General features: G+C 70.9%; 47 protein-coding genes and 1 pseudogene. 26 read left to right on the forward strand and 22 right to left on the reverse strand.

Going from position 1 to position 52,819, the window contains the following annotated elements:
- Positions 1-94: 94 nt before the first annotated feature.
- Together AB0M08_RS38485 and AB0M08_RS38490 are read right to left on the reverse strand one after the other, a co-directional pair.
- Positions 95-226: pseudogene (locus tag AB0M08_RS38485) on the reverse strand (substrate-binding domain-containing protein); the annotation flags it as partial.
- A gap of 274 nt (positions 227-500) precedes the next feature.
- On the reverse strand, positions 501-2,243 hold the full coding sequence (locus AB0M08_RS38490; RefSeq protein WP_364504776.1) for an FAD-binding dehydrogenase: 1,743 nt from the start codon (positions 2,241-2,243) through the stop codon (positions 501-503).
- 103 nt (positions 2,244-2,346) lie between these two features.
- On the opposite strand from AB0M08_RS38490, the gene AB0M08_RS38495 reads away from it, so the two are divergent.
- Positions 2,347-2,784 (forward strand): helix-turn-helix transcriptional regulator, encoded by a 438-nt coding sequence (locus AB0M08_RS38495; RefSeq protein WP_364504778.1) that lies wholly within the window; start codon positions 2,347-2,349, stop codon positions 2,782-2,784.
- A 4-nt stretch (positions 2,785-2,788) separates the two neighbouring features.
- On the forward strand, positions 2,789-3,205 hold the full coding sequence (locus tag AB0M08_RS38500; protein WP_364504780.1) for a VOC family protein: 417 nt from the start codon (positions 2,789-2,791) through the stop codon (positions 3,203-3,205).
- A gap of 82 nt (positions 3,206-3,287) precedes the next feature.
- Here the strand turns inward: AB0M08_RS38500 and AB0M08_RS38505 are convergent, their stop codons facing one another.
- Positions 3,288-4,043 (reverse strand): GNAT family N-acetyltransferase, encoded by a 756-nt coding sequence (locus tag AB0M08_RS38505; protein ID WP_364504782.1) that lies wholly within the window; start codon positions 4,041-4,043, stop codon positions 3,288-3,290.
- Positions 4,044-4,219: 176 nt separating this feature from the next.
- Here AB0M08_RS38505 and AB0M08_RS38510 point away from each other — a divergent pair, with 176 nt between their 5' ends.
- Positions 4,220-5,056 carry a hypothetical protein gene (locus AB0M08_RS38510; protein ID WP_364504784.1) on the forward strand — a complete coding sequence of 279 codons (837 nt, stop codon included), beginning with the start codon at positions 4,220-4,222 and terminating at the stop codon, positions 5,054-5,056.
- Between the two features lie 40 nt (positions 5,057-5,096).
- Here the strand turns inward: AB0M08_RS38510 and AB0M08_RS38515 are convergent, their stop codons facing one another.
- Together AB0M08_RS38515 and AB0M08_RS38520 are read right to left on the reverse strand one after the other, a co-directional pair.
- Positions 5,097-5,771 (reverse strand): maleylpyruvate isomerase family mycothiol-dependent enzyme, encoded by a 675-nt coding sequence (locus tag AB0M08_RS38515; protein ID WP_364504786.1) that lies wholly within the window; start codon positions 5,769-5,771, stop codon positions 5,097-5,099.
- Positions 5,772-5,791: 20 nt separating this feature from the next.
- Positions 5,792-6,853 (reverse strand): hypothetical protein, encoded by a 1,062-nt coding sequence (locus AB0M08_RS38520; protein WP_364504787.1) that lies wholly within the window; start codon positions 6,851-6,853, stop codon positions 5,792-5,794.
- A 628-nt stretch (positions 6,854-7,481) separates the two neighbouring features.
- On the opposite strand from AB0M08_RS38520, the gene AB0M08_RS38525 reads away from it, so the two are divergent.
- The gene (locus tag AB0M08_RS38525) at positions 7,482-8,309 is read left to right on the forward strand and encodes an alpha/beta hydrolase (RefSeq protein ID WP_364504789.1); all 828 of its coding nucleotides are present in this window, start codon (positions 7,482-7,484) and stop codon (positions 8,307-8,309) included.
- A gap of 42 nt (positions 8,310-8,351) precedes the next feature.
- On the opposite strand, the gene AB0M08_RS38530 is transcribed toward AB0M08_RS38525, so the two are convergent.
- Entirely contained in the window at positions 8,352-8,930 is a 579-nt protein-coding gene (locus tag AB0M08_RS38530) for a hypothetical protein (RefSeq protein WP_364504791.1), read from the reverse strand.
- A 54-nt stretch (positions 8,931-8,984) separates the two neighbouring features.
- On the opposite strand from AB0M08_RS38530, the gene AB0M08_RS38535 reads away from it, so the two are divergent.
- From AB0M08_RS38535 to AB0M08_RS38545, 3 genes are read left to right on the forward strand one after another with little or no spacing between them, the layout of a single operon-like run.
- Positions 8,985-9,980: an ATP-binding cassette domain-containing protein gene (locus tag AB0M08_RS38535; protein ID WP_364504793.1), complete on the forward strand. Its 996-nt coding sequence runs from the start codon at positions 8,985-8,987 to the stop codon at positions 9,978-9,980.
- The gene (locus tag AB0M08_RS38540) at positions 9,977-10,765 is read left to right on the forward strand and encodes an ABC-2 family transporter protein (RefSeq protein ID WP_364504795.1); all 789 of its coding nucleotides are present in this window, start codon (positions 9,977-9,979) and stop codon (positions 10,763-10,765) included. The genes AB0M08_RS38535 and AB0M08_RS38540 overlap by 4 nt, the downstream gene beginning before the upstream one ends.
- Positions 10,758-11,570 carry an ABC-2 family transporter protein gene (locus AB0M08_RS38545; RefSeq protein WP_364504797.1) on the forward strand — a complete coding sequence of 271 codons (813 nt, stop codon included), beginning with the start codon at positions 10,758-10,760 and terminating at the stop codon, positions 11,568-11,570. Before AB0M08_RS38540 ends, AB0M08_RS38545 begins: the two co-directional genes overlap by 8 nt.
- Here the strand turns inward: AB0M08_RS38545 and AB0M08_RS38550 are convergent.
- Positions 11,509-12,156, reverse strand: coding sequence for a helix-turn-helix domain-containing protein (locus AB0M08_RS38550; RefSeq protein ID WP_364504799.1), 648 nt, complete (start codon positions 12,154-12,156; stop codon positions 11,509-11,511). The genes AB0M08_RS38545 and AB0M08_RS38550 overlap by 62 nt on opposite strands.
- An 82-nt stretch (positions 12,157-12,238) precedes the next feature.
- Between AB0M08_RS38550 and AB0M08_RS38555 the strand changes: the two genes are divergently transcribed.
- From AB0M08_RS38555 to AB0M08_RS38565, 3 genes are all read left to right on the forward strand, one after another.
- The gene (locus tag AB0M08_RS38555; protein ID WP_364504800.1) at positions 12,239-13,360 is read left to right on the forward strand and encodes an NAD(P)/FAD-dependent oxidoreductase; all 1,122 of its coding nucleotides are present in this window, start codon (positions 12,239-12,241) and stop codon (positions 13,358-13,360) included.
- 84 nt (positions 13,361-13,444) lie between these two features.
- Entirely contained in the window at positions 13,445-13,996 is a 552-nt protein-coding gene (locus tag AB0M08_RS38560; RefSeq protein ID WP_364504801.1) for an NUDIX domain-containing protein, read from the forward strand.
- 14 nt (positions 13,997-14,010) lie between these two features.
- On the forward strand, positions 14,011-15,285 hold the full coding sequence (locus AB0M08_RS38565) for a pyridoxal-phosphate dependent enzyme (RefSeq protein ID WP_364504802.1): 1,275 nt from the start codon (positions 14,011-14,013) through the stop codon (positions 15,283-15,285).
- Between the two features lie 37 nt (positions 15,286-15,322).
- Here AB0M08_RS38565 and lexA read toward each other — a convergent pair whose 3' ends face one another.
- The gene (gene lexA, locus AB0M08_RS38570; RefSeq protein WP_364504803.1) at positions 15,323-15,967 is read right to left on the reverse strand and encodes a transcriptional repressor LexA; all 645 of its coding nucleotides are present in this window, start codon (positions 15,965-15,967) and stop codon (positions 15,323-15,325) included.
- 78 nt (positions 15,968-16,045) lie between these two features.
- Between lexA and AB0M08_RS38575 the strand changes: the two genes are divergently transcribed.
- The gene (locus AB0M08_RS38575; RefSeq protein ID WP_364504804.1) at positions 16,046-16,951 is read left to right on the forward strand and encodes a S41 family peptidase; all 906 of its coding nucleotides are present in this window, start codon (positions 16,046-16,048) and stop codon (positions 16,949-16,951) included.
- Complete coding sequence (hemC, locus tag AB0M08_RS38580; protein ID WP_364504806.1) at positions 16,948-17,865, forward strand: hydroxymethylbilane synthase; 918 nt, start codon at positions 16,948-16,950, stop codon at positions 17,863-17,865. The genes AB0M08_RS38575 and hemC overlap by 4 nt, the downstream gene beginning before the upstream one ends.
- 228 nt (positions 17,866-18,093) lie before the next feature.
- Here the strand turns inward: hemC and AB0M08_RS38585 are convergent, their stop codons facing one another.
- Positions 18,094-18,915 carry a hypothetical protein gene (locus tag AB0M08_RS38585; RefSeq protein WP_364504808.1) on the reverse strand — a complete coding sequence of 274 codons (822 nt, stop codon included), beginning with the start codon at positions 18,913-18,915 and terminating at the stop codon, positions 18,094-18,096.
- Between the two features lie 360 nt (positions 18,916-19,275).
- On the opposite strand from AB0M08_RS38585, the gene AB0M08_RS38590 reads away from it, so the two are divergent.
- Positions 19,276-19,863, forward strand: coding sequence for a hypothetical protein (locus AB0M08_RS38590; protein WP_364504810.1), 588 nt, complete (start codon positions 19,276-19,278; stop codon positions 19,861-19,863).
- A gap of 135 nt (positions 19,864-19,998) precedes the next feature.
- Positions 19,999-20,868: a sulfotransferase domain-containing protein gene (locus tag AB0M08_RS38595; protein ID WP_364504812.1), complete on the forward strand. Its 870-nt coding sequence runs from the start codon at positions 19,999-20,001 to the stop codon at positions 20,866-20,868.
- A gap of 20 nt (positions 20,869-20,888) precedes the next feature.
- Here the strand turns inward: AB0M08_RS38595 and AB0M08_RS38600 are convergent, their stop codons facing one another.
- On the reverse strand, positions 20,889-21,734 hold the full coding sequence (locus AB0M08_RS38600) for a PHP domain-containing protein (protein WP_364504814.1): 846 nt from the start codon (positions 21,732-21,734) through the stop codon (positions 20,889-20,891).
- Positions 21,735-21,860: 126 nt separating this feature from the next.
- Here AB0M08_RS38600 and AB0M08_RS38605 point away from each other — a divergent pair, with 126 nt between their 5' ends.
- A complete protein-coding gene (locus AB0M08_RS38605) occupies positions 21,861-22,943 on the forward strand; it encodes a hypothetical protein (protein WP_364504816.1) in 1,083 nt (360 codons plus the stop codon).
- Here AB0M08_RS38605 and AB0M08_RS38610 read toward each other — a convergent pair.
- From AB0M08_RS38610 to AB0M08_RS38620, 3 genes are read right to left on the reverse strand one after another with little or no spacing between them, the layout of a single operon-like run.
- The gene (locus AB0M08_RS38610) at positions 22,940-24,037 is read right to left on the reverse strand and encodes an alanine racemase (RefSeq protein WP_364504817.1); all 1,098 of its coding nucleotides are present in this window, start codon (positions 24,035-24,037) and stop codon (positions 22,940-22,942) included. The two genes, AB0M08_RS38605 and AB0M08_RS38610, sit on opposite strands and share 4 nt — an antisense overlap.
- A complete protein-coding gene (locus AB0M08_RS38615) occupies positions 24,027-25,565 on the reverse strand; it encodes an IucA/IucC family protein (RefSeq protein WP_364504819.1) in 1,539 nt (512 codons plus the stop codon). Before AB0M08_RS38615 ends, AB0M08_RS38610 begins: the two co-directional genes overlap by 11 nt.
- Entirely contained in the window at positions 25,562-26,962 is a 1,401-nt protein-coding gene (locus AB0M08_RS38620; protein WP_364504821.1) for an IucA/IucC family protein, read from the reverse strand. Before AB0M08_RS38620 ends, AB0M08_RS38615 begins: the two co-directional genes overlap by 4 nt.
- A 368-nt stretch (positions 26,963-27,330) precedes the next feature.
- Between AB0M08_RS38620 and AB0M08_RS38625 the strand changes: the two genes are divergently transcribed.
- A complete protein-coding gene (locus AB0M08_RS38625; RefSeq protein WP_364504823.1) occupies positions 27,331-29,001 on the forward strand; it encodes an FAD-binding dehydrogenase in 1,671 nt (556 codons plus the stop codon).
- 44 nt (positions 29,002-29,045) lie between these two features.
- On the opposite strand, the gene AB0M08_RS38630 is transcribed toward AB0M08_RS38625, so the two are convergent.
- The 6 genes from AB0M08_RS38630 to AB0M08_RS38655 form a co-directional block, all read right to left on the reverse strand.
- The gene (locus AB0M08_RS38630) at positions 29,046-31,832 is read right to left on the reverse strand and encodes a phosphatidylinositol-specific phospholipase C domain-containing protein (RefSeq protein WP_364504825.1); all 2,787 of its coding nucleotides are present in this window, start codon (positions 31,830-31,832) and stop codon (positions 29,046-29,048) included.
- A gap of 99 nt (positions 31,833-31,931) precedes the next feature.
- A complete protein-coding gene (locus tag AB0M08_RS38635; RefSeq protein ID WP_364504827.1) occupies positions 31,932-32,738 on the reverse strand; it encodes a helix-turn-helix transcriptional regulator in 807 nt (268 codons plus the stop codon).
- A 14-nt stretch (positions 32,739-32,752) separates the two neighbouring features.
- On the reverse strand, positions 32,753-33,733 hold the full coding sequence (locus AB0M08_RS38640; protein WP_364504829.1) for an aldehyde reductase: 981 nt from the start codon (positions 33,731-33,733) through the stop codon (positions 32,753-32,755).
- Positions 33,734-33,846: 113 nt separating this feature from the next.
- Positions 33,847-35,046, reverse strand: coding sequence for a serine hydrolase domain-containing protein (locus AB0M08_RS38645; protein WP_364504831.1), 1,200 nt, complete (start codon positions 35,044-35,046; stop codon positions 33,847-33,849).
- Between the two features lie 68 nt (positions 35,047-35,114).
- On the reverse strand, positions 35,115-35,585 hold the full coding sequence (locus AB0M08_RS38650) for a heme-degrading domain-containing protein (protein WP_364504833.1): 471 nt from the start codon (positions 35,583-35,585) through the stop codon (positions 35,115-35,117).
- Entirely contained in the window at positions 35,582-36,346 is a 765-nt protein-coding gene (locus tag AB0M08_RS38655) for a TSUP family transporter (RefSeq protein WP_364504835.1), read from the reverse strand. The genes AB0M08_RS38650 and AB0M08_RS38655 overlap by 4 nt, the downstream gene beginning before the upstream one ends.
- Before the next feature lie 119 nt (positions 36,347-36,465).
- Here AB0M08_RS38655 and AB0M08_RS38660 point away from each other — a divergent pair, with 119 nt between their 5' ends.
- The 3 genes from AB0M08_RS38660 (at position 36,466) to AB0M08_RS38670 (ending at position 37,951) form a co-directional block, all read left to right on the forward strand.
- On the forward strand, positions 36,466-37,236 hold the full coding sequence (locus AB0M08_RS38660; protein ID WP_364504837.1) for an endonuclease/exonuclease/phosphatase family protein: 771 nt from the start codon (positions 36,466-36,468) through the stop codon (positions 37,234-37,236).
- A gap of 128 nt (positions 37,237-37,364) precedes the next feature.
- Complete coding sequence (locus AB0M08_RS38665; protein ID WP_364504839.1) at positions 37,365-37,541, forward strand: hypothetical protein; 177 nt, start codon at positions 37,365-37,367, stop codon at positions 37,539-37,541.
- The gene (locus tag AB0M08_RS38670) at positions 37,538-37,951 is read left to right on the forward strand and encodes a hypothetical protein (RefSeq protein WP_364504841.1); all 414 of its coding nucleotides are present in this window, start codon (positions 37,538-37,540) and stop codon (positions 37,949-37,951) included. Before AB0M08_RS38665 ends, AB0M08_RS38670 begins: the two co-directional genes overlap by 4 nt.
- Here the strand turns inward: AB0M08_RS38670 and AB0M08_RS38675 are convergent.
- Positions 37,945-38,451 carry a GNAT family N-acetyltransferase gene (locus AB0M08_RS38675; protein WP_364504843.1) on the reverse strand — a complete coding sequence of 169 codons (507 nt, stop codon included), beginning with the start codon at positions 38,449-38,451 and terminating at the stop codon, positions 37,945-37,947. The two genes, AB0M08_RS38670 and AB0M08_RS38675, sit on opposite strands and share 7 nt — an antisense overlap.
- A gap of 79 nt (positions 38,452-38,530) precedes the next feature.
- Between AB0M08_RS38675 and AB0M08_RS38680 the strand changes: the two genes are divergently transcribed.
- From AB0M08_RS38680 to AB0M08_RS38700, 5 genes are all read left to right on the forward strand, one after another.
- Entirely contained in the window at positions 38,531-38,947 is a 417-nt protein-coding gene (locus AB0M08_RS38680) for a MarR family transcriptional regulator (RefSeq protein WP_364504845.1), read from the forward strand.
- Positions 38,948-39,001: 54 nt separating this feature from the next.
- Positions 39,002-39,427: an organic hydroperoxide resistance protein gene (locus AB0M08_RS38685; RefSeq protein ID WP_364504847.1), complete on the forward strand. Its 426-nt coding sequence runs from the start codon at positions 39,002-39,004 to the stop codon at positions 39,425-39,427.
- A 641-nt stretch (positions 39,428-40,068) separates the two neighbouring features.
- Entirely contained in the window at positions 40,069-40,917 is an 849-nt protein-coding gene (locus AB0M08_RS38690; protein ID WP_364504849.1) for a class I SAM-dependent methyltransferase, read from the forward strand.
- An 81-nt stretch (positions 40,918-40,998) separates the two neighbouring features.
- Complete coding sequence (locus tag AB0M08_RS38695) at positions 40,999-44,376, forward strand: Tn3 family transposase (protein WP_364504851.1); 3,378 nt, start codon at positions 40,999-41,001, stop codon at positions 44,374-44,376.
- A 1,707-nt stretch (positions 44,377-46,083) separates the two neighbouring features.
- Positions 46,084-47,124: a tyrosine-type recombinase/integrase gene (locus tag AB0M08_RS38700; protein WP_364504853.1), complete on the forward strand. Its 1,041-nt coding sequence runs from the start codon at positions 46,084-46,086 to the stop codon at positions 47,122-47,124.
- A 180-nt stretch (positions 47,125-47,304) separates the two neighbouring features.
- Here AB0M08_RS38700 and AB0M08_RS38705 read toward each other — a convergent pair whose 3' ends face one another.
- Entirely contained in the window at positions 47,305-48,969 is a 1,665-nt protein-coding gene (locus AB0M08_RS38705) for a hypothetical protein (RefSeq protein WP_364504855.1), read from the reverse strand.
- A 621-nt stretch (positions 48,970-49,590) separates the two neighbouring features.
- Between AB0M08_RS38705 and AB0M08_RS38710 the strand changes: the two genes are divergently transcribed.
- Entirely contained in the window at positions 49,591-51,162 is a 1,572-nt protein-coding gene (locus AB0M08_RS38710) for a hypothetical protein (RefSeq protein ID WP_364504857.1), read from the forward strand.
- 13 nt (positions 51,163-51,175) lie between these two features.
- The gene (locus AB0M08_RS38715) at positions 51,176-51,619 is read left to right on the forward strand and encodes a hypothetical protein (RefSeq protein ID WP_364504859.1); all 444 of its coding nucleotides are present in this window, start codon (positions 51,176-51,178) and stop codon (positions 51,617-51,619) included.
- A 2-nt stretch (positions 51,620-51,621) separates the two neighbouring features.
- Here AB0M08_RS38715 and AB0M08_RS38720 read toward each other — a convergent pair whose 3' ends face one another.
- Positions 51,622-52,350, reverse strand: coding sequence for a hypothetical protein (locus tag AB0M08_RS38720; RefSeq protein ID WP_364504861.1), 729 nt, complete (start codon positions 52,348-52,350; stop codon positions 51,622-51,624).
- Positions 52,351-52,819: the final 469 nt, after the last annotated feature.

The following is a 52,819-nucleotide window of genomic DNA, read 5'->3' on the forward strand; positions in this document are numbered from 1 at the left end:
CCTCAACGCCTTCGACCTTGCCTTCGAAGGACGCCTCACCACAGGCCGTAACTGACCTTCAAAAAATCGAGTTACACCGTTTTCTTGACACTCCCTCGTAGCCGACCACCGCGACGTCGTCGGGGACGCGCCGGTCGGTCCGGTGCAGGGCCTCCAGGGCGCCGGCGGCCATGGTGTCGGAGGCCACGAAGATCGCGTCGAGGTCGGGGGCGTGCTGTAACAGCCGAGTGGTGGCCGTGGGAGCGCAGGTAGGTGACGGCCTGGCGGGCGCCGTCGCGGTCGTCCGAGGTCACGTAGGAGACCTGGCGTTCGTGGCCGAGCGGGACGCCGCAGGTCACCACCGGGACCCGGCGCTCGATCAGCTCGGCGAGGACGGCCGAGGAACGGGGTGCGGACCGTAACAGGCGTCGCCTTTTGAGCGGAACGGTTTTCGGGCCGTGGAGCGTACGGGAGAAGAGAAGCGGGCGGCATGCCGGAAAGCCTGCCGCCCGCGGGGTTTCTCAGGCGGCTGCGGAGCGGCCCGCCGTGCGGCCGGAGAAGAGGCAACCGCCGAGGAAGGTGCCCTCCAGCGAGCGGTAACCGTGGACGCCGCCGCCGCCGAAACCGGCGACCTCTCCGGCCGCGTAAAGGCCGGAGATCGGGTTTCCGGAAGCGTCGAGAACCCGGGACTGGAGGTCGGTCTGGAGGCCGCCGAGCGTCTTGCGGGTGAGGATGTTCAGGCGGACGGCGACCAGCGGGCCCGCATCCGGGTCGAGGATCTTGTGGACCGAGGCGGTGCGGGCGAGTGAGTCACCGAAGTAGGTCAGGGCGTTGCGGATGCCCATGACCTGGGCGTCCTTGCTGAACTGGTGCTGGGTCTCGCGGTCGCGTGCCTCGATCTGCAGGCGCAGCTTGTCGTAGTCGATCAGGTTGCTGCCGGTCAGCCGGTTCATGCCGGTGACCAGTTCGGGGAGGGTGTTCGCGATGACGAAGTCCTCGCCGTACTTCTCGAAGTTCTGAATGGGCTCGGGGGTCTGCCAGATGCGGCTGAGCAGCAGCCAGATGTCCTTGTTGGTGAGGTCGGGGTTCTGCTCGGAACCGGAGAGCGCGAACTCCTTGTCGACGATTTTCTGGGTCGTGACGAACCAGGAGTAGTCGTATCCGGTGCCGATGATGGAACCGAGCGTGTGCATGGTGTCGTAGCCGGGGAAGTCGGGGGCGGAGAAACGCTTTCCCTCGGCGGTGAACCAGAGCGACGACGGACCCGGCAGAATGCGGATGCCGTGGTTCGGCCAGATCGGCGCGAAATTCGTCAGGCCCTCGGTGTAATGCCACATCCGGTCCGGGTTGACGATCCGCGCGCCGGCCTTCTGCGTGATCGCGAGCATCCGGCCGTCGACGTGCGCGGGCACCCCGGTGATCATCTTCTTCGGCGCGGCGCCGAGACGGGCCGTCGGCCAGTTCTGCCGGATCAGGTCGTGGTTGGCGCCGATGCCGCCGGAGGTGACGATCACGACGGGGGCTTTCAGTTCGAAATCGCCGATCACGGTACGGCTGGAGGAGACGCCCCGGGCCGCGTCACTCGCCTCGAGGATGGCTCCGCGTACCCCGGTCACCGCGCCGCCGGACGTGGTGATCTCGTCGACCCGGTGCCGGTACTTGAACGTCACCTTGCTGCTCGCCTTGACCTTGTTGGCGAACGGCTCGACGATCGCCGGGCCGGTGCCCCAGGTGACGTGGAAGCGCGGCACCGAGTTGCCGTGCCCGTCCGCGAGGCCGCCGCCGCGCTCGGCCCAGCCCACCGCCGGGAACCACTGGAGTCCGAGACCGGCCAGCCAGGAACGCTTCTCGCCGGAGGCGAACTGTACGTACGCCTGCGCCCACTTGTACGCCCAGTAGTCCTGCCCGGTGGGGTCGTCGATGCCGCGGTCGAAGCCCGCCGCGCCGAGCCAGTCCTGCCAGGCCAGGTCGTAGGAGTCGTAGACGCCCATCAGGACCTGCTCGACCGAGTTGACGAAGAACAGCCCGCCGAACGACCAGAAGGCCTGCCCGCCCAGGTTGTTCGCGTTCTCCTGGTCGAGCAGCAGCACCTTCTTCCCGGCGGTGATCAGTTCGGTGGTGGCGACCAGCCCGGCCAGCCCGTGACCGACCACGATCGCGTCGGCGTCGTAGGTGGTCGCCGCCGCGAAGGCGGGTGTCGCGTAGGCGGCGGTGGCCGCGGTGCCTGCCATGATCAGCGCCGAGCGCCGGGTGATTCCGTCCATGCACCGTTTTTTATCGGTCCTGGTCGATGGCGGGTAGTCGTTGACCGCCAAAGCCCGGGGGCCGTGTTGTCGCCGGACGCCGATCCGCTGCACCCTGTTACCTGTGAACGACGACCCGCACCTGCGCGAGCTCGCCCTGCTGCGGCGGGTCCGCGACCGGATCGACCGGGACTACGCCCAGCCGCTGGACGTCGAGGCGCTCGCCCGCGGGGTGCACCTCTCGGCCGGGCACCTGAGCCGCAAGTTCCGGGCGGCGTACGGGGAATCGCCGTACAGCTACCTGATGACCCGCCGGATCGAACGGGCGATGACCCTGCTGCGCCGGGGCGATCTGAGCGTGACCGAGGTCTGCTTCGCGGTCGGCTGCCAGTCGCTCGGCACGTTCAGCACCCGCTTCTCCGAGCTGGTCGGGATGTCGCCGAGCGAGTACCGCCGCCGGGCCGCCGGGGACGCCGCGGGGCTGCCCGGATGCGTCGTCAAACAGGTCACCCGGCCGATCAGGAATCGAGAAGCGGGGCCGCGTCCGGGCCACCTACGGTGAACGCATGGAACTCACCATTCACTCGTCCTTCCTCCCCGCCGACGACCCGGAGAAGTCGCTCGCGTTCTACCGCGACGCCCTCGGTTTCGAGGTCCGCGGCGACGTCGGCCAGGGCACCATGCGCTGGATCACCGTCGGGCCCAAGGGGCAGCCGCAGACGTCGATCGTGCTGCACCCGCCGGCGATCGATCCCGGGCTCACCGACGCCGAGCGCCGCACCATCGCCGAGATGATGGCGAAGGGCAGCTACGCGACGATCGTCCTGTCGACGCCGGACCTGACCGGTGCCTTCGACCGGGTGCAGGCCACCGGCGCCGAGGTGGTCCAGGAGCCGACGGACCAGCCGTACGGCATCCGGGACTGCGCCTTCCGCGACCCGGCCGGCAACATGGTCCGGATCAACCAGGTGGCCGCCGCCTGACGACGACGTGCCGGGCCACCGCCTGACGGGGTGCCGGGCCGTCGCGGATGACACCGTCGCGGGCGCCGGCTGCCCGGGCGCGTCACCGGGGCCGGTACAGCATCGTCCACTTCTCCACCAGGGTGAACCCCAGGTCGCGGTAGACCGGCAGGCCGTCGTCGGAGGCGTGCAGGAACGCGGTGCGGGCGCCTGCCGACCGGGCGGCGGCCAGCAGCGCCGCGGTGACCGCGCGACCGTGACCACGGCGGCGGTGGGCCGCGGGCACGGCCACCCCGAACACGCCGACCATGTCGTGGACCAGCACGCCGAGCGCCGTGGCCACGATGCCGCCGCCGGGCTCCTCGACGGTGACCGCGCGGACCCCGGGGAGGTTCAGGGTGGCGGCGGAGGCGAACAGGTCGTAGGTGTCCAGCGTGCCGCCGAACCCGTCGGCCATCGCCCGCTGGAAGCGGCCACTCTCGTCCGGGCCGCGCAGCGTGTACCGCGGTGCGCCGGGTTCGCTTTCGGTCAGATCCTTGATCATGAAGGGGAGCTGCCGGCGTGCGGTGAGGCCGCGCTCCCTCGCCGTACGCTCGATCAGGTCGTCGACCTCGTCGCCGCGGACCTGGACGGCCCACGCGGCGTCCGTGCTGATCGACCGGGCGGCCGACGCGACCTCGGCCGCGTCGGCGGGATGGCGGGTACTGATCACGCCGTTGACGAACGCGAACGGCGAGTCGGTCGTCAGCACGGTGGTGCCCCGCTCGCCGCGGCGCACGGTGGCGCCGTCCCGGGTCGAGGCGAGCAGCGCGATGGCGGCGAGCCAGGCCTCGGCGGCCGCATCGACATCCTTGATCACGCCGTCACTCTAGCCCGGGGCCTCCTACCTAGAATCCTAGGATGCTGTAGGCGCTGTGAACGGGGGCGCGCACAACGTATTCGCAACCGATTGGCACCCCGGGGCACAGGGCAGGCACAGAACGTGAGCAGACAGTGGGTGATACCCCACGGTTCACGGTTCTAGGGAGCGTCACCATGCGCCAGCGTTACCTCTCCGTCCTGCTCGCCGCAGTCACCGGTGTGGCGATGAGCGGTCTCCTCGTGGCGCCGGCCTACGCCCTGCCGACCGGCCGCAAGGCGAACCCGGCGATCGCGTCGGCCGCGACCACCGTCGAGGGGACCGTGGTCAGCGTCGCGGCGGGGACGATCACGCTGCGGCAGAGCGACGGTACGACGGTGACCGTCACGGTGGGTGCCGGGGCGACGATCACGGTGGACGGTGCCGAGGTGGCGCTGGCCGAGATCCCGGCCGGGGCGCGGCTGCGGGCGGTGGGCACGGAATCCCGCCGGGGCTTCGTCGCGTCACAGGTGGAGGCCGCGACGACGTGGGTGGCGAGCTACTCGGGCGCGGTGTCGGCGGTGGACGCCCACTCGGTCACCCTCGGCGGGGGCGTCACGGTGGGTGTGTCTCCGGCGGCGTCGGTCACCGTCGACGGTGCGATGGGGACGTGGACGTCGCTCACGCCCGGTTCCCAGGTCACTCTCGCCGGTCTCGAAACCGCTTCCGGGGTACGCACGGCGGGCACCGTCACGGCCGTCTCCGCCTGGGATCTGCGCGTGACGGGGACGCTCTCGGCGGTGGACCCGGATCTCCGGACGCTGACCGCGGAGACCACGACGGGCCCGGTCACCGTGGAGGTCGCCGCCGACGCCGAGATCACGCTCGACGGCGCGCCGATCGGTCTGCCGCTGCTGCCCCTGGACACGATCCTGTGGCTGAGCGGCACCGAGGGCGCGGCCGGTGTGCGTACCGTGAACCGGGTCGAAGCCACCACGCAGCCCGGCACCGAGCAGCGGCCCAAGCGCAGCTGAGGCTCGCGCCGGGGCCGGATCGCAAGGGCCGGGCGGGAGTTCAGGACGTCAGCGGGCCGCGCAGGATCTCGCGGGCCCGGCTCTCGTCGCCGGTGAGCGTCGCCCAGGGCAGCGGGCCGCGGCTCCAGAGGGCGAGCAGCAGTTCCGCGGCGGTGCCGCCGAGTGTGGCGACCGGCTCGCCGGGGCCGAGGGCCCAGGACGTGCCGAGGTCGGTGGCGGTGAGCCGGACGGCGCCGGTGGGTGCGGTGGCGAGTCCGCGTTTGACCATGCGGGGCACGAAGATCTCGATCACCTCGGCAATGCCGTCCCCGCAGAGTTCCGGGTCGAGGGTGCTCGTCCGGCCGAGGGCGTGCTCGGCGTCCCAGCGGTGCACCAGGGTCTCCAGGCAGCGGCGGCGGCGCCAGAACGCGACGGTGTGCGGCGGCGCGAAGGTCCACGCCTCGGTCTCCGGCGCGGTGTGCAGGGCCTCGGTGAGCACCCGGACGCTCTCGGCGAACCAGTCGCGCGGGTCGCCGTCGGGGATCGGCGGCGCGTAGTCGCCCCGCTTCTCCCGGATCGCCGCGGCGGACCAGAGGTTGCCCTGGCCGAGGTGCCCGGCCAGATCCCGCAGCGTCCAGTCGCCGCAGTGCTCGACCGGCGCGCTCAGGTCGCCGTCCAGGCAGTCCCGGAAGGCGGCGTGGTCGCGGTCGAGCAGCGTCAGGTAGTCCAGGGTCACGGCCGGACCCTATCGAATGCTCAGCCGTGCAGGTGTCCCGTCAGCGGGTCGTAGCGATATGTCCGTCGTCGCGTGCCGGCGCGGCCGCGGGTCTCCAGGCGCAGGCGGCCGTGGTGGACGTCGTCGGTGGCGTGGACGGTGCGCCAGAGCCGCCCGCCGCGCAGGATCCGCAGCCGTCCGGTGAAGTCGCCGGCGGCGCCGGCTATCGCGTAGGCGGGGCCGCGCGGCGGGCGGATGTCCAGGCCGCCGTCGGGGTGGATCACGGTGGTCAGGACCGTGGTGCCGTCGGCGTCGCGGATCGGTGCGGGCTCGCCGGCGAAGTACCGGGTACGCCCGGCGCCCTGCCGGTCCTGGCCGTTGTAGTACGTGCGGCCGCGCCGGTCGAGCCAGAAGTGCGGCACGGTGGCGTGCGGGGCGCCGAGGGTGGCGCCGGGGTAGTACGAGAGGTGCCAGTGCGCCGGGTTGTCGTGGTGCAGCGGGTTGTTGGTCTCGAACCCCATCAGCGCGAAGAAGTGCCCGCGCCGGCGAGCCGCGGCGGTGAGTCCGGAAGCGATCAGGATCTCCCGGGCCGCGAGGGTCCAGGAGAGCACCGCCCGGGTCTCGCCGGTGGGCCAGCGGACGGTCTGCCAGTGCCCGGCGGCGCGGTTCGGGTCGTTGTGCTCGACGTGCCAGTAGAGCCCGCTGGCCGGGGAGCTGAGCCGGCTCCACATCTGCACGGTGGGGGAGTCGGCGGCCGGGGTGGCGCGGTGCACCGGCACGGTGACCCGGACCCGGCCGTGTGAGCGGTGCAGGGTGAGCCGGCGGTCACCGGCGATGACCGCGGCGATCCGCTGCCCGGGCCAGGCGAGGTCGACCCGGATCCCGTCCTCGTCGCGGGGCCCGTGCACGAACGCGAGGAGTTCGGCGCGGCTGGCCGTCCGGTGCCGGAGCGTGTATCCGGGTGGCAGCAGGATCTCGGGGACGGTGGGCGGTCCGGGCACGGCGCGGACGATCCGCAGGGCGGCGTACGCCCCGGGCGCGCCCCCGGCGAGGAGCAGGCCGCTCGCGGCGAACAGTTCACGACGGCTGAGTCGAACGGGCACGGCGGCCTCCGAGGGGTCGGCGGTGACGGGTCCGGTCCCCTGTTCAACGACCCGTGTCCATGACGGCGGCGGGGGGTGGTCGCCCGTTAGCGGGTCTGAGACACCCGCTCCACGCGTCGACCCTCACCGATCCGGCGTCCGATTCTGGACAGTCTCCGTTCCGGGCGCCGTTTCTGGCTGGTGCTGAGGGGTGACCCTGCTGGTCACATCTGGACCACCTGGGCGGACGCCGGATCCCGTGACAGGGTGCCGCCCGCCCGAACACTCGCCGCCCGCGGATCGTCGGCTCCGCCGGCCAGGGCTCGTTCGTGGACCGGCTGGGCGGTACCCCGCAGGCGGTGAGCCGGCGGTCCAGGGCGCCTCGGGCCGGTCGGCTGGCTTTCCGGGGTGTCTCAGGCCCTCCGAGTGACCCCCGAGCACCAGCCGCGCCGGGAAAGCTGGTGCTCACGGGTCACTCGAGCCCGCCGAGGCACCCCTGACCACCAGCCACCAAGATCATCCCCGCTGTTGATCATGAAATGTTGATCAAGTCCGGCCAGCCGGGGCCCACCCCGACCGGCGGAACTGGCATGTCGTGATCACGATCGTGGATATGCCGGGGGTGCCGCGGTGGGCTAGCGTCGGCGGCATGGGGGAGGTCGCGCTCTCGGCGGGGACCGTCGAGTATGAGGACACCGGTGGGGACGGGCCGGTGCTGGTGTTCCTGACCGGGCTGTTCGTCGGGGCCACCCTGTGGCGGCACGTGGTCGCCGATCTGTACCGGGATCACCGGTGTGTGGTGCTGGAGATGCCGCTCGGCGCGCACCGGCGGCCGATGGGGGCGGACGCCGATCTGACCTCGGCGGGGCTGGCCGGGCTGGTGCGGGAGTTCCTGCGGGAGCTCGATCTGCGCGACGTCACGCTGATCGGGTGCGACTGGGGCGGCGCGCAGCTGGTGGTCCCGGCGGAGAAGCGCGTACGGCGGCTGATCCTTCTTCCGCAGGAGTCGTTCGAGAATTTTCCGCCCGGGGTGCCGGGCAACCTCGCCTATCTGGCCTCGCGGGTGCCCGGGGCGCTGTTCCTGGCGCTGCAGCCGATGCGGGTGCGGGGGTTGCGGCGGGCGCCGGTCAATTTCGGGCTGATGGCGAAGCGGCCGATCCCGGACGCGGTGCTCGACGGGTGGCTGGCACCGGTGCTCGGGAACGCGGAGATCCGCCGGGACGTGGTGAAGTACCTGCGGAGTACGCGGCGGGGCGAGTATGTGAAGGCGGCCCGTCATCTGCGGCTGTTCGACGGGCCGGCGCTGGTGCTGTGGGCGCCGGAGAGCCGGATGATGCGGCGGGAGAACGGGATCCGGCTGGCCGAGGCGCTGCCGCAGGGGCGGCTGGTCGAGATCGACGACTCCTATGTGCTGATCCCGGAGGACCGCCCGACGGCGTGCGCCCGGGAGATCCGCGTCTTCGTGGCGGACAGCTGAGGGCCGACATCGCAGGGGCGGACAACTGACGGCGGCGGGTGGTCAGGCGAAGCGTTCGGTGGTGATCGGGATCAGGCCCTGGCGGCGCATGATCTCGGTCAGTTCGGAGAGCACCAGGCGTACGTTGCCGTCCGCGTCGGCGCCCAGCTCGACGGTGACGTCCAGGGCCCAGGCGATGCCCAGCCCCACCCGGCGTACCTCCCAGTCGAAGACGTCCCCGCCCACCCGCAGGCGGCCGGAGAGACCGGCTCCGCTCGCCGTGAGGTCCTTGGCGAAGAGCACCCGGTACGTCCGGTCGCTCAGGCCGAGGCGCAGCGGGGCCACCGCCGGGAACGGCTCGTAGTCGAAGTACCCGGAGCGCAGCGCCGCCTCGTCGGGCAGCCGGGCGCCGCTGAGCCGGTGGAACACCTCGCCGGCCCGGTCCCGGCCGACCGGCGCGACCCGGGCCAGCAGCACCGGGTCGGTCCGCAGCGCCCGGCTGAACGAGGCGGCGCCCTGCCAGTGGCGCTGCCCGGGGCGCCAGATCGTCCCGCACAGGCCGACGGCCGAGTGGTCGTCGCCGTAGACGAACTCCTCCACGAGCACGCCGTCGGTGCCGTCACCCACGAGGTAGTAATCCACAGGCGGCAGCGTAATCCGGTTGCGGGCGCTCGCATCGATGGATAGACCTGTCTGGTGCCGCTCATCACCGTTCACCAGCTGACCAAGGAGTATTCCCGGCCGAAACGGGTGGAGGGGCGGTTCGGCGCGTTGCGGACCCTGGTCACCCGGGAGCGGGAGACCACGCTCGCCGTCGACCACATCGACTTCACCGTCGACGAGGGCGAGGTGGTCGGCTATCTGGGGCCCAACGGTGCCGGTAAGTCGACCACGATCAAGTTGCTGACCGGGGTGCTCTGGCCGACCTCGGGCACGGTCGAGGTCGGCGGGATCGTGCCGTGGCGCGACCGTAAGCGCAACGCCCGGGGCATCGGGGTGGTCTTCGGCCAGCGCAGCCAGCTCTGGTGGGATCTGCCGCTGATCGAGTCGTTGCGGCTGGTCGCCGCGCTCTACGACGTGCCGGCCGCCCGGTACGCGTCGCAGCTCGCCCGCCTGACCGAGCTGCTCGACCTGGGGGAGTTCCTGCACAGCCCGGTCCGGCAGCTCAGCCTCGGCCAGCGGATGCGCGGGGACCTGGCCGCCGCGCTGCTCTACGAGCCGCCGGTGCTCTATCTGGACGAGCCGACCGTGGGGCTGGACGTGCTGGCGAAGGAGGCGGTCCGCTCGTTCGTCGAGGAGGTCAACCGCGAGGGCCGTACGACGGTGCTGCTGACCACGCACGACCTGGCCGACGTGGAGCGGCTCTGCCGGCGGATCCTGCTGATCGACCACGGCCGGGTGCTCTACGACGGCCCGGTCGACGGCCTGGTCGCGCGGTATGCGCCGTACCAGGATGTCCTCGTGCGCCTGGACGGTGACGGGCAGCCGGCCGGGGAGCGCTGGTCGCTGGGCGGGTTCGACGGTGAGCGGGAGAGCGACGGCCGCTGGCGGTTCCGGGTCGGGCGGGACGAGCCGGTGCACGCGCTGCTCGCCGCGGCCAGCAACGGGCATCAGGTCCGGGACCTGTCCGTGGTGGAGTCGAATCTGGAGAGCGTGGTCCGTGAGCTGTACCGGGAGAGGCGGGCCGGGTGAGGCCGTATCTCGCGTACGTCCGGGCGGCCGCCCTCATCGCGATGCAGTACCGGACGGCGCTCTTCTCCTCGCCGGTCGTCACGCTGATCTGGATCCTGGTGCTGACCCGGGTCTGGTCGCAGGCGTACCAGGGGCGCCCGGTCGTCGCCGGGTTCACCCTGCAGACCACCATCGTCTACCTCACCCTGGCCAGCCTGCAGGCCGTGGTGATCGACTCGCCGCTGCCGTTCGTGATCGCCGGCCGGGTCCGTACCGGAGAGGTGATCTTCGATGTGAACCGGCCGATCGGGTTCGCCGGGCAGATGCTCGCCCTGCAGGCCGGGCAGACCGGCACCCAGCTGATCGTGGTGCTGGCCGCCGCGCCGCTGGCCGCGTGGATCGGTGGCCTCGCCGCGCCGGCCGGCGTCACCGCGGGCCTGCTGTACCCGGTGGCGCTGCTGGCCGGGCTGGTGCTGAACGCACTGCTCGGCCTGCTGATCGGGCTCTCCGCGTTCTGGACGGTGGACAACTGGGGGCTCTCCACGCTCTATCGCTTCGTGGCGGCATTCCTCGCCGGGGCCGCGGTGCCGCTCACGTTCCTGCCCGGCCCGCTGCGGGCGGTCGCCGAGGCGCTGCCGTTCCGGTTCGTGGTGTACGAGCCCGCCGCGATCTATGTCGGTCAGGTCCAGGGTGCCGAGGCGGTGCGGGCGCTGGGTCTCGCGGTGCTCTGGATCGTGGTGGTCGCCGGTCTGGTCGCCCTGGTCTGGCGCCGTGCCTTCCGGAGGGTGGTGATCCACGGTGGCTGAGCTGACCCGTGAGGTCCGGCTCTACCTCGTGCTGCGGGCCGCCTCGATCCGTGGGGCGCTGCAGTACCGGGGCAACATCGCGATCATGGTGCTGGCCGGTTTCGCGTACCAGGGAAGTGGTTTCGCCTTCGTCTGGGTGTTGATGCACACCTTCGGGACGGTGGCCGGGTGGGGTCTGGGCGACATGGCCTTCCTGTACGGCATGCGGCTGCTCTCGCACGCCGTCTGGCTACTGCTGCTCGACGGCGTCACCCACTCGGACCAGTCGATCCGCGACGGCCAATTCGAGCGGATGCTGCTGCGCCCGGCGAACACGATGTCGCTGCTGGCCACCAACACCCGCTCGCTGATGTCCTTCGGCGACCTCACCGTCGGCGTCCTGGTCTTCGGCATCGCGGTCACCGTCGCCGACGTCGACTGGTCCCCGCTCGCGATGCTCTTCGCCGTCCTGGCGATTCTCGGCGGCGCGCTGATCGAGGCCTCGGTGTCGGTCGCGATCGCCGGCGTCAGCATCCGGATCATCGACACGTGGGCGTTCCGGATGGTCGGCTACGACGCGGTCGACAAGCTCAGCTCGTACCCGCTGGGCATCTTCGGCAACGGCGCGCAGAAGCTGCTCACGTACGCGTTCCCGTTCGCCTTCATCGCCTTCCTCCCGGCGAACCTGCTGCTCGGCCACGACGGCGACCTGGCCGTCCCGGCGTGGCTGGGCTATCTGGCACCGCTGGTCGGGATCGCCCTGTTCACCCTGGCCTACCGCTTCTTCCACCGCCAGCTGCGCCACTTCCAGGGCGTGGGCCACTGACCTCCGCCTCACCGTCCCCGGGCGGCCGCCAGCCGTGGGTGAGGATGGCGAAGACCTGGTCGAGGGCGGCGTGCGGGTCCGGGCGGCCGCGGATGAGCGACGGGGTCTCCAGCACGAAGCGGGCCAGGGTCGCGCACGCCAGGTCGTCGTGGGGGACCTCGTAGGCGTCGGCGATGGCGGCGGCCAGGGCCTCGGTGTGCCGGGTCCACATGCGGTCCGCGTAGGCCCGCAGCGCCGGCGTGCTCTCGATCAGCGCCTGGAACGTCACGAGGTCGGAGCTGTCCATCGCCCGGCCCCCGGAGACGTACGTGTGCAGCGCCTGGACCACGCTCGTGCCGGGCGGGCGGTCCCGGACCGCGGCGACCAGGGCGGCCTCGCGGTCCTGGTCCTCGTCGAAGACGAGCGCCTCCTTGCTGGGGAAGTGCTTGAAGAGCGTGGTGGTCGACATGTCGGCGGCCTCGGCGATCTCCCGGATGCCGACCTGGTCGTAGCCGCGTTCCAGGAACAGCCGCAGCGCCGCGTCGGCGAGCGCCTGCCGGGTGGCCGCCTTCTTCCGCTCGCGGCGGCCGGTGGTCGGGGTGGTCATGCCGCCACCCTATCCGATTCGGCGGCATCGCTAAAAAAGTGGAACCGTTGCACTTTTGAAGTCGTTCCGCTTTACTTGAGCCATGACTTCATCAGTTCCCCGTACGGCCAGGATCAGCGTCATCGGCGGCGGACCCGGCGGACTCACCTGCGCCCGGATCCTGCAGCGCCACGGGCTCACCGTCACCGTCTACGACCGGGACGCCGGCCCGGACTCCCGCAACCAGGGCGGCAGCCTCGACCTGCACGCCGACGACGGCCAGATCGCCCTGCGCGAGGCAGGCCTGCTCGACGAGTTCTTCGCGCTCTCACGCCCCGAGGGACAGGAGAGCCGGCAGATCGGCCCGGACGGCGTCATCCGGGACCGCCAGACGCCCGAACCCGGCGACCGGTTCAAGCCCGAGATCGACCGGGGCGTCCTGCGGACCATGCTGCTCGACTCCCTCGTGCCGGGCACGGTCCGCTGGGGTGCCGCCCTCACCCAGGTCACCGGCCCGGACGACGGCCCCCGGACCCTGCACTTCGCCGACGGCAGCACCACCGAGACGGACCTGGTCATCGGCGCGGACGGCGCGTTCTCCAAGGTTCGCGCGGCCGTCTCGCCGGTGGTGCCGCGCTACTGCGGGATCAGCTTCCTGGAATCCTGGTTCGACGACGTCGACACCCGGCACCCGGAGATCGCCGAGCTGGTCGGGCAGGGCCTCGCGATGGCCGCCGACGGCAGGCGCGCCCTGGTCGGGCAGCGCAACGGCGGCGGGCACCTGCGGGTCTACGTCGTGCAGCGCGTCCCGGTCGACTGGCTCGCCGCCGCGGGACTCACCGGCACCGAGGCCGTCCGGGAGCACCTGCTGCGGGAGTACGCGGGCTGGTCACCGCTGATGCGGCGCCTGATCACCGACAACGACGGGCCGTACATCGACCGCCCGATCTTCGTGTTGCCCACCCCGTACGCCTGGCCGCACGTCCCGACGGTGACCCTGCTCGGCGACGCGGCCCACGTGCTGCCCCCGGTCGGCGTCGGCGTCAACCTGGCCATGCTCGACGCCAGCGACCTGGCCCTCGCCCTGGCCCGCTCCGCCACGATCGACGAGGCCCTGCGCGCGTACCACGACATTATGATCCCCCGCGCTACCGGCATCGCCGAGTTCGCCGAGCACTCGGCCGGCTTCCTGCTCGACGACGACCCCGCCCCCATCCCGTCCTGACCACGGCGCGCACTTCTCAACTCAGGCTTGCTGTGGGGGTGGACGGTCGCAGCATCCCGGACTCATCGGTGGAAGAATGCCCGGATGCGCTCCTCGGTCGCCCACGTGCACGACATGGTCTCCCGCATCACCCCGGCGGACGCCCTCGAGGCCGAGCACCGGTCGTCCACCCTGAGCTGGCTGAGCAGCACCGATGACGTGTTCCGGCGGGTCAAGCCGGTCGAGCCGCCCCAGCATCTGGTCTCCTATGTGGTGCCGGTCGATCCGGTCGATGGGAGCGTCCTGCTCGTCGATCACATCAACGCCGGTCTCTGGCTTCCGCCGGGCGGCCACGTCGAGCCCGATGAGGATCCCGCGCTGACCGCGCGCCGCGAGGTGGGGGAGGAGCTCGGCCTCTCCGGCGCGGGTCTCGCCTCGGCGCCGGTTTTTCTGACCGTTTCGCGTACGGTCGGACAGGACGCGGGACACACGGACGTCAGTCTCTGGTTCGTGCTGGAGTCCGGGAGGGATCAGCCGCTCACCCCGGACGCCGGAGAGTTCCACCGGGTCCGCTGGTGGTCGCGCGACGAGCTGGCGGCGGCCGACCCGGCCCGCTTCGACCCGCATCTCCGCCGCTTCCTGGCCAAGCCGCAGTGAACGGCCGAGCGGTCGTGAGCCCTTGGTCGTCCCGCTGCCCGCGGTGCGCGGCGGTCACCGCGCTCGACGACGGTGTCGCCGGCTGTTCCCCGTGCGCGGCCGAGGGCGTCGGGATGCCGATGGTCCCGTTCCGCACCGCGCCGGCCGAGCTGCGGCGGCCCGGTCCCGCACCGGCCGGTCTCGGGCCGATGTGGCGCTGGCGTGACCATCTGCTGCCGGTCGCCGACCCGGTCAGCCTCGGCGAGGGCGGCACCCCGCTCCTGCGGGTGGCCGGGCTGCCCGGCCGGGTCCACCTCAAGGACGAGCGGGTCAACCCCACCGGTTCGTTCAAGGACCGTCTGGCCGGCGCCGTGGTCAGCCGGGCGCGGGAACAGGGGGCGGACACCGTGGTGGTGTCCAGCTCCGGCAACGCGGGTGTCGCGGTGGCCGCCTACGCGGCCGCCGCCGGACTGCGCTGTGTGCTCCTCGGGACCCGTGCGCTGCCCGCGGCGATGGCCTCCGTCTCGCTCGCGCTGGGTGCGCGGGTCCTGCTGCTGCCGACGCACGCGGACCGCTGGTCGGCGGCGCGCACCGGGGTGGCGAAGCTGGGCTGGTTCCCGGTCACGAACCACCTGACCCCGCCGGTCGCCAGCCACCCGGCCGGCGTGCAGGCGTACCGGACGATCGCCTTCGAGATCGCCGAGCAGCTCGACTGGCGGCCGCCGGACTGGATGGCCGTCCCGGTCTCCCGGGGTGACGCGCTGTTCGGGCTCTACACCGGGTTCGCGGAGCTGCGGTCGCTCGGCTGGACCTCGACGGTGCCGAGGATGCTCGCCGTGGAACGGTTGCCCAGCCTGACCTCGGCCCTGGCGTCCGGGACCGACCAGCCCCCGACGCAGGCCATGCCCGAGGCCGTGAAGGCGTTCTCGATCGGTGACCCGCAGGCGACCGCGATGGCCCTGCACGCCGTGCGCGCCTCCGGCGGACGTGCCCTGACCTGCACCGACGACGACCTGCTCGGCGCGCAGCAGCGACTCGCCGCCCGGGGTGTCCTCGCGGAGCTCTCGTCCGCGGCCGCCCTGCTCGGCGCCGAGGCGGTCGCCGCCGACGGCGTCACGGTCGTCGGCCTGCTCACCGCCCGCCCGTCCCCGTTCGACTTCCCGCCGTCCGGGGCCGACTGCCCATCGTCGCCGTCCGGGGCCACACCGGAGTACCTCACCGACCCCACGGACGTGGCGGCCCTCTCCGGCCTCCCGCAGGAGCAGGAGCCCCTGGCGGGCGCGCCGATCCCGGCCCGTGACCGTTCCTGAACAGAAAGGCCTTTCCTGATCAGAAGGGCCGGTCACCTCACATGCGGCGCAGGACCGAGACGACCTTGCCGAGGATGACCGCCTGGTCGCCGTCGATCGGCTGATAGGCCGGGTTGCGGGGCTCCAGCCAGACCTTGCCGGAGCGGCGCTGGAAGACCTTCACGGTGGCCTCCTCGTCGATCATGGCGGCCACCACGTCCCCGTTGTACGCCTCCGGCTGCTGGCGGACCACCACGATGTCGCCGTCGCAGATCGCCGCGTCGACCATCGAGTCGCCGCGGACCGTCAGGCCGAACAGGGTGCCCCGGCCGACCAGGTCACGGGGGAGTTCGAGCAGGTCCTCCTCGGACTGTTCGGCGAGGATGGGCGTACCGGCGGCGATCGAGCCGACCAGCGGGACGTGCACGTTGCCGCCGGTGCGCTGGCGGGGGACCGCGGTGCCGGCGAGGAACACCCGCACGTCGACCGGGCGGGACACCGACCGGCCCCGGCGCAGGAAGCCGTACTCCTCCAGCAGCCGCAGGTGCTTGCTCACCGTCGACGGGGACACCCCGACGGCGTCGGCGATCTCCCGGGTCGAGGGTGCGTAGCCGTACCGTTGCGCCCACTCCGTGATGACCACCAGGATCCTGCGCTGCCGCTCGTTCAGGTGCGTGGTGTCGAGGTCGTCGGTGAGGCGCATCCCAAGATCATGTCGTACGCCGTCGCGACACCGGAAACCGGCTCGCCGCGATGTCACTCGATCTGGTCTACTGCGCGCATGAATTCGACGGATATCGATCATGTCATTGATGAGGCCGCCAACCTGGTCACCGGCCTCTACATCTTCCCGGAGCTCGGCGAGCGGCTCGGCGCGCTGCTCCGGTCGAACGCCGCCGCCGGCCGCTACCACGGCGCCGACGGCCCGGAGTCCCTGGCCGCGCTGGTCACCGCGGATCTCCAGAGCCTGAACGGGGACCTGCACCTGCGGCTGCTCTTCCACGCCGACGAGGTCCCCGACCTGCCCGGCCCCGAGATGGTCCACACGATGATCGCCGAGGAGGCGGCCCGCACGCTCGGGGGAGTGGCCGGCATCCGCCGGCTCGACGGCAACGTCGCGCACCTGGAGCTCGGCCCGCTGCTGTTCCCGCCCTCGATCGCCGGCGACGTGATCACCGCGGCGATGCGGGTGGTCGCCGGCGCCGCGGCGCTGATCCTGGACCTGCGCGGCACCCGTGGGGGTGATCCGGCCATGGTGAAGGTGATCTGCGGGTACCTCTTCGACGAGCCGGTCCACCTGATCGACCTGTACCACCGCAAGGACGAGCGGACCGAGCAGAGCTGGTCGCAGCCGTACGTGCCCGGCCCGCGCTTCGGCGCCACCAAGCCGGTCTACGTGCTGACCAGCGCCACCACGTTCTCCGGCGGCGAGGAACTCGCCTACGACCTCCAGCAGCTCAAACGTGCCACGGTCGTCGGTGAGCGGACCCGCGGCGGCGCCCACGCCCGGGAGGGGTACCGGGTGCACCCGCACCTCGAGGTGACCATCCCCGTCGTGCGCGGTGTCAGCCCGGTCTCCGGCACCAACTGGGAGGGCGTCGGTGTGGAACCCGACATCGCGGTTTCCGCGGAAGAGGCACTCCGGGCGGCGCACCGTCTGGCGACCGGCCTACCCTGGCCGGTATGACCGGAACCCGCATCCTGCGCATCGGCTCCCGCAACTCCCCGATGGCGCTGGCTCAGGTCGACCGCGTCCGCGCGATGCTCGCCGAGCGGCATCCCGGCGTCACGACCGAGGTGGTCTCGATGACCACGTCCGGCGACCGCTGGCAGGGCAGCCTGGCCGATCTGGGCGGTAAGGGCGCGTTCACCAAGGAGGTCGACGCGGCCCTGCTCGCCGGCGAGGTCGACGTGGTCGTGCACTGCGTCAAGGACGTCCCCGGTGACCGCCCCACCCCCGCCGGCACGGTCATGGCGGCGTACCTCCAGCGCGACGACGTCCGGGACTGCCTGGTCCACCCGGCCGGCCGTGCCCTCGAGGAGCTGCCCCCGGGCTCCTTGATCGGCACGTCCGCCGTACGGCGGAAGGCGCAGTTGTCCCTGCACTGGCCGCACCTGACCGCCAAGCCGGTGCGCGGCAACGCCAACACCCGGCTGGCCAAGCTCGACGCCGGCGAGTACGACGCGCTGCTCCTGGCCGTCTCCGGCCTGCACCGCATCGGCCAGGCCGACCGGATCACCCAGATCTTCGACGTCGACACCATGGTCCCCGCCGTCGGCTCGGGCACCCTGGTCCTGCAGTGCCGCGACGACGACACCGCCACCCGCGACCTGGCCGCCACCCTCGGCGACCGGCACGCCTGGCAGGAGACCCTGGCCGAGCGCACCATGCTGCACATCCTGCAGGGCTCGTGCCACTCCCCGATCGGCGGTTTCGCCCGCACCGAGCCCGACGGCCGGATCAGCCTCCGCGCCCGGGTGGCCTCCCTGGACGGCAAGACCATCCTCGACGTCCACGAGTGGGCCAGCGACCCGACCACGCTGGGCACCTCGGTGGCGGCCGCGCTGATGCGCCAGGGCGCCCTCGACCTGCTCCGCTGACCACGCCCGTCCCCTTTCCCCGTCCCCTTTCCCCGTCCCCTTTCCCCGTCCCCTTTCCCCGTCCCCTTTCCCCGTTCGTTTTTCCCCGTTCGTTCCCGGCGCTTGACCTGGTTCGAGGCTAGGCCTTGCCCCAGGGGCAGAGTCCAGGCCGTTTCCGGTCTTCTTCCGGTCTTCGTGAACGGTGACTCTCGCGCGTCGCCGTTCACGAAGACCATCCGCCGGTGATCGTCACTGCGCCGAGAGGCGGATACGCAGGTAGGCGCGGTCGTCGAAGCTCACCTGTCCCGGCAGGACGCCCTTGGTGCCGACGAGTTCGGCTACGCACCAGGGGTCCTTCTCCCGCAGCGAGGCGAGTGTCGACTCGGACGCGGCCAGGGTCTTGTCGATGACCGGGTAGCCGTCGCTGGCGATCACGACCTCGTCGATGTCATCGGGCACGGGGTGCACCACCACCAACGACGGAGGAACCGGCCGGCCGTCGACGGCGGCATACCCGTACGGCCCGGCGCTGTTACGGAGCGCGCCCTGTCGTCCGGTCAGAGCACGCGCCGCGAGTCGTCCCGGGTCCACCTCCGCTACCCGATCCATGCTGATCGTTCCGGCGGCGGCCTCCGCGGCGAGAACCGCAGCGCGGAAGGCCCCCGCGACACGGTCGATCAGTTTGCGCGGCTGCCCGACGGAGGCGGGCAGCCCTCGATACGCAAATCCGACGTCCCCGATCTGCCAGATCTCGCGACGTGCTCGCGAATAGATGGTGACGGCGGCACTCGGCCGCTCCGCGGCGATCAGCCCCGGGTCGATGCGCGCCGCCAATTCCGCGGTCATGGCGGCGACCGCCGTGTGCGCGTCGACGTCGCGCGGAAGCCGCCGTACGACGTGGCAGCAAGCAGCCATGGCCCACCAGCCGCCCGCCGCGCTCCCGTAGCGCCGGCCGCTCACATCCGTGGCGCCATCGATGACCGCCGCGTGCTCGGCGGTCACGACGATAGCGTCTTCGCATAGCTCCGGATCTCCGTACTTGCCGAGCACGAACTGCTCCACGATCTCCACAGATCCGATGGTCGCGTACGAGCGCCCGGGCCACCGGCACTGACCTATCTTCCTAGGATGCCTCAGGGTGCGTGCGGCAAGCCGCACCATCGAAACACCAGAAGGACGGCTTCGCCGACAACCCCTGCCGTTCCTTCGCCTCGCCGTGCACCGGGTGACCGCAGCAAGACGGGTAGCGGCTCGGCCGGATGCTTCTCCGGATCGGGGCAGTAGGCGATCTCGTGGCAACCCCACGAGTCCCACGGATGCAGCGTCACCGGAACCCGTCTACCGTCCCGCTTCTGCAGGCGTCGCTGGGCGGCGAAAGCGACTGCCCTGGGCAGCACGAGTGGCTGCGCGGCGCCCTTAGCATATGTGTGCATGGATCCCCTGCGGCTGTACCGGAGCGATCTGCAGCAGCTTGCCGACGCCGATGAGGCGGTGCTGGCCGCGGCGTCCTGCGGGCGTCCGCCGGCGGGCGCGGAGCGGCTGACCGGTGAACGCCCGGATCCGCGGGAGCAGTTCGCCAACCTGCCGCCGGATAGCTGGGACGGGCCGGACCGGCGGGAGTGCTGGTGGCACCGGATTCCGGCGGCTCTGGTCGGGGCAGGCTCGCTCGTGCACGCCGACGTCGACCGGATCCTCGGGGGAGTGTCGGTGGTGGGCGGGCCCGGGTCGTACGCCGGGCGGCTGTGGGCGTACCTGGACGAGGGCCTGGTGTTCTGTGTGGTCACCGACCGGCGCCTGATGCTGGCCGTGCACGAGCTGGACCCGGACCACTTCCGCTTCCTGACCGACGTGCCGGTCGAGGCGGTGGAGCGGGCCCGGATGGCCGGCCGGTTCCTGCAACGGGGGCGGGTGTTCGTCGAGTTCAGCGACGGCTCAGCGGTAGCGATCTTCACGGGGGTCTTCTTCGCGGCCCGGGGCAGGGCTCTGGTCGCGGCCCTCATGGGTGGGCCGGTCGGGTGAGGAGCAGCAGGGCGGCGGGTGGTCGGGGCGCGCTGGTTCCTGTGAAACATCGTCCTAGGACGGCTTAGAGAGTGTGCGGCAAGCCGCACACAACACAGAAAGGACGGCTTCGCCGACCACCCCTAACGTTCCTTGGTGCGCTATATCTCGGATGAAGAGGGCAGTGACCGATGGACGCGTTTCGCCCATCGGCCCGGCGACATCGTGATCAGTACGCGCAGCAAGAGCGGGACGACGTGGCTGCAGATGATCTGTGCACTGCTGGTGCTGCGGACGCCGGAGCTGCCGCGGCCGCTGGGTGAGCTGTCGCCGTGGCTCGACTGGCTGGTCAGCCCGGAGGAGGAGGTCTTCGCGGGGCTGGCGGCGCAGTCGCATCGGCGGTTCATCAAGACGCACACGCCGTTGGACGGGTTGCCGTGGCATGCCGAGGTGACGTACATCGTGGCCGGCCGGCATCCGCTCGACCTGGCGCTGTCGCTGTATCACCAGGGCCGGAACCTGGACCGGGCGCGGATCGCCGAGCTGACCGGTGCGCCGGAGGCGGCGTCGCCGACCGTACCGGAGCGGGAGTGGTTGCGGGCCTGGATCAGCCGGGACGCGGATCCGCGTACGGCGATGGACTCGCTGCCGGGTGTGCTGGCGCATCTGCGGGACGCGTGGTCGCGGCGGCACGAGCCGAACGTGCTGCTGGTGCACTACGACGATCTGCTGGCCGATCTCGGGTCCGAGATGCGCCGTGTCGCGGCCGCGCTCGGGATCGCGGTGCCGGTGACGTCGTGGCCGTCTTTGATCGGGGCGGCGTCGTTTGCGGCGATGCGGTCGCGGGCGCCGTCGCTGGTGCCGGATCGTCAGGGTGTGCTGAGGGACCCGTCGGCCTTCTTCCGTCAGGGGCGTTCCGGTTCGGGTTCCGCGGCCGTGTCACGTGCCGATCTCGCGCTTTACCGTTCCCGGGTGGCGGCGCTGGCGCCGCCCGATCTGCTCGCGTGGTTACACCGGGGTCGCTGAGGCGGCGCCGTTGGTGCGGGTCAGGCGCGGCGCCAGAGGTCGTGGGGGATGGCGGTGGGTCGGAAGCCGAAGGCCTCGGCCATGGCGGAGGCCTCCTGGAAGCCGTGGCCGACGGCGGTGGGGAGGTGGGCGTCGCTGCCGAAGCTGACGGCGTCGCCGCCCTCCTGGTGCCACCACTTCAGGATGGTGGCGTTGAGGGGGATCCGGGTGTTGATCTCCAGGGCTTTGCCGGAGGCGGCGGTGGCTTTGAGGGCGGTGCGGTACTCCTCCTCGTAGTCGGCGAGGTCGAAGGGGCCGGCCTTCTCGGTGGGCCAGAAGCGCAGCGGGTAGTCGATGTGGGCGAGGATGGTGAAGATCTCGGTGCCGGTGACGAGGTTGACGATCTCGGTGAGGTAGGAGCGGAGGATCTCCGGGGCGTCGCCGTGGGGGAAGAGGGCCCATGGTTCGGCGTAGCCGCCGGGGTGGGGCAGGCAGTGCAGGGAGCCGAGGACGCGGTCGAACTCGCCGGCGGAGAGGATCTTGCCGACGGCGTCGGCGTGCCAGTGGGGTTCGCCGGTCTCCAGGCCGGCCATGATGCGCAGGCCGGGGAAGCGGTCGCGGCATTCGTCGATGAGGGCGAGGTAGCCCTCGACGTCGAAGGCGGGTGGGGTGAGGACGCCGTCCGGGTCGACGAGGTCGGCGAGGCGGGTGGCGGCGGTGGTGTCGCCGTTGACGACCACGTTCCAGACGGTGTGGTCGAGGTGTTCAGTGAAGGCGATGCCGGGGAGCCCGAGCTCGACGGCGCGTTCGCAGGACCGGACCATGTCGCCGGTCTTGGTGTCCCAGGAGAACTGGCTGTGCACGTGGCTGTCGGGCGGCAACATCATGTCGCCAATCCTGGTGCACGGTCTTCGGCGGGGTGCGCGAACCCCGGACGGTGCCCACCTGGTTGGATGCCGGGTGCTATACACCTTGCCGTGCATAGACGTATACCAGGATGGATCAGTTGGGCGGTGACCGCCGTGGTGGTGATGGCCCTCGGCGGGTGGATCATCGTGCATTACCAGAGCACGCCGGCGCAGATCCAGGCGGAGACGGCGCGGGATCTCGACGAGTTCGTGCCGCACTGCGGGTGGAGTTCGATGGAGTCGGGGGAGACCTGCCTGGACTTCTCCGGGGACGGGTCGGGTGGTGGCAGCTACTCGGACCTGGTGGAGCAGTACCGGGCGTCGCATACTCCGCAGGTCGTGGCCGACTGGCACGACACGATGCGGACGGTCGGTGCGGTGGTGATCGGTCTCGGTCTTCTGCTGCTGGTGGGGCTGGGTCTGCGGGTCGTGTTCGCGGGGGCGGCCCGGAGGCGGCTCGGTGAGCGGGTGGCTGCGGCGAACCTTCCGGAGGTCGGCGATGTGCGGCCGGGGTCCGTACCGGAGGCGTTGTCGCCGCCGGTGGTGGAGCCTGCGGGGCCGCCGCCGAGCGCCGATGGTCTGGGGGTGACGAGTGTGGTGGTGTGCACCGTGCTGCTGGCGTTGTGCCTGTGGTGGGTGGAGAGTGTGTGGTCGCTGAGCTGGGGCATGGTCGCCGCGGTGGTGGTGACGTTGATCGTGGGGATGTTCCTGGCGGCGGTCCGGTCGACGATGACGGAGAGCTGGCGGTCACAGCGGGCGCGGCCCCGGTGGGCGGCGGCGCACGGTTACGTGTTCCGGCGGCATGATCCGGATCTGCTGGACCGGCTCGGGATCGAGGGTCTGCGGCATTCCAAGCCGTACGCGGAACGGGTGGTCTGGGGTGAGATCGAGGGGGCGCCGTTCGTGGTGTTCGACTTCCGTGGGGACAGGGGCCGCCCCAAGACGGCGTGGGTGATGGCGCTGCCCCGCCCGGTGCCGGCTGATGAGAAGGGGGCGCTGCTGGCAAGGCTGAAGGACGCGGTGGCGTATCACCACCCGGGTGACTTCACGGTCGACGAGACGGTGATCTGGGAGCTGGAGTCGCAGGTCAGCGGTTCGAGTATGGCGGCCCTCGGCGAGTACCTGGCCGGGTTGCGGCGGGTGGGTGCGCTGTTGGCCGGGGCCCGGGCCCCGGTTCAGGGGGTTTAGAGGATCACGAAGTCGGGCGGGTCGTGGCGCAGGAAGTCGTGGTGGGAGATGTCCCAGCCGTATGCCCCGGCCCGCCCGAACACGAGGATGTCGCCGGCGCGGAGCCGGTCGACGTGCTGTCCGCGGGTGAGGACGTCGCGGGGGGTGCAGAGTTCGCCGACGGCGTCGACGGCCGTGTCCGTGACCTCGGGTCGCGGGTACGGCCGGTCCCAGTCGTCGACGGGCAGGATCGTGAAGGGGTGGCTGTAGCCCCAGGCGGCGGGGAGCCGGAAGTGGTGGGTGCCGCCGCGCAGGACGGCGAAGGTCCGGCCGTGGGTGGTCTTGAGGTCGATGACCTCGGCGGCGTACCGGCCGGCGTCGGCGGCGAGGTAGCGGCCGGGTTCGAGAATCAGCTCGATGCCGGAGGGGACGCTGACGTTCCGGAGGTGCCGGAGATCGATCGTGTCGGCGGTGGTGTAGGAGACGCCGAGGCCGCCGCCGGCGTTGACCACGCGCAGGTCGATGCCGTATCGGCGGGCGGTCTCCATGGACCAGGCGAGGGAGTCGGTGAGGAAGGCGGCGTGGGCGGCGCCGTCGAGGTTGTTGGAGACGGCGTGCAGGTGGAAGCCGGTCACCCGTAGTCCGGGTGGTATGTCGGTGAGGACGGTGCCGAGCTGGGTCTCGTCGACGCCGAATGGGGTGGGGGTGCCGGTCATGGCGTGGCTGCCGGTCACTGCCACCGAGGCCCGGTTGACCCGGATGCAGACGTCGGCGGTGAGGCCGAGCCCGGCGAGCCGGTCCAGTTCGTGGCGGCTCTCGACGTTGAGTTGCGCGCCGGCTTTCACGGCGGCGGCGAGTTCGGTGTCGGTCTTGGCGGGGCCGCTGAAGACGATCCGGTCGGCCCCGGCCTGGACGGCCAGGGCCAGTTCGCCTCCGGAGGCGACGTCGAGGCCGTCGCAGGCGTGGGCGAGGGTGCGGACGACTGATGGGTGCCCGTTGGCTTTCACGGCGTACAGGAGAAGGGTGCGGGGTGGAAGTGCCTGTCGTAGCCGCTGGGCGGTTTCGGTCAGGATGCGGGTGTCGTAGACGTACGCGGGGAGTTTCTCAAATGCCATGGAGGGGGTTCCGGACGGGGATGTAGAGGTCGCCGTCGCCGGCCAGGCGCATCCGGACCAGGGCTTTGTGGGGTACGCGGGGTGCGGTGAACGCGGCGTGGTCGTCGGGGGCGTCGAGCTGGTCGTAGACCTCGTCGACGACGTCGCGGACGATGCGCCAGGCCTCGTCCTCGTTCAGTGGGAGTCCGAGGATGATCTCGCCGAGGTGGGCTTGGAAGGCGGTGTAGCCGAGTTTGGCGCGCATCACGGCGACCTCGGTGGTGCCGACGACGGAGCCGGGCCAGAGGTCGACGGTGTGCCCGGCGGCGGCGAGGCGGGGGGCGTGCAGGCGCAGGCCGGCGAAGTCGCGCAGGGCGAGCCGGTGCGGGTGGCCGTTCACGAAGGTGGGCAGGCAGTTCTGCAGGTGGGCTTCGAAGCCGACGCCGCGGGCGGCGAGGCGCAGCAGTGGTGGCAGGAGCAGCCGGGTGTAGTCGCGCAGCCAGGCTGCGGGGCCGCCGCCGTGTGCGGTGACCAGGTCCGGGATCAGGTACGGCAGTCCGCTGCCGGGGATGGCGGTCTCGCCGGGCTGGAGGCGGCCGGTGAGGCCTTCGCGGAGGATCGCGGACATGTCGCGGCCGGGTCCGGCGGGGACGGCGGCGCCGGCGGTCTCGGTCATCAGCAGCACGGTGGGTTCGTCGGCGACGAGGTCGTGCAGCAGGGTGGCGAGGGCGGGGCCGTTGCGGGTGGAGGCGACGCTGATGCTGCGGCGGGTGGAGGTGACCTGGATGTCGAGGGAGACCTTGAGGTAGTGGCGGCGGCCGTCGGCGGCGGGTGGCAGGAGCAGGGTGCGCAGGGCGGCGGTGGGTACGGTGTCGATGGCGCCGTCGAGTAGGCGCAGGGTGCCGTCGGTGAACAGTTGCGGGTACCGGTCGACGACGAGGTCGCGTTGCCAGGCGTGCAGGGGCTGGGTGCGGTAGCCGGGTGGGGCGGGGGGCAGGTCGAGGAAGTCGGCGAGGTCGTCGCCGAGGTGGGCGGCGTCGCGGACGGCGATGAAGTGCAGCCGGGTGTGGCCGTTCTCCAGGTCGTGTTGCAGGACGTCGGCGGTGTCCCAGCCGAGCCGGGTCCGTCCGCAGGGGTGCAGGTTGTGGCCGGAGACGGCGCGGCGTTCGAGCCAGACGGCGTTCTCGTCGGGGTTGTCGGAGGTGCCGGTGTGGTGGCGGGCGGTGGCGATGGCCAGGTTGATGACGGCGTTGCGCAGTTCGGCGGCGAATGCGGGTGCGTCGATGCCGGTGAGCAGGTCGACGGGGTCGTCGGCGCCGGCGCTGGGGTATTCCCAGCGGTTGAAGGCGTGGCGGGTGCCGTGGCGGGGGTCGCCGTCGGTGAGGCCTTCACGGGCGAGGGCGCCGCGCAGCCTGCGGCCGACGGTGTCGGCGGCGGCGGGCAGCGCGTCGAGGAAGCCGGCGACGAGGCCGGGGGCGTGGACGGCGAGGGCCGCCTCGGTGCGGGTGGCGGCCGCGGCGAGGCGGCCGGTGGTCAGGCTGCTGGTCATGCGTACACCGCCATCGGGTTGGGCTGGTGGGTCCAGATGTCGTGCAGGGGGTCGTCGGCCAGCCGCATGGCGGTGGTGGCCTTGACCGGGACGGGTGCGGTGAGCAGGTCGGGGATTTCGCGCAGGTGCCCGGCGAGGGTGGCCCAGAGCCGGTCGGGGTCGGCGCCGCGGTGGGTGGTGAGGGCGCCGATGAGCTGGGTGGCGACGGTGCCGATCGCGGCGGCGGCCATCTTGGTGCGCAGTGCGGTCTCGTCGTCGGTGGGCAGGTCGCCGTGCAGGTCGATGCCCTGCTCCTTGAGCAGGGAGCGGCGGACGCGGACGCCGCCGAGGTCGCGGTAGAGGATCCGCTGGACGTGGCCGTCGCGGAGGACGGCCAGGGTGTTCTGGCCGTGTGCCTCCAGCGCGACGCCGCGGTCGAGGACGGTGGCGAGGGGCGCGAAGAGCTTGCTGCCGAGTTCTTCCCAGATCGTGTACGGGTCCCCGGTCTCGGCGAGCCAGGCGGGGACGGCCGCGAGGACGCCCAGAGGTACCGCACGTTCGCCGCGGGCGAGGCGGGGTGCCCGGCGGACGAGGTGTGCCAGGTGCCGGTCCGGGCCGTTGTCGGTGATGACGGCGCCGGCCTCGGTCTCGGCGAGGATCTCGATGGGCAGGTCGGCGGTGAGCTGGGTGAGCAGCCGGGAGAGGATGGGGCCGTTGTGCACGGCGGCGGGGGAGACGGTGCGGACGGCGGAGGTCATCTGCACGTCGACGGCGGTCTTGATGTGTGGGCCGCCGGAGATCGGGGCGACGGTGCGCAGCGACATCAGGGGCCGGACGGGGCGGGTCGGCCCGGCGTCGGTGATCCACGGGTGGTGGGCCAGGATCCGGTGGGCCTGCCAGGGGTGGGCGTAGAGGACGGGCTGGCCGGTGCCGTACCAGCGGTCGGCGGGGACCCGTAGCCGGCGCAGGCGGATCACCGGGCGGTGTTCGGGGGCGTAGGCGAGGACGTCGGCGACGGTCATGCCGGTCCGGGTGCGGCAGCAGGGGTGAAGGGGGTGGCCGTCGAGGAGCATCTGCTCGGTCTTGCCCAGCGCCTCCGGGTCCCCGGGCGCGGGCAGGTCGGCGCTCTCCGGCCGGTTGGCCAGGGCGAGGGCGAGGTTCGTGACGCTGTCGGCGATCTCGTCCGCCAGGGTGGCCGCGGGCCAGAGCCGTGCGGCGAGGGCTGCCGGGTCGGTGCCCGGGTCCGTGGGTCTGTCCACGCCCAGGGGTTCCCTGTCGAGGGCTGTCAGGAGCCGCCCGAGGATCGCGGCGCGTGCCTCGGGCAGCGCGGCGTCGTAGCGTTCCAGCAGGTCGGGGCGGACCTCGGCGAGCTGTTCGCGGGCCGGGGCGGGGCCGGGACCCTTGATCTGCGGTGGCACCCGTTCATTGTCACCACGGCCGGCCGATGTGTCCGTTCGGGGCGTTGCGGGGCGAGCGAGGACACAACCCCCTACCGGCGTGTCGTTGCCTCTAAGATGGCCGCCGCCGTGCGTGCGGCGGTGGTCGTGTCGGGCCGTTCGCCGGCGCTGGTGCCGGTGGGGCCGTGAACCCGGCAATACCCGGCTTCGTGTACGGGCCAGAATTGCCGGTTGAAGCGGAGTACGACCTTTTCCACCCGGCCCGTCCCGAGATGATCGATGCCGGTCCGGTGGCATTCCGGCAGTTCAGGTCGGATACATTTCCTGGTCTGGTGGCGTGGGTCACGTCATACGTTTCAATAGTTTCCGTCGCTTCGAGAGGGATGCCTGTGGACGCGGACGTCATCGTCGTAGGGGCCGGCCTCGCCGGGCTGGCCGCCGCACACGAGCTGACCAGCGCGGGGAAACGTGTCGCGCTGGTCGACCAGGAGAACGCCGCCAACCTCGGCGGGCAGGCCTGGTGGTCGTTCGGCGGGCTCTTCTTCGTCGACAGCCCCGAGCAGCGGCGTGCCTGGATCCGCGACAGCGTCGAGCTGGCCTGGAGCGACTGGCGCGGGTCCGCCGGGTTCGACCGCCTCGACGACGAGGACGCGTGGGCGGCGAAGTGGGCACGGGCGTACGTGGAGTTCGCCGCCGGCGAGAAACGCTCCTGGCTGGCCGGGATGGGCCTGAGCTGGCTGCCGTTCGCCGGCTGGGCCGAACGCGGCGACCTGCGCGCCGGCGGCCACGGCAACTCGGTGCCGCGTTTCCACGTCACCTGGGGCACCGGCACCGGTGTGGTCGAGCCGTTCGCCGCGTCCGCGCACGACGCAGCCGCGGCCGGGTTGCTCTCCTTTCATCACCGGCACCGGGTCGACGAGCTGATCGTCGAGGGTGGGGTGGTCACCGGGGTCCGTGGCACGGTGCTCGCCCCGGATGACGCGGCCCGCGGCAAGCCCAGCAACCGCGACGAGACCGGCGAGTTCGCGCTGCGCGCCCAGGCCGTCATCGTCACCACCGGCGGGATCGGCGCCAACCACGACCTGGTCCGGCAGTACTGGCCGGCCCGCCTCGGCACCGCCCCGAAGAACATGATCACCGGCGTTCCGGCGTACGTCGACGGCCGCATGCTCGCCATCGCCGAGACGGCCGGGGCGCGCCTGGTCAACCGGGACCGGATGTGGCACTACACCGAGGGTGTCCGCAACTGGGACCCGATCTGGCCCGGCCACGGCATCCGGATCCTGTCCGCCCCGTCCCCGATGTGGTTCGACGCGCTCGGACGGCGGCTGCCGCAGCCCTACCTCCCCAGCTACGACACCCTCGGCACGCTGCGCTACCTGCGGACCACCCCGGAACTCGCCGGACACGACCACTCCTGGTTCATCCTCACCCAGAAGATGATCGAGAAGGAGTTCGCGCTGTCCGGCTCCGAGCAGAACCCCGACGTGACCGCCAAGGACCGCCGCGCGTTCACGAAGGAGCGGCTGCTCGGCAAGGGCGCGCCCGCCCCGGTCGAGGCGTTCAAGCGGCACGGCGACGACTTCGTCGTCGCCGCCACCATCGACGAGCTGGTCGCCGGGATGAACAAGCTCACCTGCACGCCGCTGCTGGACGCCGCGCACGTCAAGGCGCAGATCGAGGCCCGCGACCGGCAGCTGGCCAACAAGGTCACCAAGGACGCCCAGATCCAGGGCATCCACAACTCGCGCCGTTACCTCGGCGACCGCCTCGGCCGCACCAGCGCCCCGCACCGGGTCCTCGACCCGTCCGCCGGCCCGCTGATCGGCGTCAAGCTGCACGTGCTGACCCGCAAGACCCTCGGCGGCATCCAGACCGACCTCGACTCCCGCGTCCTCGCCGCCGACGGCCGGGTCCTGCCGGGCCTGTACGCGGCGGGCGAGGTCGCCGGTTTCGGCGGCGGCGGCGTCCACGGCTACAACGCCCTGGAGGGCACGTTCCTCGGTGGCTGCCTCTTCTCCGGCCGCGCCGCGGGCCGGCACGCCGCCCGCTCCCTCTGAGTGCGTGCCCGGCTCCCCGCGGTCCGGGGAGCCGGGCATCGGCGTCAGGTGCCGGTCGCCCAGCCGAGCAGGGTGCCCGTCGGGTCGCTCTCCAGGGAGTAGGCCATCACGCCGGCCAGGCCCTGCTGCTTGATGTAGCGGCGTTTGGCGGTCAGCGACTGCTGGGACTCCACGGAGAAGAAGTCGGTGCCGTCGTAGACCCAGGAGCCCTTCGACACCGGGTCGAAGTGGATCGTGCCGAGCTTGCCGTGGGCGGCCAGTTCCTTGTACATGGCGACGCCCGCCGCCTGGGAGTACTCGAACGGGTCGGTCGGCCGGGACGCCGTCCGGTAGAGGCCGTCGCGGTCGCCCGCGGAGACGCCGGTCCAGCCGCGGGAGTAGAACGGGACGCCGAGGGTCAGCTTGTTCGCCGGGAAACCGCCGGCGATCCACGACTGGATCGCGTCGTGGGCGGTGAACCTGCTGCCGTACGCCGGGGTGCCGGGGGCGTCGTACAGCGGTGCCTGGAAGTTCGTCGGGCCGGTCGTCTCCCAGCCGCCGTGCATGTCGTACGACATCACGTCGGCCAGGTCGAGCACGGTGGCGAGCTGCCCGATCTGGAGGTTGGCGATCGCGTCCGGGCCGGCCGGTACCGCGGCGGTCAGCAGGCGGTGCGCGCCGCCGAGGGCGTCGAGCTGGCGGCGGAACTCGGTCAGCAGGGCCGTGTAGTTCGCGGTGTCCTGCGGCCCGTAGTGGTTGCCGGGCCGGGCCTCGGTCGCCGGGAACTCCCAGTCGATGTCGATGCCGTCGAACACCCCGGCGGCGACCCCGGTGCCGCCGGCCGGGTCGTCGCCGAGCTGCGGCAGGTTGCCCCGGATGTACATGTCGATGCAGGAGGTGACGAACTTCTGCCGGGACGCCGGGGTGGCGGCCGCGTCGGAGAACCAGCGCGAGTACGTCCACCCGCCGATCGAGACGAGGACCTTGAGCTGCGGGTACTTCGCCTTCAGCTTCCTGATCTGGTTGAAGTTGCCCTTGAGTGGCTGGTCCCACGCGTCGGCGACGCCGTCGACGCTGTTCTCGGCGGTGAATCCCATCTGGTAGTCGGCCCACGCGTCGCCGGCGCCGTCGTTGCCGGACTCGTCGTTGTCGTCGGTGCTGCCGGCCTGGTTCGCGGCCATGCAGGTGAGGTTGACCGGGTCGATGTTCTCGAACGCGTACATCATGGTGGTCAGCCGGCCCGCGATGCCGTTGGTGTCGAGGGTCTTCGGGTAGAACGCGTTGGCGTAGACCGACCAGCTCGGGAAGTACGCGACCCGTTCGCCGACCGGTCCCGGGTCGGGCAGGTACTGCTCGGTGCGGTCCTGCCCGACCGCCAGGTAGGCGCGGCCGTCCGCCGATTTCTGGTACGACACCCCGTAAGTCTGCGATATCCAGTTGTCGAAGCCGCCGTCGCCCTCGTGCACGATCACCGACCAGAACTGATTCGGGTACGCGCTGGTCAGCACGGCGGCGAGCTGCCCGGCCCGGTCCTGGCTGCTGCCGGAGAGCCCGCCGAGCGCCGCGTCGACCGTACCGGCCAGGGTGGCCTGGTCGGTGCCGCTGGTGGCCAGCTCCGAGCGCCAGGCGATCGACCGGTAGCCGTCGACGTCGACGTCGCCGTCGTCGCCGGGCGGGACGGTGGCGTTGACCCACATGCCGCGCCCGCCGCTGACCGTGGCGGTGTTCCAGTTCTCGTTCGGGGCGACCCGGTGCAGGTAGGTCCGCAGCAGGCCGTGCCGGGCCTGGGCGTCACCGTCGCCGGACGTGGTGATGTTGCCGAGGTTCCGGGTGATCTCCGCGGCGATCTCGTCGGTGACGGTCGTCGACCGGGCGTTGAGCGCGATGATCGCGTCGATCAGCCCGGCGCCGGGATAGTCCATCATCAGCACGCCGAGCTTGCGCCAGTCCCCGGACCGGCCGGTGATCAGGTCGTCGAGGACCTCCGGGTCGATGCCGGCGGCGACCGAGGCGGGTGCGACGTCGGCGGCCGCGCTGGTGAAGTTGAGGTACACGTTCCCGCCGGTGTCCGCATCGGCCTTGCCGATCAGGTCCCGGATCAGGGCCATCTTGGGGGCGGTGCCGATCGTGTCGAACGCGTCCTGGACGTAGGCGCCGCGGTCGTCGCCCATCAGGTTGTCCAGCCCGTACCCGGTGACGGGGCCGCCACCGGTGCCGAGGAACTGGGTGAGCACCACCTTGCCGCGGACCTGGTCGAGTGTCGGGGTGCTGCCGGGGCCGGCCTCGATCAGGCCGGCGTAGTCCGGGTTGTCCAGGTAGCCGCGGAAGACGTCGACGCGGCGCTGCTGCTCGGCCGCGCAGTTGTCCGCCCCGGAGCACAGGTCCGGTTGGTCGTCGCAGGAGGGGAAAGCCCCGGAGCACTCCGCCTTCAGCCGCATCAGGACCGTCTCGGTGGGGTGGGCGGCCAGGAACGTCTTGAGTACGGTCAGGACCTGCCCGAAGGTGGCGTTCTGGTAGTTGGTGCCGTGGTGGATGGTGAACGAGTCGTTGACGACCCGGACCCGGATGTCGATCGACCGGATCCCCGCGTCGAGCTGTTTGGCCAGGGTCGCGCCCTCGTCGCCGTGGTCCTCCTGGTCCTGGGAGATGTCGCCGCCGTGGATGGCCAGCGTCTCGTGGGTGCCCGGCACCGAGATGTCGCCGAGGCGGGTGCCGCCGGGCACCCAGCGCATCCAGTCCGGGTGGCTGGTGTCACCCAGCGTCTGAAACGCGGATCCCTCCGCCGCGGCGGCCGGTGCGGCGGGCACCGCCACCAGGGCGATCACCAGCGCCAGTACGGCGGCCGGCACCATCGGCCATCGTTGCCATCTGCTCCTCATACCCGTCCGGACGCACCACCGCCCCCGAAGTTCATCCCGGTGATCGTCAACGGCTGGCTCAGAACGGCTGGTTCAGAGGGAGGCGAGCAGCTGGAGGCGTTCGGCGGTGGCCGAGCCGGGATCCGCGCGGTAGACGACGAGCAGCTGGCGGTGCTCGGGGTGCGGGAACTTCTCGTAGTGCAGGTCGAGAGGGCCGGCCAGCGGGTGGGCGAAACGGGTCACGCCGGAGGTCCGGGTGCGGACCTCACGGCGTGCCCAGAGGGTGCGGAACCGGTCGCTGGTGAGGGTGAGCTCGCCGATCAGCTCGAGGAGTTCCGGGTCGGCGGTGTCGCCGGTGAGCAGGGTGCGCAGCCCGGCGACGGTCTTGGCGGTGACGTCGTTCCAGTCCGGGTAGAGGCGGCGCATCTCCGGATCCCGGAAGACCGCGCGCAGCGGGACCTGCCCGACGGCGAAGGCCGGGCTGAGCGCGACGGCGAGGTGGTTGGCGGCGGTGACCCGGCCGGTGCCGTCCTGGGCGTAGGCGGGGGTGGCGGGCCAGGCGTCCAGCAGCGGCTGCAGGACCGGGCCGGCGCCGCGACCACGGCGGCGCCGTGGCCGCGGCGCCGGGTGGGCCAGCCGGTGCAGGTAGGCGTTCGCGTCGTCGTCGAGCCGCAGAGCGCCGGCGAGGGCGGTCAGGATCTGGTCGGACGGGTGGTGGTCGCGGCCCTGTTCCAGGCGCAGGTAGTACTCGGCGCTGATCCCGGCGAGCAGGGCGACCTCCTCGCGGCGCAGGCCGGGGACCCGGCGGCGGGCCCCGGTGGTCAGGCCGACGTCCTCGGGCCGGATCTGTTCGCGGCGGGCGCGCAGGAACGCGCCCAGCGTGTCCGCCGTGCTCGTCATCGGGGAGTCGCTCCTCACCGGTGGGTCAGGGATCGGGCGGTGGCGATCACCGTCTCATCGGTGGGGCGCGGCGTCCAGCCCAGCTCGTCGCGGAGCTTCGTGTTGTCGGCGCGGCGGACGACACCGAGCTGCGGGACCAGGTCGTTCAGGCGCGGGCTGAACCGGGCCAGGAGCCGGATCAGAGCGGCCGGGGCGGTACGCGTGGGCGCCTTCGCGGCGGCGTCGCCGAGGTGGGCGCGCAGGATCCGGCCGATCTCGGCGAAGGAGACCGGCGTGCCGGACAGGGCCAGGTAGCGCTGCCCGGCGGCGGCCGGGGAGGTCATCGCCCGCAGGTGCGCGTCGGCGACGTCGCGGACGTCGACCAGCTGCGTCCAGACCGGCGGGGCGATCCGCATGCCGCCGTCGAGCATCGCCGCGATGATCCGGACCGACGGGGAGAGGCCCCCGCCGAGGACCGGGCCGAAGATACCCACCGGGTTGATCACCGCGAGTTCGAGGCCGCCGCCCTCGGCGTCGACGAAATCCCAGGCCGCGCGTTCGGCGACCGCTTTGGAGGCGATGTACGGGGTCACCCCCGGCCCGTCGGTCCTGGTCCAGTCCGCCTCGGTGAAGACCCGGTCGGTGGCGCCCCAGCCGTAGCCGACCGCGGCGAACGAGGAGGTCATCACGACCCGCCGCACGCCGGCGTCCCGGGCGGCCCGCAGCACCCGCAGCGCGCCGTCGCGGGCCGGGACGATCACGTCGTCCTCGTGTGCCGGGGTCCCGGCGGGGAACGGCGAGGCGACGTGCAGCACGTACTCGGCGCCGGCCGCGGCCCGCGCCCATCCGTCGTCGTGGCGCAGATCGGCGGTGACGGTGGCGACGCGGTCGCCGAACACGGTGGCCCGGCCCGGGTCGCGCACGGTGGTGCGGACGGTGTGCCCGTCGTCGAGCAGCCGCGCGATCGTGTGCGCGCCGACGAAACCGGTTCCCCCGGTGACAAGTACGGTAGCCATGCCGTCATCGTTCGCCCGGCCGCCGGGGCCGGGAAGTCCCCCGTGATCCTGGTCCCCGCGGGACCAGGATCAGCCCCGCAGCAGCCGGGCCTCCACGGCGGGCCGGCAGAGCCTCAGCCGCCCGCGCCGCCGGTGTCCGGGACCGCGCCGGTGACCGCGTACTCCTCCTGGGCCAGGACGTCGATCAGGGAGACGCCGTCGCGGTTGCCGAGGATGATCCCGGCGAAGCCGCTGTCCGGGTAGATGCTCCAGTTCGCGCCGACACCCGGGTTCCCGCCGGCGCGCTGGTACTGCCACTGGCCGTTCGACATGTGGATGGGCAGGCCGTACGCGGCGAACGAGGTCGGCCCGTTCGGGAGTTTCGCGCCGAACAGCACGTCGGTCCACGGCCCGTCGAGCAGGGTTCCGTCGAACAGGGCCCGGGCGAAACGGACCAGGTCGGGGGCGCTGGCGAAGCCGCCGTCGCCGGGTGCGTCGATGAACGCCCGGCCGGGGTTGCGGCCCAGCACGTACTCGTAGGGGCTGCCCTGGTCCAGGTGGCGCAGCGCGTCGACCCGGCTGCCGTCGGCGATCTCCATGTACGGGTGTGCGAGCCGTTCGTCGGTCAGCCACCGCGGCCGGGTGAAGAACCCCGACCGGGTCATCCCGGCGCGGCGGAAGACGTTACGTTCGACGTAGTCCCAGTAGGTCGTCCCGGTGACCGCCTCGACGATCAGCGGGGGGATGGTCGCGTCCGGTTCCGCGTGCAGCCCGGTCGGTACGCCGGGGACGCCGGCCAGGCGGGCCTGCCGGGCGCGCCGCGCGTAGTAGGTGTGCACCTCGTCGCGGCTCTGGAAGACGTGCTCGACGTCGCCGGCGTCCAGGGTGCCGAGACCGGAGCTCCCGGAGAGCAGGTGGTGGATGGTGACCTGCGCGGCGACGTCCGGGTCGAAACCGGTCAGGTGCCGCCCGATCGGGTCGGTCAGGCTGAGCCGGCCCTGCTGCGCGAGTTGCAGCAGGGCGACCGCGCAGAACGGTTTCCCGGCCGAGCTGAGCGTGAACGCGGTGTCCTCCCGGACGGGGATGCCGCGTTCCCGGTCGGCCATGCCGTACGCCCGGGACAGGGTGGTCCTGCCGTGGTGGGCGAGCAGGGCGACCCCGGAGAACCGTCCGTCGGCGGCGAGTCCGGTGAGGTACCGGTCGTAGGAGCCGCCGGGCAGCGTGTCCGGCGGTGGTTCCCGGTCAGCGGACGGGAGCGGCAGGAACGTTCCGGCGGCGGCCAGGCCGGTCCATCCGAACAGGCGGCGCCGGCCGATACCGTGAAGTGAGGTCATGCGTCCACTGAAGACGGAGGGCCGTTACGCGGGCGTATGCGTTTTCCGATACGCCCGCGATAGGCGGCTCAGGCGAGGTACTCCTCGATCGCCGCGACGACCAGCGCGTGGTCGTCGGCCTGGGGGAGTCCGGAAACGGTCACCGCCCCGATGACGCCGGCGCCGGGCACGCGTACCGGGAAGGCGCCACCGTGCGGGGCGAACAGCGCCGGGTCGACGCCCATGGCCGGGCCCAGCTCCCGGCCGGCCGCCTCCAGGCGCCGGCCGACCAGGTACGACGACGCGGCGTACCGGTACACGACCCGGACCTTGCGCTCGATCCAGGAGTCGTTGTCGGCGGTGGAGCCGGGCAGCGCGGCGTGGAAGAGCTGCTGCCCGCCGCGGCGGATGTCCACGGCGACCGGCAGGTTCCGCTCGGTGGCCAGCTTCACCAGCAGGCAGCCCAGGGCCCACGCGTCGGACTCCTCGAACCGCGGGAAGACCAGCCGGGCCTCCTGCTCCTCGATCGCCGCGATCAGGTGCTGTACGTCGTCGCTCATGACCCCATTGTCAACTGCTGGTAGCCGAGCTTGACGATCAGGGCGAGGACCACGGCCAGCAGCACGATCCGGACGAAGCCCGCGCCGCGGTTCAGGGCCATCCGGGCGCCGAGGACCGCCCCGGCGATGTTGCAGAGCGCCATGCCGGCGCCGAGCAGCCAGGCGACGTGCCCGGTGAGGCCGAAAACGATCAGGGCGCCGAGGTTGGTGCCGGTGTTCACGAGTTTCGCCATGGCCGAGCCGTGCACGAAGTCGGCGCCGACGATCGTGGTGAACGCGAGGACCATGAACGTGCCGGTGCCCGGGCCGACCAGGCCGTCGTAGGCGGCGACCAGGATCCCGGCGGCGGCGACGACCAGGCCGCGGCGCAGCGGGGTGCGTTTCTCCGCGTGCTCGCGCAGGCCCATCGCCGGCCGGACGGCCACGAAGACCGCGACGGCGATCAGGACGGCGAGCACGACCGGCCGGTACGCGCTCGCCGGGATCTGCCCGGCCAGCAGCGCCCCGCAGCCGGCGCAGACCAGGGCCAGGGCGGCGGACGGCCCGGCGACCCCCCAGTCGATCTTCGTCTTGCGGGCGTAGGTGACCGCGGCGGTGGCGGTGCCGCAGATCGCGGTGAGCTTGTTGGTGCCCAGCGCGGTCGCCATCGACAGCTGCGGCGCGGCGACCATCAGGGCCGGTAGCAGGAGCAGGCCCCCGCCGCCGACGACCGCGTCGACCCAGCCGGCCGCGGCGGCCGCGAGCAGCAGCGTGACGGTCACTTGCGGTCACGCACCCGCTGCAGCCACATCCCGAACATGGCTATCGCCACGAAGACGAGCATCGAGCAGCAGAGTGCCTTGGTGAACATGTCACCCTCCTCGTTGACTAGGGTCGTCGTGTGCGCCTGGCGACCTTCAACCTGCTGCACGGCAGATCACTGTCCGATGGGACCGTACACGCCGACCGTATCCGGGACGCGATCGCGGACCTCGACGCCGACGTCCTGGGGTTGCAGGAGGTGGACCGGGCGCAGCCCCGCAGCGGTGGCCTGGACCTGACCGCCCTGGCCGCCGAGGCGCTGCACGCGCCGGCGCACCGGTTCGCCGCCGCGGTGGTCGGCACGCCCGGCCAGACCTGGCAGGCGTGGCATCCGCTCGCCGAGGCGCACCATCCGCAGTACGGGATCGCGCTGGTCAGCCGGTTCCCGGTGCAGCGGTGGCTGATCACGCAGCTGCCGGGCGCGCCGATCCGGTCGCCGGTGCTGACCCCGGACCGGGGCCTGTTGCTGCTGCGCGACGAGCCGCGGGTGATGCTGGCCGCGGTCCTGGAGACCCCGCGCGGCCTGCTGAGCGTCGGTACGACCCACCTGTCGTTCGTGCCGGGCTGGAACGTGCGGCAGCTGCGGCACGCGGTCCGGGCGCTGCGGGCACTGCCGGCGCCGCGGGTGCTGCTCGGCGACCTGAACATGCCGGCCGGTCCGGTCCGCGCGTTCACCGGCTGGCGTCCCCTGGCCCGGGCGGTGACGTTCCCGAGTCCCGCGCCGCGCACGCAGCTGGACCACATCCTGTCGGATCCGCGGGGTGCGGCCGCGCTGGGCCGGGTGGTCCAGGTCCGCACGCCCCGCCCGGCCGTCTCCGATCACCTGCCGCTGGTGGTCCAGCTGGAGTGACCGCTTGCGCTCGCTGTTCTTCCCGTACGCGCTCCCGGGCCGGTGTCCGCACCGCTGCGGGCGGTGTCCCGGGTGCCCGGCCCCGCCGTGCTTCTCCCGTGCGGGGGAACACACGTACGATGGGCGGCATGACGCAGCCGGATGTGCACGCGCCCCTCGCGCAGGAGATGGCGGATCGTGGCCGGGCCGTGGCGCCCGAGGGTTTCGAGCGCGCCCGCCGGGTGCTGCAGGCGGCAGCGAAGCGCCGTGACCCGGCCGTGCGGGCCGCCGCGATCGAGCGGCTGCGCCGTCCGGCCGCCGCGTGACCGACGAGACGCCGGGCCCACTGCCGGTGCGGCTGGTCCTGGACAGCTCGGCGATCGCCGCCTGGGTCCGCGGGTCGCCCGCCGTCGGTGAGCTGCTCGCCGAGATCGACCGGGAGGGCGGCCTGGTCGTGGTGCCGCTGACCTGTCTGCTGCAGGCGTCCGCGCAGATCAAGACCGACCGGGAGTGGCTGTACCTGCTCCTGGAGCACCCGGCGACGCAGGTCGTCTCGGACGATCCGGACGACTGGGAGATGCTCTCCAGCGCGATCACCCTGCTCGGCGCGGCGGACCTGGCGTCGGCCGGGTGGCTGGCGCTGGAGTGCGGTGTCGACGTGCTCACCCGGCACGCGGAGCTCTACGCGGGCCTGGCCGACGGAAACGTGGCCCTGCAGATCGAGGAGGACTACTGAGGCTTCTGCCTCATCCAGACGTCCTCCAGGCCGTCCTCCGGGTCCCACTGCTCGCCGATCTTGCGGAAGCCGAATCCGGCGATCGTCGCGCGTGACCCGATGTTGTCCGGGCGGATGCTGGCCCGTACCGCGGTGATCGACGGGTCGGCGTCGGCCCGTTCCAGCAGGGAGCGCAGCATCGCCCTGGCGTAGCCGCGACGGCGGTGCTGGGGGTCGACGGAGTAGGCGACCTCGACGATGCCCCGTTCGTCCGGTGGCCCGTGGAACCCGCCGTGCCCGACGACGATCCCCTCGGGTTCGGCGACGGCGGCGCGGGCGATCCAGTCGGCGGCCGCCGGGTCGCGCAGGATGTCGTCGAGCCGTACCCGCCACAGCCAGTTCTCGTCCACCAGGTACCGGCTCAGGGGTAAACCGGCGGCGGCGCTCGCGGCGTCCAGGTCCTCGGCGACGAGGGCGGTCAGCGCGGCGGGGGAGAGCTTCACGAAGCGGACATCCGGCATCCCGGCATGATCACACACCGTGGTGACCCGCGCCACGGACTAGTTGTGCACAACTGAATTGCGCGCTACGGTTCTGGGCATGCGGGAGAGCGCGGCATTAGACGAAATGATCTGCTTTCAGCTGTATGCCGCGAGCCGGTCGATGACCGCTTTGTACCGACCGCTGCTTGACCCGCACGGCCTGACCTACCCGCAGTACCTCGTACTACGCGTCCTGTGGCACGACGGCCCCACTACCGTCCGTGACCTCGGACGTACCCTGCGCCTGGACAGCGGCACCCTCTCGCCGCTGCTCAAGCGCCTCGAGAGCCAGGGTCGCCTGCGCCGCGACCGCGGCACCGACGACGAGCGCACCGTCCTGGTCAGCCTGACCGGTTCCGGCCAGCGACTGCGCGACGAGATCGGCGACCTCACCGCGTCGCTGCTCTGCCACGTCAACCTGACTCTCGACGAGCTGACTCAGCTCCATCAATTGCTCGCCCGCGCCCGCGGCTGAGCGATTCACCCCTTCGGTTCATCGAGTTCGGTTCTTCGAGAAAGGCCGCCCCTCATGTCTGTCACCCCGGTCTACACCGCCTCGGCCACCGCGCACGGCGACGGCCGCAACGGCCGCGTCCGCTCCAGCGACGGCGTCCTCGACCTCGACCTGGCCATCCCGAAGGAGATGGGCGGCCCCGGCGGCGCGCTGACCAACCCGGAGCAGCTCTTCGCCGCCGGCTACGCGGCCTGTTTCCACAGCGCCCTCAAGCGCGTCGCGAGCATGCAGAAGCTCACCCTCACCGACACCGCGATCACCGTCGACGTCGGCATCGGCCAGCTGCCCTCCGGCGGCTTCGGCCTGACCGTCGCCATCGAGGCCGAGCTGCCCGGCCTCACCGAGGAGCAGGCCACCGCCCTGCTCGAGGCCGCCCACCAGGTCTGCCCGTACTCGAACGCCACCCGCGGCAACGTCGAGGTCGCGCTCACCCTGGCCTGATCCCCGCGGCAGGCGCCCCGCCGCCCGCCCACGGCCGGCCCCGCCGCCCGCCGCGGCCTCCCGGCCGTGCTCCGGCCGGTGCGGGTCGCCCGCGAGGACGGACCGCGTCGCAGCGACGTCACGAAGGCCCGGACCCGGTTCGCCGGTTTCCGGGCCTTCGCCGTCTCCCGCCACCGGAGCCGCCGTCAGCGTTCCCGGTCCCGCCCCGAACCGTGCCCGGCCACGGAGCGGGACCGCCGCACGACTGGTAGCCCATCCTCGAAGACCGGTCATCCGGGGTCGCCTGGCGCGTAGCTCGCCCAGGTGGTGCCTGGTTTGCCTGCGGAGACAGAGCTGTGCGAACCTCCTTGTCTCATCTCTCTGAAAGGGCTGGTCGTGACGCTCGGCATGGTTCTCGGTGACTCCTCCTCTCGCGCTTCGACGCGGGAGCGGTAGCCCTACCTGCCCTGACACACGCACCCGTGCCGCAGCACGGGCCGTCTGCCCTGCTCCTCGTCGAAGTGCTCTTCGTGCCCCTGCACGTTCGATCACGAGGAGTACCTGGTGTCCACGATCCACTGGACCGAGACGAACCTCCCCCGTTCCGCCCACTGGCAGAGTCCTTCCACCTGCACCGCCGGGCCCGCAGCCACCGTGCCCGCGTGCTCGGCAGGCTCCTCGTCCGGCTGGAAGACGACTACCGCCTGAACCTGCGCAGGGCCCCCGAAGTGCGGCAGGCATGCGCCGAGGCGTACGGTCCGGCGTCCGAACCGATGGCCGTCTCGCTCACCGAGTTGCTGGGCGTGATCGGAGCGCATCAGTGGCGCACGAAGGGCGTCAAGGTACCGGCGCTCGACGCTCGCATTTACCCGCACTACGGAGTGTTCTCCCCGGTCAGGGGCGAATACGTCGATCTCGTCGCACGTGCACCGCTCCCCGCCACGGCGGCCCACCGCTCGGGCCGCCTTACCGCATTCGACCTCGGGACGGGGACGGGAGTGCTCGCCGCCGTTCTGGCCCGCCGCGGAATCGACCACGTCGTGGCCACCGACATCAGCCCGCGCGCCCTGGCCTGCGCCCGCGAGAACGTCCGCCGGCTGCACCTCACCGGGCACGTCGACATCGTGGGCCCCAGCCTGTTTCCCGACGGCCGCGCGGACCTCATCGTCTGCAACCCGCCCTGGATTCCAGCCCGGCCCACCTCCTCCGTTGAGCAAGGTGTCTACGACCCGGACAGCAGCATGCTCCGCAACCTTCTGGCCGGACTCACCGCGCACCTCGAACCGGGAGGTGAAGGATGGCTCGTCCTGTCCGACTTGGCCGAACTCCTCGAACTCAGGACGCGCAGCGAACTTCTGGCCGACATCACGGCAGCCGGCCTGCACGTGGTGAACAAGGCGGACACCCGGCCACGGCATCCGCGAACGAGGGACACCGCAGATCCTCTCCACTGCGCCCGCGCCGCCGAAGTCGGGGTGTTGGTAAGAAACGTGCGCCGAACCGCAAAGTAGCAAAGGTATCCGCTGGTAGGACCCCCGATCGGGTGACTCGGGGCAGTGGCGCTCCAAACTTAGACATGATGATGACCGGCTATGGCCCGGGCGCTGGATCTGGATGAACTGGTAGAGCATTGGACGCTTCTCGATGATGAGCGGAAGCTGCTGAAGAACAGGAGCGGACCCACGCGGCTGGGGTTCGCGTTGCTGTTGAAGTTCTTCACCCGTTTCGGTCGCTTCCCGGCAGGCCAGGGGGAACTACCCAAAGACGTGATCCGTTTCATGGCCAGGCAGACGAAGGTCGACGCGGCGGCGTTTCGGCGTTACGAATGGGTGGGGCGCACGATCGAGTATCACCGGGCGCAGATCCGGGCTCACCTGGGATTTCGTGAGTGCTCGAAGGCCGATGCGCAATCGTTGACGGACTGGTTGTCCAGGTCCGTCTGCGAGGCCGAGCGCCGTCGGGAGTTGGTGCACGACGAGCTGTTGGCGCGGTGCCGAGCGGAGCGGATAGAGCCGCCGCAGACGGTGGCGCAACGCGACCGGATCGTACGGTCGGCGTTGCATCAAGCGGAGCAGGCATTGACAGCACGGATTGTGTCGAGGGTTTCTGCCCAGTCGGCTGACCGGCTCCGCGTGATGGTCAACTCGGAGGTGTCGGATGAGGACGGCGAGCAGGATTCGGTTCTGGCGCTGATCAAGTCGGTGCCGGGCAACGTCAGCTTGGAATCGATGCTGACCGAAATCCGCAAGCTGCGGGCGGTCCGGGTGGTGGGTCTACCCGGTGACCTGTTCGCCGATGTCGCGCCGCGGGTCCTCGCGGGTTGGAGATCAAGGGCGATGGTGGAATCGCCGTCGCACCTGCGCGATCATCCGGATGGTTTGATGCTGACGCTGCTGGCGGCGTTGCTGTACACCAGGCAGCGGGAAATTACGGATACGCTAGTGGAGCTGCTGATCTCCACGGTGCACCGTATCCGGGCCCGGGCTGACCGGAAGGTCACCGAGGAGCTGGTGAACGCGTTCAAGCGGGTCACGGGCAAGGAGAGCCTGTTGTTCTCCATCGCGGAGGCTTCGATAGACCGGCCGGACGACGCCGTGCGGGAGGTGGTGTTCCCGGCGGTGACCGGCGGCGAGCAGACGCTGCGGGAGCTCGTCCACGAGTTCAAGACCAAGGGCCCGGTGTACCGGCGCACCGTGCAGACCACGTTGAAGGCGTCCTACTCCAACCACTATCGGCGTGGGCTGATCGAGTTGCTTGATGTGCTGGAGTTCCGGTCGAGCAATGACACCCACCGACTTGTACTCGACGCGCTGGGCTTGATCAGGAGGTACGCCGACGGGCGGATGACGTACTACCCGGCCGGTGAGTTCGTGCCCAGCCACAAGGGCGTGATCGGTGAATGGAGCCCACTGGTCTACAAGGACTCGGGTAAGGGGCCGAGCCGGGTGGTCCGCAACACCTACGAGATCTGTACCTTCCAGACGCTGCGAGAGCGGTTGCGATGTAAGGAGATCTGGGTTGTCGGCGCCGACAAGTGGCGCAACCCGGACGAGGACCTGCCGCAGGATTTCGAGGTTCACCGGGACGCGCACTATGCGGCGCTGCGCAAGCCACTGGACCCGACGGAGTTCATCGATCAGCTTCGGGCCGAGATGCGGGACTCGCTGGGCCAGCTGGATGCGGCGTTGCCGGAGCTGGACTGGCTGGAGGTCCGGGACCGCGGCCAGCGGGGTGCGATCAAGCTGACCGATCTGGACGCGGCGCCGGAGCCGCGGAATCTGCGGGGGTTGAAGAATGAGATCCGGACCCGGTGGGGCACGGTTCCGTTGATCGATCTGCTCAAGGAAGCGGTGTTGCGCACCAACTGTCTGTCGGCGGTGACCGGGGCGACCGGGCGCGGTGGTCTCGATGCGAGGGTGCTGGCGGAGCGGCTGATGCTGGTGATGTACGCCTACGGGACGAACACCGGGATCAGGGCGATCTCCGGGAACACGCTGAACGGGCACAGCGAAGCCGACCTGCGCTATGTCCGGCGCCGGTACATGAACGCCGACATGATGCGGATGGTCGCGACGGAGATCGCGAACGCGACGTTCGCCGCCCGGGCTCAGGCGGTTTGGGGTGCCGGGTCCACGGCGGTGGCGTCGGACTCGACGCATTTCGGGGCGTTCGATCAGAACATCTTCACCGAGTGGCACTCGCGGTACGGGGGCCGCGGGGTGCTGATCTACTGGCATGTCGAGCGTAAGAGCATGGCGATCCACTCCCAGCTGATCAGTTGTACCGCCAGTGAGGTCGCCGCGATGGTCGAGGGGGCGATGCGGCACGGCACGACCATGGAGGTCGAGGGCAACTACGTCGATTCGCACGGGCAGTCCGAGGTCGGTTTCGGGATCACCCGGCTGCTTGGCTTCGACCTCCTACCGCGGATCAAGCGGATCAACAAGGTCCGGCTGTATCGGCCGGCGGTCGGTGAACCCGACGCCTATCCCCGGCTCACGCCGGCGTTGTCGCGGCCGATCAAGTGGGACATCATTGCCGAGCAGTACGACCAGATGATCAAATATGCGACCGCCTACGCCCGGCAGATCGCCCTCGACAACCACCGGGCGCGGCTGGCGGCCGAGGCGGGCCGGATCGAGCTAACCCTGCTGGCCGAGGATCTGCCCCCGCTCGTCGTTGCCGGACTTGCCGACGGGCTGCAGGTCATCGTGGCGCACCCCAGGCAACGACTCGATTTGCCGGCACGCCTGCTGCTGACCGCGCGGCGGTGGCCGCGGATCCTGCTGACCGGGTTGCCCGGCAAGGGCAAGAGCACCGCCCTGCGGCAGCTGGCTGCGACCTGGGCTGGCGACGCCCGGGCGCCCGTGCCGGTCCTGGTCTCCCTGCCCACGGTCGCCCGGCAATGCACCCACGCCAGCCAGCTCACGCTGCGGCTGCTCTGCGAGCAGGCCACGCCTGCCAGCGCCCGACCAGGCCGACCTGACGGCCGCGCTCGAGCATGCCTGCCAGACCGGCAGCGCGGTTTTGCTGCTCGACGCGTTCGACGAGTGCGGGATCCACCGGCCGATGATCGCCGACGGATTGTCGACCGTGCTCGCCGGGCTGCCCGAACAGACCGGCGTGGTCCTGGCCACCCGCGGCAGCGGTACGGCCGCCGCCCGGCGCCTGCGGCTTCCCACGGCAGATCTGGCCACCGCCCGCAACCTCGACACGGTCCTGCAGGAGGTATTGCGGCACGTCGCGGCCCACCGCGACGTGCCGCCGGCCGAGCGGGACGCGTGGGTGGCAGCGTGCCGGGCGCGGGTGCAGGCGGCGATCAAGGAGTACCCCGACATCGGTCAGGTGCCGCTGCTCGCGACCCTGCTGACGCTGGTCGTCGCGGAGTCGCCCGGGCTACCCCTGGGACACAGCCGGGCCGGGCTGTTGCAGGCCGCGGTACAGCACAGCGTGCGGCGCTGGGAACGTAACCGGCCCGATTCCGCGGCGGGTCAGCCCGGGCAGCCGACACCGGATCAACTACTCGACGGCTTCGCCGCGCTCGGCAGCCGGCTCATCGGTCCCGGCCCGGTCACCGTGGTCGTCGCTGAGCAAGCGGTCGCCGCGATGCTGGCCGGGCGATGGGGTATCACCGCGCCGGGACCAGCCGGCGAACTGACCCGGCACATCATGGACTTCTGGGATGAGAGGGTCGGCGTGTTCGTCGATACCGGGACCAGCTTCGCGGCGCGCAGCCGGGTCTTCGCCGAGATCGGCGCGGCCGTCGCCGTGACCTGGCTGCCCGGCGACCAGGTCGTTGCGTGGGCGAACGCGGCCGCCGATGACGACGAGCTCAGCCTGACGCTGATCCTGGCCGGGGAACTCGACCCGCGGATCCTGCCGGTCCTACTCACCGATGTCGGCGACGGCCGGATGCCGGCGCGGGCCCTGATCGCGGCACAGATTCTGCACGGGACGCCCACCACGGACCCGGATCTGCTGACCACGCTGCTGACGGCCCTGGCCGAGGCCGCCCAGCAGGCCGATCCAGTCGACCCGGACGAGGGCCCGGGCGGCTGGACCTACACCCTGGAGATCGCCCAACTGCGGCTGCCGGCGGCCCTGCGTGATCAGCGGGACCAGATTCTCGACCGGCTACCCGCCGGAGATCCCCGAACCGTGGCGGTGGCCCTGGCCACGCTGGCCAACGCGAACACCGACGCCCGGACGCTGACCCCGACTGAGCGTACAGCCGTGCGTGCCGCGTTGCAGCTACCCCTGCCGGACATGACCGTGCGGCCCCGCCAAACCAGCAGCCTGCTCCCGGGACATCTGCAGGTGGCGTTGCAGGCGATCAGCCACCTGACCGAGGTCGGCACCGACATGGCGGCGCCCATCACCGAGTTGGCGTGGCGCGACCGGCTGGGCACCGTCGAGCAGGTCGACGCGGCGTTGCAGGCCCTCGGCCATCGCCTCGGGCCGCCGTCCTGGGTGGTCGAGTCATCCGTGGTGCGAGGACCCGTGCCCCTGGCCGACGAGCAGCCCGGTGATCTGTGTTGGATGAGGATGTTCGTGCTGCCGCTGTTGCAGACGGTGGTAGGGCTGTCCACCGCGGGCCGGGTCCTCACCCCAGGCCAGCGGTGGCGGTTGGATCAGCTCTGCACGCTGGCCGAGGCGGTAGATCTCGGGTCGGCTAAGCCCGGCGATGTCCTGGCGATCGGCGATGACGAGAACCGTGATTTGGTCGGCGGCTGGTTGCGGGCCACCGCCGCTGTGCTCGGCCTCGACATCGAGGTCATCGCCGCGCAGGCGGCGGCCGCCATCATCGAGAACGGCGAGGGCGAGCTGCTGGGGGTGCCGAGCCTGCTGCTGACCCCCGGCCCGGTTCCCGACCCGCTGACCGCAGCGGGCCCGGACCGGCTCGGCGCCGCCGAGCAGCACGCGCTGGCCGCCGTGCTCACGGCCGACACATCCTGGATCGCGGAGACGGCTGGCCACACGCTGGCCCTCCGCCGTGACGATGCACTGCGCGATCAGCTGATCGCGCGGTTGCCCGCCACGCCGGGCAACCGGCGTGGCCTGCTGGCCGACCTGGCTTGCCGGATCAGCAGCGATCCGAGCGCAACGGCCCGACAACTGGCCACGGACGATGATCCGGACGTCCGGGATGCGGCGAACCGGCATGTGGACCGGTCTGCATGACCCCGCCGCCAACCGAGCCCTCCGTACCCGGTCCCCGCGACGCGATCGGCGAGGTCGTCCTGCCCGCCCCCGCGGACGCGCGGCTGCCCGTGCTGGCTCCGGCGCCGCTGAACCGGCTGGACGAGCTGACCGAGCTCTGGATCGCTCGGCAGCGTTCGGAGCACACCCGGGCCGCGTACCGGCGTGACCTGTGGCAATGGGGTGACTGGTGCGCCGCGACCGGCCGCAACCCGCTGACCGCCCGGGCCGCCGACCTCGACGCCTGGATCGTTGAGCAGCGTGCGTCCGGCGCCCGCGGCAAACCTGCCGCCGAGTCCACGATTGCCCGCCGACTGTCCGCCGTCGCGTCCTGGTACGACTATCTGATCGTCAACACCGCCGCCGACGCGGAACCGCTACTCATGCACAATCCAACACAGCTGGCCGCCCGGCCCCGGATCGACCCGGACGACAGCAGCACGGTTGGCCTCGACCGGCCAGAAGCCGACCGGCTCCTCGCCGAGGCGCGCGCCGACTCGGTGTCCAGCCACGCCCTGATACTGCTGCTGCTGATCGCCGGCCTGCGGGTCGGCTCGGTGATCGCAGCCTGCATCGAGGACCTGGGCACCGACCGCGGACACCGGGTGCTCGACCTGAGTGTCAAGGGCGGGCGCCGCCGCCGGATCCCGCTGCCGCCGGTAGTCGCCCGGGCGCTCGACCAGATGCTCACCGACCGCGGATCTCCCACCGAGGGTCCCCTGTTCGTGACGCCGTCCGGCCGGGCGGTCTACGAGTTGTACGTGTACCGGCTCATTCGCCGACTCGCCCGCCGGGCGGGGCTGGACGCGGCGAACGCGCTGAGCCCGCACTCGCTGCGGCACACCGCGATCACGGAGATTCTCGACGCTACCGGCGGTGACTTGCGCCGGGCACAGGATTTCGCCGACCATGCCGACCCGAGAACCACGCGCCGTTACGACCGGCGGCGCCATCAACTCGACAACCACGGCACGTACCTGCTCGCCGGCCGGTTCGGGGATCCCGACGCCGAGTTGTAGGGCTGCCCGGTGTTCCCCGCCGGTCGCAGCGCGGGTCGACCCGGGTACCGAGGCCCGGATCCACCGGCCGGTGGCAGGCGACATCAGCGTCAGCTTCAGCGTGCTCGACCTGAGGGCGGGGCCAGTCTCGTGGCGGTGCCGCACCGGGCCGACCATTTCGTTCGGCGGCCCAGGCGAAGTTCAGGTGCCGGGTGCCGGCTCGGCCTCGGTCGCCGACTCCGTGGCGGTCTCGGCCGCGACGGCCGGGCCGACCCAGGCGATGAGGTCGCGCAGGAAGGTGACGCCTTCTCCCAGCAGGTTTTGGACCGCTGCGGGGCCTCGGACGTCGCCCAGGTTCTTCGTCAAGTCCTGCTCGTAGGTGCGGCCTTTGAGGTGAGCGCTAACCTTAGAACGCAGTTCCTGGACCCGGCGCAGAAAGCTGATGTCGCGTTGGACGTGCGGGTAGCCCCACAGCGTGAGCAGCCGCTGAAGCTTGGAGATCCCCTTCTCGTTCTCCACCCGGTCGGGTAATTCTTTCCCGATGGCCTTCTCGTTCAAGGCGTCGCTCATCAGCTTGGCCAGCAGTTTGATGGCCTCTTCGAACTCGTTGTCCGTGTCGTTGAGCGGGATCCGCAGCTGCTGGAGCAGGAAGACGTCGGATCCGTTCGGCTCCCGGAACAATGGCCATCCGTGACGGGCTTCCCAGGCCCGGGTCGCGTCGTGGTAAACCCGGCGGAAGGTCAGGTCGACGGCGGCCGCGTCGGCCGGCTGCGCGAGGAAGGAACGACGGAAGTTGGTGACGCTGATCGGCGCGTCGGCGGACATCATGTAGGACCGCCAATGATCGCGTTCGGCGGGCGGGAGGTCTCGTCCCAGATCGCCCAGGAATACGACGACCCGGTCGTCATGGTCATTGTCGATCTGCAAGCCCCACAGCTGCGCACAACGCAAGTAGCCGTCGCTGACGGTGTAGCGCTGCGAGTCGGCATAGTACTTCGCCAGGACCTCGCGCCGGAAATGGACCGGGGTCAGGTAGTGCGGCGCGTCGGGGTTGGCGCCGAAGTAGTTCCCTAGTACCGCAGGATCACACGTGTGGGTGACGGGCCGTCCGTGTTGGTCCTCGCCGATGATGAACGCCGGGTAGGCGGAGTCGGCCGTCTCGTAGGGCCAGATGCCGCAGGTTTCGACAGGCCCGGGCGCGATGACCTTGGTCGCGCAGTACCGGGAGGAGTATCGGCCCAGAGATGAGCGCCGGTTCTCGTGGTGATCGAGCCGGCCGGTGCAGCTGGCGGTAGTGAACCGGACGGTGTCCGCGCCCGCCGGCTGCTGGTGGGAGTACACGTGCATGTCGGTGAACAGCAACAGGTCCATCTGCCGGGCCGCGATGTACTGCTTTAGCAGAGATGTCCGGATCTCGATGGTCTCGCCGGTGATCCTCACCGCGGCCGTTTCGGTGCCGTCGTCATTCATCTTCACGTACGAGTCCGACGCTGCGACGTAACGCAGGTTGTGGAAGAGCCGGAACTGCTGGTCGATCTCGAGAACCGGGTCAGCGGCGCCGTGGAAGTCACGCACGAGAACGAGCAGTTCGACGTCCTCGTCCACCTTGCCGCGCGGCAGGTAGATCGCCACCGGCTGGCCGTCCTCGTACATCTGCGCGAAACCGGGGCCGCCGTCGCTTTTGGTCGCCAGCCAGCTGTCGCGGCCGAGGGCATCACCGCGGCGGCCGGGATCGGCCAGGGCGCAGTAGGACCCGCCCCGCACACCCTCCGCGTTGACCTCGTCGTGAACAACGGTCCAGGGGCCGTCGCCGCGTGATTCGAACGCGCGCTGGATCTCAGTCTGGGTCAAATCCCGGTCCGTCATCATCGGTCCTTGCTCTGTCAGCCGGCCGGCGTGGCGACCGCGCCCGCACCATCTTCATCTCCTGTGGACGCTCACGATTAGGGCAGCGACCACCCTCGGAGATGTTAGAGGTGGGTTGGATGCCAGGGATGATCCGGTCCTTGCCCCGCCTGACCAGCGGGAGGTGACCGGGGGCACAATGGCGGTTACTCGCTGCTTTCCAAAGCTGCCGTCGGCCGCGACGGCTATTGCCTGGAACGAGGCGGGTCACGGACCGACCCTGCGGAAGATCGCGTTGGTGTACAGCGGTTTACGATGTTCCGTCTCGTTGAGAGCGCCGTCACCGAAGTACATCCCCGTGATCACCTGAAGCACCCCGGACCGATCGTATGGCGCTGGTACCACCATTTCACCCGCAGGAATGACGCTCTGACCTGCTCGCCGGCTGGCAGTCACCCGGCGCTCCTGGCGGCATTGGGAACTGGTGGGAGCCGGACAGCTGGTGCTATAACCCGTCAGCCCGACGTTGCCGCAGGGTTTCCGTATCCACCTGCAGGGCCTGGACAGACATCGATGCACGACGCGATCCTGACTAGGCTGGTGAGCCGAAAGCGTCGATGCTGCGGGGGTGCCGTGTCGCAGATGGATCCCACGGAGCAGGTGCTGGCCCAGGTGAAGAATGACCGGGCCCGCGAGGCGCTCCGAGGTTGGCTGAGTGCGCATTCGGCGGTGCTGGTCCCGGAGAGTTGGAGAGGGAAGGGCTACACAAGCGCGCAGCTGATCGGTGCCCAGCTTCTGCGCTACCGCGCCAACCCGATCGTCGTCATCCTGAAAATCAACTCTTCTGGTGGCGGAACCAAGGAGTTCAACGCGCATCTGCGCGCAGTCGCCGATTCCCCGGACTTCGCCAAAGATCACCTGGCGAAGCTGCTGCCGGATCACATTGAGGTGCCGGGAGGCGGCTCGATCTTCCTGCAGAGTCCTGCAGGCGGCGGCCTCGACGAGACATACCAGCTCGACGCGGCGGTGCAGACATATCAGGCGCCGGACGAACTGTGCCGCGAGATCACCACGTCACTGTTGGAAGCTTGGAACGCCGGTGGCGCGGTGGAGGTGGAGACCACCTCGGTGGGCGCCACGCTCGCCAGAACTCTCGGCGAGCGGCTGTCGGGCATCGGGACGATCACGGCGTGGGCAGGTGGGCATCCCGGCCTGCAAGACGATCCGCGACCGTGGATCGACACGGCCCCAGAGCCGCTGGTCAATCCTTTCGCCCTGATCGGTCAGAACTCGTGGGGCGGCACGTCGGTGGTGAACGTCTGGCGCGGCAAGGTCCACGGCGATCTGCATCCGGGCAACCTTCTGGCAGATCTGCGGCGTGGCTCGTACTGCCTCGTCGACCTGTCCCGCTACACCCCGACCGGGCTGCTGGGCTGGGACCAGGTATATCTGAGCCTGACGACCATCGCCGAGATACTTCCCGATCTCGGCCCGCAAGGCCGTCGTTCCTTGGGTAGCTGGTGTCTGGAACCCACCACGACGATCACCGTCGACGGCCTTCCCGTTCATTTACAGCAGCTCCTGCTCGGTGTGGACCAGGCAAGCTGTGACTGGGCCCGCGAGCGTAACCATGTCTCCGGCTGGCGGAACCAACGTCTGATCTGCCTGCTGGCGATCGCACTGGTTCTCACCGGCCGCAGCACGCTGCTGCCGCCGGAGTCCCGGACGTGGTTCTTCTGGCTTGCCGCGGCCGCCGCGACGCGTCTGGCCCAACGGATTCCGGGTTTCCCGCCCCCAGACGATGCCGTCGTCCTGCGGAGGCCGTTGTTCGTCGCGGGTGCTGTCGATGACGACGTCCGGCCCTCAGCTGAGGTTGTCAGTCTCGATCAGCGACGCCAGGAGCGGCGGCCGCCGGCCAACGCCGAGCGGGATCCGACGGCGCAGGCGGAGTACTGGACCCGGCTATCCGCCGAACTGCGCGCTGCCGAGTTCGATGCGCCGGACGCGGCGGTCATGTCGGCACGCACCAACCGGTTGCGGCTGCAGCTCCCGCAGGCACCGACCGGTACCGGTGGTGACCTCGCCCGGTATCTCGGCGACTTGGCCACCGCCTTGGCCACGGCGAGTAGCCCGGGCACCTCACGAACTGAGAGGTTGGCTGCCTGCCGGCGCGCCGATCTGCTTCGTGCCTGGATCCTCGACCGGCTCGCCTGAACCTTTCACAGCCATGGCCGGTCAGCTCGCGACGTTCGGCCGGACCACTGTGCAAGCGCTGCAGCAGATTCGGGCGATGACCGAAGTGTCCAGTCAGCTGGAACGCAACATTCACAACGTGATTGGCAACATCGCCCAGCTGCGGACGCAGGCGGCGGCTCTGACTGGGTCCGCGGATCGGCAACTGATCAAGGCCATGGACAAGAAGCTGTCGCAGGTCCGGCGCCGCCTGGAGAGCTTCAGAGACCACGTGGAAGCCGGCGGCGACGGATCCGCTTACGTGATGGCCCGCGACGATCTCGCTGACAGGATCGCCGACGAGCTCGAGTTAGCGGAGGAGTACTTCCACGAGGTTTCGCGAGCCGATCCCTCCCCGCTGCGCGACAGCTCCCGCAGCACGATGATCAATGTGCGGATCGACCGGGGCAATGACGGGTCGTCCAGATACGCGAGCTGATCTCAGTCCGGCGGCTCGGTGATGATCCGCTCAATCCGAGCCAATACCGTGTTCATCGGTTCCACGAACTCCACTCGGAACAACTCAGCATCTCCGTAGGGGCCGAGAAACTCGGCCAACTTCGGCAGCAATCGGATACTAATCTCCGGCTGGGTCGCCTGCGGCCGTACCTGCTCGTACTCGGTGATCAGCGCCCGTAGGTACTCCTCCGCGGTGCGTATCGCGCAGGTCAGCTCCGGAACGGCAGGAGACAGACTCTCGCCGGCGGGAATCGTGCGCGCCATCGTTTCGAGCGACAACTGCGCGTCCAGCAGCGAACCCATCAGTTCGTCGTACCGGCTCACTCGGACGGACCGGTCCAGCAAGTCAGTGGCGTGTGTGAGCGCTGTGGCCCGCAGTAAACGCCGCACCCGTTTGACCTGTTGGTACTGATCGATCAGCTCACTCAAGTAGCGCTGGCGGGCTTCCTGGACGCCGATGGCTTGCAACTCCAGTTGTCGGAGCCGTTCGGTTCGGCGGTCCGCTTCCCGGTTGAACGCCTGGAACAGCAGTGAAACACCACCCCCGAGGACGACCACCAAGAAGAACTGAAGCAGGGTCTTGTACGCCTCTGGGCCGGCCCATCGGCTGATCGAGTCGTGCCAGACGATCAGCACAGTGGCTGCACCGAGACTGATCACTGCGCTCGCCGCGACGGTCGGGGCGAGTCGGCGTACGAGGCTGGATTCCACACCGTCGATGATGCTGGTTCTATTCAACCCGAGTCGTCGCCACAGCCGATATGCCGGTCGGGTTCCGAGCCAACCTGCTCAGGTGATCGCACGCGCTGTCGCGGGTTCGATCGCAGGCTCCTCGGCTCAGATGTTCTTACCGGGCGTTTCGTGCGAGGCGGGCCATCAGCGCCCGAGGTTGTTGTACCCACCGGGTAGACTTCGCCCGCTCCTGGGGAAAGGTCTCGCTAATGTGGTGAGGCTGGCCCGTTCCGGCACGCTGTGCCCGCACTCCAGCGGGTAGGCGATCGCCCGGGCCAGGATCGGCATTGCCGTGCACCGGCCGGACGTCTCGCTCACTGCTTGTGCTGCGATCAACGGACCGACGGGAGCCGGACGGAACCTGTCAAGTCCAGCGAGACATTTTCTTGATTTTGTTTAGCTTTCTGCTGTTGGTTGCCTTGTCATCGGCGGGTCGGGGGCCTGGTCC

This window comes from Actinoplanes sp. NPDC051851, assembly GCF_040681165.1.
Taxonomy (GTDB): domain Bacteria; phylum Actinomycetota; class Actinomycetes; order Mycobacteriales; family Micromonosporaceae; genus Actinoplanes.

Bases quoted from the DNA above. Each gene is read 5' to 3' on its own strand.
- AB0M08_RS38490 (WP_364504776.1), bottom strand. From the start codon at position 2,243: ATGGACGGAATCACCCGGCGCTCGGCGCTGATCATGGCAGGCACCGCG.
- AB0M08_RS38500 (WP_364504780.1), top strand. From the start codon at position 2,789: ATGGAACTCACCATTCACTCGTCCTTCCTCCCCGCCGACGACCCGGAG.
- AB0M08_RS38510 (WP_364504784.1), top strand. From the start codon at position 4,220: ATGCGCCAGCGTTACCTCTCCGTCCTGCTCGCCGCAGTCACCGGTGTG.
- AB0M08_RS38525 (WP_364504789.1), top strand. From the start codon at position 7,482: ATGGGGGAGGTCGCGCTCTCGGCGGGGACCGTCGAGTATGAGGACACC.
- AB0M08_RS38550 (WP_364504799.1), bottom strand. From the start codon at position 12,156: ATGACCACCCCGACCACCGGCCGCCGCGAGCGGAAGAAGGCGGCCACC.
- AB0M08_RS38555 (WP_364504800.1), top strand. From the start codon at position 12,239: ATGACTTCATCAGTTCCCCGTACGGCCAGGATCAGCGTCATCGGCGGC.
- AB0M08_RS38560 (WP_364504801.1), top strand. From the start codon at position 13,445: ATGCGCTCCTCGGTCGCCCACGTGCACGACATGGTCTCCCGCATCACC.
- lexA (WP_364504803.1), bottom strand. From the start codon at position 15,967: ATGCGCCTCACCGACGACCTCGACACCACGCACCTGAACGAGCGGCAG.
- AB0M08_RS38575 (WP_364504804.1), top strand. From the start codon at position 16,046: ATGAATTCGACGGATATCGATCATGTCATTGATGAGGCCGCCAACCTG.
- hemC (WP_364504806.1), top strand. From the start codon at position 16,948: ATGACCGGAACCCGCATCCTGCGCATCGGCTCCCGCAACTCCCCGATG.
- AB0M08_RS38590 (WP_364504810.1), top strand. From the start codon at position 19,276: ATGGATCCCCTGCGGCTGTACCGGAGCGATCTGCAGCAGCTTGCCGAC.
- AB0M08_RS38600 (WP_364504814.1), bottom strand. From the start codon at position 21,734: ATGATGTTGCCGCCCGACAGCCACGTGCACAGCCAGTTCTCCTGGGAC.
- AB0M08_RS38610 (WP_364504817.1), bottom strand. From the start codon at position 24,037: ATGGCATTTGAGAAACTCCCCGCGTACGTCTACGACACCCGCATCCTG.
- AB0M08_RS38615 (WP_364504819.1), bottom strand. From the start codon at position 25,565: ATGACCAGCAGCCTGACCACCGGCCGCCTCGCCGCGGCCGCCACCCGC.
- AB0M08_RS38630 (WP_364504825.1), bottom strand. From the start codon at position 31,832: ATGGTGCCGGCCGCCGTACTGGCGCTGGTGATCGCCCTGGTGGCGGTG.
- AB0M08_RS38635 (WP_364504827.1), bottom strand. From the start codon at position 32,738: ATGACGAGCACGGCGGACACGCTGGGCGCGTTCCTGCGCGCCCGCCGC.
- AB0M08_RS38640 (WP_364504829.1), bottom strand. From the start codon at position 33,733: ATGGCTACCGTACTTGTCACCGGGGGAACCGGTTTCGTCGGCGCGCAC.
- AB0M08_RS38645 (WP_364504831.1), bottom strand. From the start codon at position 35,046: ATGACCTCACTTCACGGTATCGGCCGGCGCCGCCTGTTCGGATGGACC.
- AB0M08_RS38650 (WP_364504833.1), bottom strand. From the start codon at position 35,585: ATGAGCGACGACGTACAGCACCTGATCGCGGCGATCGAGGAGCAGGAG.
- AB0M08_RS38665 (WP_364504839.1), top strand. From the start codon at position 37,365: ATGACGCAGCCGGATGTGCACGCGCCCCTCGCGCAGGAGATGGCGGAT.
- AB0M08_RS38675 (WP_364504843.1), bottom strand. From the start codon at position 38,451: ATGCCGGATGTCCGCTTCGTGAAGCTCTCCCCCGCCGCGCTGACCGCC.
- AB0M08_RS38680 (WP_364504845.1), top strand. From the start codon at position 38,531: ATGCGGGAGAGCGCGGCATTAGACGAAATGATCTGCTTTCAGCTGTAT.
- AB0M08_RS38685 (WP_364504847.1), top strand. From the start codon at position 39,002: ATGTCTGTCACCCCGGTCTACACCGCCTCGGCCACCGCGCACGGCGAC.
- AB0M08_RS38695 (WP_364504851.1), top strand. From the start codon at position 40,999: ATGGCCCGGGCGCTGGATCTGGATGAACTGGTAGAGCATTGGACGCTT.
- AB0M08_RS38700 (WP_364504853.1), top strand. From the start codon at position 46,084: ATGACCCCGCCGCCAACCGAGCCCTCCGTACCCGGTCCCCGCGACGCG.
- AB0M08_RS38705 (WP_364504855.1), bottom strand. From the start codon at position 48,969: ATGACGGACCGGGATTTGACCCAGACTGAGATCCAGCGCGCGTTCGAA.
- AB0M08_RS38710 (WP_364504857.1), top strand. From the start codon at position 49,591: ATGGATCCCACGGAGCAGGTGCTGGCCCAGGTGAAGAATGACCGGGCC.
- AB0M08_RS38715 (WP_364504859.1), top strand. From the start codon at position 51,176: ATGGCCGGTCAGCTCGCGACGTTCGGCCGGACCACTGTGCAAGCGCTG.